The sequence below is a fragment of the Stutzerimonas sp. R40042 genome, assembly GCF_026642215.1.
In the GTDB taxonomy this organism is placed as follows: Bacteria; Pseudomonadota; Gammaproteobacteria; order Pseudomonadales; family Pseudomonadaceae; genus Stutzerimonas; species Stutzerimonas frequens.
The window spans coordinates 1,364,774-1,421,823 of sequence record NZ_CP113258.1 but is presented as its reverse complement, the minus strand read 5'-3'; the positions used below and the strand labels follow the sequence as shown (position 1 = coordinate 1,421,823).

General features: G+C 57.3%; 53 protein-coding genes, 1 tRNA gene and 6 pseudogenes (2 of these 60 running past the window's edge). 32 read left to right on the top strand and 28 right to left on the bottom strand.

Translation table 11 applies throughout. The features are described 5' to 3' along the window. The 4 genes from OUY36_RS06715 to OUY36_RS06700 all read right to left on the bottom strand — a co-directional run. Positions 1-64, bottom strand: the 5' end (the start) of a protein-coding gene (locus OUY36_RS06715) for a DUF6088 family protein (protein ID WP_041106958.1). 533 nt of this gene lie to the left of the window's left edge; 64 of the gene's 597 nt are visible here — the first part of the coding sequence; the start codon lies at positions 62-64; its stop codon lies beyond the left edge, outside the window. A 14-nt stretch (positions 65-78) separates the two neighbouring features. Then, complete coding sequence (locus OUY36_RS06710; protein WP_073865899.1) at positions 79-342, bottom strand: BPSL0761 family protein; 264 nt, start codon at positions 340-342, stop codon at positions 79-81. 66 nt (positions 343-408) lie between these two features. Further along, on the bottom strand, positions 409-1,809 hold the full coding sequence (locus OUY36_RS06705; RefSeq protein WP_023083090.1) for a DEAD/DEAH box helicase: 1,401 nt from the start codon (positions 1,807-1,809) through the stop codon (positions 409-411). Further along, positions 1,806-2,393 carry a hypothetical protein gene (locus OUY36_RS06700; protein ID WP_041106962.1) on the bottom strand — a complete coding sequence of 196 codons (588 nt, stop codon included), beginning with the start codon at positions 2,391-2,393 and terminating at the stop codon, positions 1,806-1,808. Before OUY36_RS06700 ends, OUY36_RS06705 begins: the two co-directional genes overlap by 4 nt. 104 nt (positions 2,394-2,497) lie before the next feature. Between OUY36_RS06700 and OUY36_RS06695 the strand changes: the two genes are divergently transcribed. From OUY36_RS06695 to OUY36_RS06680, 4 genes are all read left to right on the top strand, one after another. Beyond that, on the top strand, positions 2,498-2,719 hold the full coding sequence (locus tag OUY36_RS06695) for a helix-turn-helix domain-containing protein (protein WP_041106964.1): 222 nt from the start codon (positions 2,498-2,500) through the stop codon (positions 2,717-2,719). Between the two features lie 350 nt (positions 2,720-3,069). Beyond that, positions 3,070-5,871 (top strand): class I SAM-dependent DNA methyltransferase, encoded by a 2,802-nt coding sequence (locus OUY36_RS06690; RefSeq protein ID WP_126189396.1) that lies wholly within the window; start codon positions 3,070-3,072, stop codon positions 5,869-5,871. A gap of 200 nt (positions 5,872-6,071) precedes the next feature. Further along, positions 6,072-8,084 (top strand): DEAD/DEAH box helicase, encoded by a 2,013-nt coding sequence (locus OUY36_RS06685; protein WP_442807043.1) that lies wholly within the window; start codon positions 6,072-6,074, stop codon positions 8,082-8,084. Further along, positions 8,077-9,285 (top strand): GIY-YIG nuclease family protein, encoded by a 1,209-nt coding sequence (locus OUY36_RS06680; protein WP_023082699.1) that lies wholly within the window; start codon positions 8,077-8,079, stop codon positions 9,283-9,285. The genes OUY36_RS06685 and OUY36_RS06680 overlap by 8 nt, the downstream gene beginning before the upstream one ends. A 103-nt stretch (positions 9,286-9,388) precedes the next feature. Here the strand turns inward: OUY36_RS06680 and OUY36_RS06675 are convergent, their stop codons facing one another. From OUY36_RS06675 to OUY36_RS06655, 5 genes and pseudogenes are all read right to left on the bottom strand, one after another. Continuing rightward, a complete protein-coding gene (locus OUY36_RS06675) occupies positions 9,389-9,799 on the bottom strand; it encodes a hypothetical protein (RefSeq protein ID WP_052649197.1) in 411 nt (136 codons plus the stop codon). Between the two features lies 1 nt (position 9,800). Next, a complete protein-coding gene (locus OUY36_RS06670) occupies positions 9,801-12,128 on the bottom strand; it encodes a hypothetical protein (RefSeq protein ID WP_041106970.1) in 2,328 nt (775 codons plus the stop codon). Continuing rightward, a complete protein-coding gene (locus OUY36_RS06665; RefSeq protein ID WP_126189397.1) occupies positions 12,091-13,743 on the bottom strand; it encodes a hypothetical protein in 1,653 nt (550 codons plus the stop codon). Before OUY36_RS06665 ends, OUY36_RS06670 begins: the two co-directional genes overlap by 38 nt. Further along, positions 13,740-14,939, bottom strand: a complete 1,200-nt coding sequence (locus tag OUY36_RS06660) for a site-specific integrase (protein WP_227343405.1) — start codon at positions 14,937-14,939, stop codon at positions 13,740-13,742. The genes OUY36_RS06665 and OUY36_RS06660 overlap by 4 nt, the downstream gene beginning before the upstream one ends. Before the next feature lie 203 nt (positions 14,940-15,142). Continuing rightward, a pseudogene (locus tag OUY36_RS06655) lies at positions 15,143-15,271 on the bottom strand (tRNA 2-thiocytidine(32) synthetase TtcA); the annotation flags it as partial. Positions 15,272-15,404: 133 nt separating this feature from the next. Here OUY36_RS06655 and OUY36_RS06650 point away from each other — a divergent pair. From OUY36_RS06650 to OUY36_RS06635, 4 genes are all read left to right on the top strand, one after another. After that, a complete protein-coding gene (locus tag OUY36_RS06650; protein WP_102840723.1) occupies positions 15,405-15,998 on the top strand; it encodes a DNA-J related domain-containing protein in 594 nt (197 codons plus the stop codon). A gap of 139 nt (positions 15,999-16,137) precedes the next feature. Then, positions 16,138-16,737, top strand: coding sequence for a Yip1 family protein (locus OUY36_RS06645; protein ID WP_110777799.1), 600 nt, complete (start codon positions 16,138-16,140; stop codon positions 16,735-16,737). Positions 16,738-16,918: 181 nt separating this feature from the next. Further along, positions 16,919-17,620: a Yip1 family protein gene (locus tag OUY36_RS06640; protein ID WP_267932389.1), complete on the top strand. Its 702-nt coding sequence runs from the start codon at positions 16,919-16,921 to the stop codon at positions 17,618-17,620. A 62-nt stretch (positions 17,621-17,682) separates the two neighbouring features. Beyond that, positions 17,683-18,177, top strand: a complete 495-nt coding sequence (locus OUY36_RS06635) for a SprT family zinc-dependent metalloprotease (protein ID WP_063541194.1) — start codon at positions 17,683-17,685, stop codon at positions 18,175-18,177. Positions 18,178-18,192: 15 nt separating this feature from the next. Here OUY36_RS06635 and OUY36_RS06630 read toward each other — a convergent pair whose 3' ends face one another. Continuing rightward, positions 18,193-19,371 (bottom strand): MFS transporter, encoded by a 1,179-nt coding sequence (locus tag OUY36_RS06630; RefSeq protein ID WP_267938111.1) that lies wholly within the window; start codon positions 19,369-19,371, stop codon positions 18,193-18,195. 189 nt (positions 19,372-19,560) lie between these two features. Here OUY36_RS06630 and napE point away from each other — a divergent pair, with 189 nt between their 5' ends. The 5 genes from napE to OUY36_RS06605 all read left to right on the top strand — a co-directional run bounded on the left by napE (position 19,561) and on the right by OUY36_RS06605 (position 23,667). Continuing rightward, positions 19,561-19,740 carry a periplasmic nitrate reductase, NapE protein gene (gene napE / locus OUY36_RS06625; protein WP_063541192.1) on the top strand — a complete coding sequence of 60 codons (180 nt, stop codon included), beginning with the start codon at positions 19,561-19,563 and terminating at the stop codon, positions 19,738-19,740. Positions 19,741-19,801: 61 nt separating this feature from the next. After that, the gene (locus OUY36_RS06620) at positions 19,802-20,056 is read left to right on the top strand and encodes a chaperone NapD (protein WP_267937313.1); all 255 of its coding nucleotides are present in this window, start codon (positions 19,802-19,804) and stop codon (positions 20,054-20,056) included. Beyond that, on the top strand, positions 20,056-22,560 hold the full coding sequence (napA, locus tag OUY36_RS06615; protein WP_063541190.1) for a nitrate reductase catalytic subunit NapA: 2,505 nt from the start codon (positions 20,056-20,058) through the stop codon (positions 22,558-22,560). Before OUY36_RS06620 ends, napA begins: the two co-directional genes overlap by 1 nt. 11 nt (positions 22,561-22,571) lie before the next feature. Then, positions 22,572-23,060, top strand: coding sequence for a nitrate reductase cytochrome c-type subunit (locus OUY36_RS06610; protein WP_267937311.1), 489 nt, complete (start codon positions 22,572-22,574; stop codon positions 23,058-23,060). Positions 23,061-23,070: 10 nt separating this feature from the next. Then, positions 23,071-23,667: a cytochrome c3 family protein gene (locus OUY36_RS06605; RefSeq protein WP_063541188.1), complete on the top strand. Its 597-nt coding sequence runs from the start codon at positions 23,071-23,073 to the stop codon at positions 23,665-23,667. A gap of 73 nt (positions 23,668-23,740) precedes the next feature. Here OUY36_RS06605 and dcd read toward each other — a convergent pair whose 3' ends face one another. Continuing rightward, positions 23,741-24,307 (bottom strand): dCTP deaminase, encoded by a 567-nt coding sequence (gene dcd, locus OUY36_RS06600; RefSeq protein WP_063541187.1) that lies wholly within the window; start codon positions 24,305-24,307, stop codon positions 23,741-23,743. 329 nt (positions 24,308-24,636) lie between these two features. Here dcd and OUY36_RS06595 point away from each other — a divergent pair, with 329 nt between their 5' ends. Further along, positions 24,637-24,846, top strand: coding sequence for a cold-shock protein (locus OUY36_RS06595; RefSeq protein ID WP_003282211.1), 210 nt, complete (start codon positions 24,637-24,639; stop codon positions 24,844-24,846). Between the two features lie 107 nt (positions 24,847-24,953). Here OUY36_RS06595 and apbC read toward each other — a convergent pair whose 3' ends face one another. Then, entirely contained in the window at positions 24,954-26,048 is a 1,095-nt protein-coding gene (apbC, locus tag OUY36_RS06590; RefSeq protein ID WP_267937308.1) for an iron-sulfur cluster carrier protein ApbC, read from the bottom strand. 175 nt (positions 26,049-26,223) lie between these two features. Between apbC and metG the strand changes: the two genes are divergently transcribed. The 17 genes from metG (at position 26,224) to OUY36_RS06510 (ending at position 43,769) form a co-directional block, all read left to right on the top strand. After that, entirely contained in the window at positions 26,224-28,263 is a 2,040-nt protein-coding gene (metG, locus tag OUY36_RS06585) for a methionine--tRNA ligase (RefSeq protein WP_267937305.1), read from the top strand. 62 nt (positions 28,264-28,325) lie between these two features. Further along, positions 28,326-28,532, top strand: a complete 207-nt coding sequence (locus tag OUY36_RS06580) for a cysteine-rich CWC family protein (protein WP_267937303.1) — start codon at positions 28,326-28,328, stop codon at positions 28,530-28,532. Continuing rightward, entirely contained in the window at positions 28,532-29,224 is a 693-nt protein-coding gene (locus OUY36_RS06575; protein WP_267937302.1) for a pseudouridine synthase, read from the top strand. Before OUY36_RS06580 ends, OUY36_RS06575 begins: the two co-directional genes overlap by 1 nt. A gap of 79 nt (positions 29,225-29,303) precedes the next feature. Then, positions 29,304-29,377 (top strand) — tRNA-Gly (locus tag OUY36_RS06570). A gap of 237 nt (positions 29,378-29,614) precedes the next feature. After that, positions 29,615-31,468, top strand: a complete 1,854-nt coding sequence (locus OUY36_RS06565) for a tyrosine-type recombinase/integrase (RefSeq protein ID WP_043223221.1) — start codon at positions 29,615-29,617, stop codon at positions 31,466-31,468. 138 nt (positions 31,469-31,606) lie between these two features. Then, complete coding sequence (locus tag OUY36_RS06560) at positions 31,607-32,593, top strand: 2Fe-2S iron-sulfur cluster-binding protein (RefSeq protein ID WP_009399900.1); 987 nt, start codon at positions 31,607-31,609, stop codon at positions 32,591-32,593. A gap of 134 nt (positions 32,594-32,727) precedes the next feature. Continuing rightward, a complete protein-coding gene (locus tag OUY36_RS06555; protein WP_014819624.1) occupies positions 32,728-33,708 on the top strand; it encodes an IS5-like element ISAch1 family transposase in 981 nt (326 codons plus the stop codon). Between the two features lie 224 nt (positions 33,709-33,932). After that, a complete protein-coding gene (gene ndoA / locus OUY36_RS06550) occupies positions 33,933-34,247 on the top strand; it encodes a naphthalene 1,2-dioxygenase system ferredoxin NdoA (protein WP_009399901.1) in 315 nt (104 codons plus the stop codon). Positions 34,248-34,316: 69 nt separating this feature from the next. Beyond that, on the top strand, positions 34,317-35,666 hold the full coding sequence (locus tag OUY36_RS06545; protein ID WP_267937301.1) for an aromatic ring-hydroxylating oxygenase subunit alpha: 1,350 nt from the start codon (positions 34,317-34,319) through the stop codon (positions 35,664-35,666). A 15-nt stretch (positions 35,667-35,681) separates the two neighbouring features. Continuing rightward, positions 35,682-36,263: an aromatic-ring-hydroxylating dioxygenase subunit beta gene (locus tag OUY36_RS06540; protein WP_267937300.1), complete on the top strand. Its 582-nt coding sequence runs from the start codon at positions 35,682-35,684 to the stop codon at positions 36,261-36,263. Between the two features lie 69 nt (positions 36,264-36,332). Next, on the top strand, positions 36,333-37,112 hold the full coding sequence (gene hcaB, locus OUY36_RS06535; protein ID WP_267937299.1) for a 3-(cis-5,6-dihydroxycyclohexa-1,3-dien-1-yl)propanoate dehydrogenase: 780 nt from the start codon (positions 36,333-36,335) through the stop codon (positions 37,110-37,112). 47 nt (positions 37,113-37,159) lie between these two features. Beyond that, a complete protein-coding gene (locus tag OUY36_RS06530) occupies positions 37,160-38,611 on the top strand; it encodes an aldehyde dehydrogenase (protein WP_020307246.1) in 1,452 nt (483 codons plus the stop codon). A 27-nt stretch (positions 38,612-38,638) separates the two neighbouring features. Continuing rightward, complete coding sequence (gene nahC / locus OUY36_RS06525; protein WP_014819634.1) at positions 38,639-39,547, top strand: 1,2-dihydroxynaphthalene dioxygenase; 909 nt, start codon at positions 38,639-38,641, stop codon at positions 39,545-39,547. A gap of 406 nt (positions 39,548-39,953) precedes the next feature. Then, positions 39,954-40,958 carry a dihydrodipicolinate synthase family protein gene (locus OUY36_RS06520; protein ID WP_037060439.1) on the top strand — a complete coding sequence of 335 codons (1,005 nt, stop codon included), beginning with the start codon at positions 39,954-39,956 and terminating at the stop codon, positions 40,956-40,958. A 258-nt stretch (positions 40,959-41,216) separates the two neighbouring features. Continuing rightward, positions 41,217-41,855 carry a 2-hydroxychromene-2-carboxylate isomerase gene (locus tag OUY36_RS06515; RefSeq protein ID WP_009399909.1) on the top strand — a complete coding sequence of 213 codons (639 nt, stop codon included), beginning with the start codon at positions 41,217-41,219 and terminating at the stop codon, positions 41,853-41,855. 98 nt (positions 41,856-41,953) lie between these two features. Further along, a complete protein-coding gene (locus tag OUY36_RS22035) occupies positions 41,954-42,073 on the top strand; it encodes an alcohol dehydrogenase catalytic domain-containing protein (protein WP_157763227.1) in 120 nt (39 codons plus the stop codon). Positions 42,074-42,368: 295 nt separating this feature from the next. Next, positions 42,369-43,769 carry an OmpP1/FadL family transporter gene (locus OUY36_RS06510; protein WP_090443578.1) on the top strand — a complete coding sequence of 467 codons (1,401 nt, stop codon included), beginning with the start codon at positions 42,369-42,371 and terminating at the stop codon, positions 43,767-43,769. A gap of 244 nt (positions 43,770-44,013) precedes the next feature. Here OUY36_RS06510 and OUY36_RS06505 read toward each other — a convergent pair. From OUY36_RS06505 to OUY36_RS06485, 5 genes and pseudogenes are all read right to left on the bottom strand, one after another. Further along, positions 44,014-44,280: pseudogene (locus OUY36_RS06505) on the bottom strand (transposase); the annotation flags it as partial. A 44-nt stretch (positions 44,281-44,324) separates the two neighbouring features. Then, positions 44,325-45,885, bottom strand: a pseudogene (gene tnpC, locus OUY36_RS06500) (IS66 family transposase). A 19-nt stretch (positions 45,886-45,904) separates the two neighbouring features. Further along, the gene (gene tnpB / locus OUY36_RS06495; RefSeq protein WP_003292067.1) at positions 45,905-46,264 is read right to left on the bottom strand and encodes an IS66 family insertion sequence element accessory protein TnpB; all 360 of its coding nucleotides are present in this window, start codon (positions 46,262-46,264) and stop codon (positions 45,905-45,907) included. Between the two features lie 86 nt (positions 46,265-46,350). Then, a pseudogene (locus tag OUY36_RS06490) lies at positions 46,351-46,503 on the bottom strand (transposase); the annotation flags it as partial. Further along, positions 46,500-46,610, bottom strand: a complete 111-nt coding sequence (locus OUY36_RS06485; RefSeq protein WP_238537205.1) for a recombinase family protein — start codon at positions 46,608-46,610, stop codon at positions 46,500-46,502. The gene OUY36_RS06485 and the pseudogene OUY36_RS06490, both read right to left, overlap by 4 nt. A gap of 315 nt (positions 46,611-46,925) precedes the next feature. Between OUY36_RS06485 and OUY36_RS06480 the strand changes: the two are divergent. Then, a pseudogene (locus tag OUY36_RS06480) lies at positions 46,926-47,447 on the top strand (IS5 family transposase); the annotation flags it as partial. 566 nt (positions 47,448-48,013) lie between these two features. On the opposite strand, the gene OUY36_RS06475 reads toward OUY36_RS06480, so the two are convergent. The 11 genes and pseudogenes from OUY36_RS06475 to OUY36_RS06425 form a co-directional block, all read right to left on the bottom strand. Then, positions 48,014-49,264 carry an FAD-dependent monooxygenase gene (locus tag OUY36_RS06475; protein WP_061340924.1) on the bottom strand — a complete coding sequence of 417 codons (1,251 nt, stop codon included), beginning with the start codon at positions 49,262-49,264 and terminating at the stop codon, positions 48,014-48,016. Positions 49,265-49,296: 32 nt separating this feature from the next. Beyond that, positions 49,297-50,031 (bottom strand): annotated as a pseudogene (locus OUY36_RS06470) (IS5 family transposase). Positions 50,032-50,253: 222 nt separating this feature from the next. Further along, positions 50,254-50,676, bottom strand: coding sequence for a GlcG/HbpS family heme-binding protein (locus tag OUY36_RS06465; RefSeq protein ID WP_241833480.1), 423 nt, complete (start codon positions 50,674-50,676; stop codon positions 50,254-50,256). A gap of 7 nt (positions 50,677-50,683) precedes the next feature. Continuing rightward, on the bottom strand, positions 50,684-50,875 hold the full coding sequence (locus OUY36_RS06460; protein WP_267937297.1) for a 4-oxalocrotonate tautomerase: 192 nt from the start codon (positions 50,873-50,875) through the stop codon (positions 50,684-50,686). 49 nt (positions 50,876-50,924) lie between these two features. Continuing rightward, positions 50,925-51,719, bottom strand: a complete 795-nt coding sequence (dmpH, locus tag OUY36_RS06455; protein ID WP_267937296.1) for a 2-oxo-3-hexenedioate decarboxylase — start codon at positions 51,717-51,719, stop codon at positions 50,925-50,927. Then, a complete protein-coding gene (dmpG, locus tag OUY36_RS06450; RefSeq protein WP_267937295.1) occupies positions 51,716-52,756 on the bottom strand; it encodes a 4-hydroxy-2-oxovalerate aldolase in 1,041 nt (346 codons plus the stop codon). The genes dmpH and dmpG overlap by 4 nt, the downstream gene beginning before the upstream one ends. Before the next feature lie 12 nt (positions 52,757-52,768). Further along, positions 52,769-53,692 (bottom strand): acetaldehyde dehydrogenase (acetylating), encoded by a 924-nt coding sequence (locus tag OUY36_RS06445; RefSeq protein WP_061340926.1) that lies wholly within the window; start codon positions 53,690-53,692, stop codon positions 52,769-52,771. A 14-nt stretch (positions 53,693-53,706) separates the two neighbouring features. Next, positions 53,707-54,492 carry a 2-oxopent-4-enoate hydratase gene (gene dmpE / locus OUY36_RS06440; RefSeq protein WP_061340927.1) on the bottom strand — a complete coding sequence of 262 codons (786 nt, stop codon included), beginning with the start codon at positions 54,490-54,492 and terminating at the stop codon, positions 53,707-53,709. Further along, entirely contained in the window at positions 54,489-55,352 is an 864-nt protein-coding gene (locus tag OUY36_RS06435; RefSeq protein WP_061340928.1) for an alpha/beta fold hydrolase, read from the bottom strand. Before OUY36_RS06435 ends, dmpE begins: the two co-directional genes overlap by 4 nt. An 11-nt stretch (positions 55,353-55,363) precedes the next feature. Continuing rightward, entirely contained in the window at positions 55,364-56,824 is a 1,461-nt protein-coding gene (locus tag OUY36_RS06430; protein WP_061340929.1) for a 2-hydroxymuconic semialdehyde dehydrogenase, read from the bottom strand. A 135-nt stretch (positions 56,825-56,959) separates the two neighbouring features. Then, positions 56,960-57,050, bottom strand: partial view of a catechol 2,3-dioxygenase gene (locus OUY36_RS06425; protein ID WP_061340930.1) — the final stretch only. 833 nt of this gene lie beyond the right edge of the window; only the last 91 of its 924 coding nucleotides appear in the window; its start codon lies beyond the right edge, outside the window; its stop codon occupies positions 56,960-56,962.

Genomic DNA, 57,050 nt, shown 5'->3' with positions numbered 1-57,050 from the left:
GTAAGCGCTTAATCCGTTGCGCAATGCGGGTGGATACCGACAGAGCAAAATCAGTGCTGGACATTGCGGCTCTCATTTCTATCGCGTGAAGTCCAATGACGAGCTGAACAGCGGCTGATGAAAAGCGATCACCCGCCGTCGATATTCATCATCTGGTGCATCGCTCACCAGGCACTCTTCAAGGCGCCCCAACGAGAGGATCTGGTCGGCCGACGGGTAGTGCCTGAGCAGGCTTTTCGCATAGCTGCGGATATCCTGAGGCAGCTCAGTGTTACGGGCGAGCTCTCGCAGGAACTCTTCGGTCTTGATGACGCTGCGGGTTCTTTCGTGAGAAAGGGTCAATGCGGCTATCTCCTGATTCAGTCAACCACGTCTGCCGACGCTTGAATTCAGTCCTCCATACAAGCATCAAAAGCAAGCCAGCAACTGTTGCCGGTAGTGCTTGGAAAAGCTGACCAGATGGTTTGGCTCAGCGGCAGAGCCCCCCAGGGATAAGGCGCATGTAGCACCTGCCCCAATTACCTGCGCAATGCCACTTCCATTACTGTCATCCAGGACATCGATATTACCAGCAGCCCCAATCCAGCCAGATATTGAACCTGAAGTGGAGGCTGGCATCTCTACCTCGTTCAGCACTGCCAGGTCATCCGGTAGATCATCTGCAATTCTCTCTGCCAAGCACTGCAGTGTCGGCTCCGCTAACATGAATAGCCACGCCTGATTATCGGGCTCGCCTGTGCGCCGAAGCACTCGCCCAAGCACTTGTCGGTAATGCAGCTCAGTGCGGATGCGACTGAGGTAGCAGCACACCTGGAGTCGAGGAATGTCCGTGCCTTCGCTGATCATTCCAACTGCGATAATCCAACGGCAGGCGCTGTGTCTGAACGCATTGATAACCTGCTGCGCAGCCGGGGTTTTGTTGGTCACGATGCGGCAACCTTCACCCAGGGTTTCCAGGGCCAAGGCAATTTGCTGGGCGTGCTCGATGTCGGTGGCAACCACTAAGCCTGCCGCATCAGGCTTGATCAGGCGAAGCTCATCCAGCTTGCTGCACCCGAGACCGAGTAACTGGTCAATCACCTCGTCATGGCGCAACAGCTCTTCGTAGGTGACAGGGGACTCCCCCAATAGTTTGGCAATGCTGGGAAACATCCTGACAGTGCTCTCCGTGTCCAGCTCCTCGGTAAGTATCACCTTCTGGTTGTCGAGCAGGACAATGCGAGGGGAACGGCACACACCATCAGCAATGGCCTCTTTCAATCCGTAGCGGTAGTCGCAGATCAGGTACCCCTCGGGCGTCGAGTAGCGGGCCAGGGCAATGGCCCGGTCGTCCGAACGCCATGGGGTGCCGGAGAGGGCCAAGGTGAAGGCTGCCCTGTCCTGTATCCGCTGAAGAATCTGTTGGCCCCAGGCGTTACTCAGAAGTACATCGTGGCCGGCGCAGTGGTGGATTTCGTCGAAAACCACGAACACACGGTAGTCATCGAGGAGTCGCCAGAACGTCTCATCTCGGTATTCCATGGCTTGATAGGTGAACGCCGCCCCAACTGCGCCGAGTTGGCCGTCCAAGCGTCTGCCGAGCACCGCAGCAAAGGACGAGCGAAAGCCCTCGACAACTTGGCAGGATGGTGCGAAGCAGAGCACCAGATCGATCCGGTCCTGCTCAAGCAGCCTGCTGGCCAGCTCTGCCGCCATACGCGTCTTACCGGCACCCGGCGTTGCCTGGCAGAAGAAGTGCGGCGTGGCAGTAAAGTGCTCCAGTGCCGCGTCGATGCAGCGGCGTTGCCAGTTTCGCAGCAGTGTGGTCATCGTGCGGAGGCAAGCGTCTTGAGTGTCTTCTCGATGGCGCGAAGATGGCCCAGCAGGCGCGAGCTTCGGTCTCTAGCTTCCAGGTACTCGCCTTCGACCTTATCCCGGAGATGCGGCATATCATCGAGGAGCAGCTTGTATCGCTCCGCCTCGCCCATCGATGCGAGGAAGTCCAGCCTGATTTCCTTGAGGAGCGCCTCCAGGTGCTGATCCGCATCGACTGATGGTTGCGGCACCGCCGAATTATCGAACGCTGACGGCTCCTGCTCTGGCTCACAAGCAGTCTTATGGCTGTTCTCGAACCCGTTGTCGATCAGCTCCAATTGCAGATGTGCCGGAATCGGCAGCAGGTGGTAGACCTGTCCCCGCGAACGGCGCTCTTCATCGAGCACAACCCAACCCATGCGCAGCATTCGGCGGATCTGCTCATACACATAGCGGCGCACATCACCGATACGGAAAGTCATGCCATCCAGGCGCTTGGCATAGGCATCACGCAGTTCACGCGTCGTGAACCTTGAACGCCCTTCCTCCTGAAGCAGCTCATACAGACGCCTGTCGAAGGTAAACGAGGCCGATTTCATTGAGGCACCAGAAGAGTTAACGCAGAGGAAATGCGGATTATAATCCGTGGCTCCTACGTCCGCAAACACACGATAGTGCCGCCTCAAGTGGAATTGAGACGGTCATGGATAAGTTGGCGAAGGCGTTAGGGGAACGCATCCGGACGCAGAGAAAGGCCTGTCGGATTTCTCAGGATGCTCTAGCGCTGGCCTGCAGTATGGACCGTAGCTATATGGGGCGAATCGAGCGTGGCGAAGTAAACATCACCGTCGAGAAGCTCTATCGCATTGCAAGCGAGCTCGCTTGCGATCCATCCTGCCTTCTGCCTCAGTTGTCAGAGCTGTAGCTCCGCATCTGATCGAGAGCGGTGTTCAAGAAGGCCTGACCAGATCCAGGCCAAATTTCGCTCTCAGATCAAAACCTGGTCTGCGGCTTTTTCGCATTACAGAAGCGCCTTCCTTTATCATCCCCCGGCATCGTGTAGTGGTTGATTTCCCGGTCACTGGCTCAGGGCGCTCAGATGTCGCTGCCGATGGCATTAGGCATGCGTCAACGCTTCTGAGCAGAGCTGAGTTGCCGATGCTGACGCCAGGCTGACAGAGCAGCATGTGCCGGCCGGGAGGTAGCCATTACCCAAAAATTTAGCGGCTAAAATCGCCGCATTCGCGCATCAGCGATGCTGGATAGTGGTAAACCATGAATGCAGTAGAAATTGAGTCCGCCATTTCGGACCTGGCCTTTGAGCCCTTTGACGCGGTGGAGTTTCCGTTCACCTTCCTGGCCGCATTCGGCAATAAGGAAACCGCTCTCAAGCGGCTGCGCGCCGGCAACAACAACGCCTCGGACGTACCTCGCGGCGTACTACTGCGCAACAACATTCATATCGCCACCTGCGAGCCCGGCAGCGTGGGCGATACGCTCAAGGCATTGCGTGCCAGCCCGGCCACCGCAAAAGCCAAGGCCAAATTCATCCTCGCTACCGACGGACAAACGCTGGAGGCCGAGGAGCTGATCACGGGTGAAACCATCACCTGCGGCTATCCAGACCTTCCCAACCATTTCGGCTTCCTGCTGCCGCTGGCCGGCATCTCCACCATCAAGGAGATCAAGGACAACCCCATCGACGTGCGCGCCACGAGCCGCTTGAACAAGCTGTACGTCGAGCTGCTGAATGAAAACCCAGACTGGGCCAAAGCCGAACGCCGCCATGACATGAACCACTTTATGGCGCGGCTGATTTTCTGCTTCTTTGCCGAAGACACCGACATCTTCACTGGCGATGGTCTGTTTACCAAGACGGTTGAGCAGTTCAGCGAACGCGACGGCTCCAACACCCACCAAGTGCTGTCGGAAATCTTCCGCGCCATGAACATCAAGCTGGCCGAGCGCGCCACCGCTCAGCCGCGCCTACCCAGTTGGGCCAACACCTTCCCTTATGTGAATGGCGGTTTGTTCTCCGGCAGTACCGAAGTGCCACGCTTCACGCGCATGGCGCGCACCTACCTGCTGCACGCTGGCAACCTCAACTGGCAAAAAATCAACCCAGACATCTTCGGCAGCATGATCCAGGCCGTAGCCGATGATGAAGAGCGTGGCGCACTCGGCATGCACTACACCAGCGTGCCCAACATTCTGAAAGTGTTGAACCCGCTCTTCCTGGATGACCTGCGTGCTCAACTAGACGCTGCGGGCGACAACAAAGCCAAGCTGCTGAACCTGCGCAAGCGCATGGCGCGCATCCGTGTGTTTGACCCTGCCTGCGGGTCCGGCAACTTCCTGGTTATCGCCTACAAGCAGATGCGCGAGATTGAAGCCGAGATCAATCGCCGCCGAGGCGAGGCCAACAATAAATCGGAAATCCCTCTGACCAATTTTCGCGGCATCGAACTGCGCGACTTTCCGGCAGAGATTGCCCGTCTGGCGCTAATCATTGCCGAATTTCAGTGCGATGTGCTGTATCGCGGCCAGCAGGATGCGCTGGCGGAGTTTCTGCCTCTGGATGCGCAGAACTGGATCGTTTGCGGCAATGCGCTGCGGCTGGACTGGCTGAGCATCTGCCCGCCAACGGGAACAGGCGTGAGAGTGCTCGCCGATGACTTATTTGGCACGCCTCTCAATCAGACAGAAATTGATTTCGAGAACGAAGGTGGGGAAACGTATATCTGCGGGAATCCGCCGTATCTTGGCTCACGGGATCAGAAGGACGAACAAAAGGCTGACTTGCAGACTCTTTTCGATAGGCGAATCCAGAACTGGAAGTCGCTCGATTATGTTGCCGGCTGGTTCATTAAGGCCGCTGATTACGGCACCAAAACCCGCTCTGCTGCGGCTTTCGTGTCCACCAACTCCATTTGCCAGGGTCTGCAAGTTCCAATCCTGTGGCCGGAGATATTTGCCAGTGGCCGCCAAATCGAATTTGCCCACACATCCTTTCGTTGGGCCAATCTTGCCAGCCACAATGCAGGTGTGACTGTAGTCATCATTGGCATCACAACGCAGCCACGCAATCCGAGGCGCTTGTTCTCTCTGGACGACTCGGGACAGACCATCGAACGCCAATGTGCGCATATCAATGCATATTTGGCGGTAGGTGATAGTGTCATTGTGGATAAGACTAGCCAGCCCCTGGGTACGCAGAGTGAGATGACTTTTGGAAATACTCCAATAGATGGCGGTCATTTGCTGCTCTCGCGGGACGAACGCGACGCCCTGCAACTCACACCTGCTCAGCAAGGCCAATTTATTCGCCGGATTTATGGCTCCGCTGAGTTCATTCGCGGCCTGGAGCGTTACTGTCTGTGGATCGAAGATCAGCACTTGGCTGAAGCACAAACGATCCATCCTATTGCTCAACGTCTTCGTGATGTGCGCAATATGCGACTCAACGGTGGGAAGACAGCAAGGGACATCGCTGAAAGACCACACCAATTCCAAAGAATGTACTTCGGCAAGCATTCAACGCTCATTGTCCCTAGCGTCTCCTCCGAAACTCGCGCGTATCTGCCCTGCGGTTATGCGCCTGCCGGGACTATCGTTTCCAATCTCGCCTTCGCCCTCTACGATGCTCCGCTCTGGAACATGGCCCTGATTGCTTCCCGCTTGCACTTAGTCTGGATCGGCACTGTCTGCGGAAAAATGAAAACTGACTTTCGCTACTCGAACACTCTTGGCTGGAACACCTTCCCAGTGCCGCTACTCACCGAGCAGAACAAGGCGGACCTGACGCGCTGCGCCGAGGACATTCTCCTGGCCCGCGAAGCCCACTTCCCCGCCACCATCGCCGATCTGTACGCCCCGGACGCCATGCCGGCCAACCTGCGCCGCGCCCACGAGCGCAACGATGAAGTGCTGGAGCGTATCTACATCGGTCGGCGTTTTAGAAACGATACCGAACGACTGGAAAAGCTGTTTGACCTCTACACCAAGATGACAGCAGATACATCGAAGGCCGCGCCGAAAAAGCCACGAGGGAAAAGGCATGAGCGATACCCTTGCTAACCTGACCACGCCCCCCGAAGGCTACGGCGAGTGGTTAGCTGATCTCAAAGGCCGCATCCACAATGCCCAGGCGACGGTACTCTCATGGAGGAAGAATCACAGTGACTAACACTACCAACCCGACCAACAGATACACGGTGCCGTCGGTATCCATTGCTACCGCGCACACTGGGGCATCCAGCAAGGCAAATGAGCTGGGCATGCGTACCATGCAGGAACGCGCCTATACCAAGCGCGGCGAACAGTATTTGCTGATTAAATCGCCACCGGCATCAGGTAAGTCCCGCGCCCTGATGTTTATCGCCCTGGACAAGCTCCATAACCAGGGACTGCAACAGGCTATCGTCGTAGTGCCGGAGCGCTCCATTGGCGGCAGCTTTGCCGATGAATCGCTGAGCCAACATGGCTTCTACTGGGACTGGCAAGTAGCCCCCCAGTGGAACCTGTGCAATGCACCAGGCATCGATGAACCGCGTGTGGCCAAGTCCAAGGTAGATGCAGTGCGCGCCTTCCTGACCAGCAGCGACAAGGTGCTGGTCTGCACCCATGCCACCTTCCGCTTTGCCGTGGAAGAGTTAGGCATCGACGCTTTCGACAACCGCCTGATTGCCATCGACGAGTTCCACCACGTTTCCGCCAATCCGGACAACAAACTGGGCAGCCAACTGAGCGCGTTTATCAACCGCGACAAGGTGCATCTGGTTGCCATGACCGGCTCCTACTTCCGTGGTGACAGCGAGGCCGTGCTGGCCCCGTCGGAAGAGAACAAATTTGAGACAGTCACCTACACCTACTACGAGCAGCTCAACGGCTACCGCTGGCTCAAGTCGCTGGATATTGGCTACTTCTTCTACACCGGCCGGTACGTGGATGCGGTCGCCAAGGTGCTGGACCCGGCACTGAAAACCATCGTCCACATTCCAAACGTAAATGCCCGCGAGAGCCTCAAGGACAAAGAGCGCGAGGTCAACGAGATCATGAGCGCGCTCGGCGATTGGCAGGGTGTAGACCCGACCGCCGGCTTTCACCTGATCAAAGCCAAGGACGGCCGCACGCTGAAAGTGGCCGACCTGGTGGATGACAGCGACCCAGGCAAACGCTCCAAAGTGCTCGGCGCATTGAAAGACCCGGCGCAGAAAAACAACCGCGACAACGTCGATGTGATCATCGCTCTGGGCATGGCGAAGGAGGGCTTTGACTGGATCTGGTGCGAGCATGCGCTGACCATCGGCTACCGTTCGAGCCTGACCGAAATCGTGCAGATCATTGGCCGTGCCACCCGCGATGCAGAAGGTAAAGAGCGCTCACGCTTCACCAACCTGATCGCAGAGCCAATGGCTGATCAAGCAGCTGTAGCCGAAGCGGTAAACGATATGCTCAAGGCCATTTCTGCCAGCCTGCTGATGGAACAGGTGCTCGCCCCGCGCTATGAGTTCACCCCGAAAGATACCGGGCCGAAAGAAGGCTTCAATTATGGCCCGGAGGGGTATCAACCGGGCGGCACCAACCTGGGTGTGAATGAAACCACGGGCCAGTTCCATGTCGAGATTAACGGCCTGACCACGCCGCAAAGCACAGAAGCCACGCGCATCTGCAAAGAAGACTTGAACGAAGTAGTGACCAGCTTCCTGCAGGACAAAACCGTGCTGGAGCGCGGCCTGTTCGATAAGGAGAACACCCTGCCGGAAGAGCTGACTCAACTGCGCATGGGCAAGATCGTGCGCGAGCGGTACCCCGATTTGAGCGACGTCGACCAGGAAGCCATCCGCCAGCACGCCATCGCCGCCATGAACATTACCCAGCAGGCCAAGTTGGCTCTGGCGCAGGCAGATGCAAACGGTAGCGACAACGTGCAGGGCAGCACAGCACTGCTTGATGGCGTGCGCAAATTCGTTAACGTGCGCGAGCTGGACATTGACCTGATCGACCGCATCAACCCCTTCGATGCCGCCTATGCGGTACTGGCGAAGGCAATGGATGAAAAGTCTCTGCGCCAGGTTCAGGCCAGCATTGCCGCCAAGAAGGTGAGCATCCCCGAAGATGAGGCGCGAGAGCTGGCCAAGCGTGCCCTGCAGTTCAAGAACGAGCGCGGCCGCCTGCCCGACATCAACTCTGCCGATGCCTGGGAAAAACGCTTGGCTGAAGGCGTAGCAGCATTGGCACGCTACCGCGCCCAAGCCAAAGCGGCGCAGGGGGAATCCGCCAATGGCTGATATGAACGATGACGACCTGCTGGAGGCGCTGGGGGTAGAAGTCCCCACGCTCAAGACAGCCACTCGAACTCCTCGCGAAGAGCGCATCATCGCTGGTTTCGAGGACATTCAGCGCTTCTATCAGACCCACGGCCGCGCTCCGCTGCATGGCGAAGACCGCGACATTTTTGAGCGCTTGTATGCCGTGCGCCTGGATCAACTGCGCAAACTGCCAGAGGCACAAACCCTACTGGCCGGTCTGGATACTCACGGCCTACTGTCAGGTACTGCGGTCACCACGACTAATGTGGATGACCTGGATGAGGACGCCTTGCTCGCCGAGCTGGGCATCGGTAGTGAGTCCGTCGAGCAGGACGACATAACGGTACTGAGGCATGTGCGTTCCAGTGCGGCAATAAAAGCGGCTGAAGAGATGGCCGCTCGGAACCCCTGTAAAGACTTCGAGAATTTCAAGCCGCTGTTTGATGAAGTGGAAGTAGGCCTCAAGCAAAAGCGCTGGGTGACCAAGCCTTTTGGCAAGAACGCCAGCATTGAGGCTGGAGACTTCTTCATTCTGAGCGGGCTCATTGCCTACGTCGCCGAAGTCGGGGACACCTACAAAACGCCGAATGCGGAGACGAACGGGCGTTTGCGCGTCATCTACTCCAATGAGACGGAAAGTGATCTGTTGCTACGATCCCTACAGCGGGCGCTTTACAAGGACAGTGAGGGGCGTGCCGGATCTCGGCTGATCAAGGTCGACTCAGGCCCACTGTTCAGCGACATCGCCGAGCCGGACGACATAGAAAGCGGCACTATCTATGTGCTGCGCAGCCAGTCTAACCACCCCTTCGTGGCCGAGCACCGCGAGCTGATCCACAAGATCGGCGTAACCGGAGGCCGAGTGGAAACCCGCATCGCAGGCGCAGACAAAGACGCCACCTACCTGCTGGCTGATGTGGAGGTGGTCGCTACTTACAAGCTGCACAACCTGAACCGCACCCGGCTGGAAAACATCTTCCACCGCCTGTTCGGCGCGGCGCAGCTGGACTTGACCATCGAAGACCGCTTCGGCCATCCGGTCAAACCTAGGGAGTGGTTTCTGGTGCCGCTGCATGTGATTGATGAGGCGGTTGAGCGCATTCGAGATGGGTCGATTACCGGTTTTGCGTATGACCCGCAAACAGCTCGCCTAGTCAGCGAAGGGGCAATTAAAGCGTGATGGTCATATCCGGGAGAAAGCAAGTCTTCTCTCCTGGATGCCCCCTTGGATTGCACACCAAGCGTGTGCCCAATACGGCATAGTCGAGGAGGTGTACGAATGATTAGCCATTTTGTATCTCTTCAGGTCTTTTCTTGATCAAGGCATAGAGATCAAGGTTGGGAATGGCATTGGCGTTCAAAAGCATCCTCTCAATCATACGCAGTTGCTCTGCATTATTTCTTTTGAGAACCGCAACCTCAGCCTTCAAGTGCTCTATTTGCTCCACAAGCTTTACTTCAGAAGCAGTTATCTTTGTGAGCAGGGAAGGAGTTGCGCCACGAAGTTGAGCTTTTTTATTCTTATAATATGTATTGATACCGACATAAGTGCATAGGGTTTGTCTAGTTGTTTTTATGCCAAGCTCAAGCTCTACCTTAGCGACCAGCGCGTCCCAAGTCAGCTTACCTACCCACTTAGCTAACATAATCTCAATTTTACGCTGTTGCTGAGCTGATATTTTTGGTACTACCACATCACACCTCCCCTTCAGACAGACCGAAAGAGGATAAAAGAGAGCGCAACTCGGGATTAGCATCAGATGCTGTTCTGGCAGTCTTATCTTCAATAATACCCTTCAGGCGAGCCTCAAAATCCGGTAGGGCACACGCGACCTTTGTAATGATCTTGGTATTTAGATCGGTCAAACTGAACTCAGAATTTTTATTTGAGTAACGAATCATCGTTCCGACAGGCTTACTTTTCATCAAATCATTCAGCATGGATAGAATATGGGTATTTCGCGAGTGAATTAGATACCACTGCCTCATCGCCTGGGAGTTTGGTAAGCGTGGATCACACGCTACCGATTCTAATCTCAAAGTTTGAAACGATAAATCTTTCTCAAAAAACTCGATTGTCTTCACATCGCCTGCTATGTGACAAGTCTCCGGACACATGAAGCACTGCGAGACGAAATCGTTCAAATAATTGCAAGGCGTTACATTAAGATTTTGAGTACAAAGACCGGTGGAGGTGACAGATGCCGGCAGGTTGGTGGTTTGTGTAAGTTGATTTTGGGAAACGACTCGAATATCCCGCCTGTCGATATCTGGCGGATTCAATATCGCACTCACACGACTGGCTTTCTCGTCGTGAGTCGTATGAATATAAGTATGGGTTTGCTCGGGATTCTTTCTGCCAGACCAAGCAGTGATAATTTCAACTGGAATGCTACTTAAATCAGCAAGGGTGTTAGATAAGTGCCGCAGACTATGCGGTCGCAGAATTAATTCTGACGAAAATCCGTAATCCTGAAAAATCGATGTCGTGTAGCGCCCCTGGCCGACCAGTCGAGTAAGAACCGAGGCGCCTAGCGACGCTAATGGCACCACCGCATAGTTTGTCTTTTGAAAAACTTTCCCACCACTTCCGACACTCTCGGGCGCACCATAAAGCCAACTCCCCAAGAAGCAGAACATGGCATCCTTAAGCTTGATACTTGATTCTCCGCTTGAAAATGAGAGTGGAAATTCCGGCAAAATTGATGTCCTATAGAAAGCAATCCACCACTCCTGCACTTCTTCAACCGAAACGACAGACTTATCGGAAAAAACTTTTGGCATATTGGCGTACCCGAACAAGTGGGGTAATCCTGCTAAAGCTGCACTTCTTGTTTGCGACACGGACAACTGATCTTTAGGCCGCAATGAATAAATCGGTTTTTTTTCGAAAAAATGGCCTCTTTGACTTTTATAGGTGGAAGTCAGATCAACTCCTTCCTTAAGGATCGGAACGCAATCATTAGCCCCATAGAACCCTAATGCATAACCCAATGTGAAAAGATTGGGCCGCTGCGCTAAATTTAAATTCCTCTTTAGTTCTGGCGCTATCTCGAACCCACCAAGCAACGCTTTCAAGCTTTGGTCCGGGTTCTCGTAGAATCGACATAGAATTCTCGCTGGCTCGCATGCTTTGTAAAAGAAGTTCATGGCTTTCTTTATCGGATCAGCGAGCACCGCAAGTATGTGGTTCTTGTTGTTCCCGTAGCCTTTACTTCCAATCCAGTCGAGGTAATAAACTGGCTCTCCATTGCTTTCAGAGTAACAATGCAGTCTTTGTTTAGGAAGAACAGGTATTTCCGCAGAAGTTCGATTAGGCGACGCCAGCGACAGCGTTCCAAAAGTCACTACTAAGGCATCATGGATTTTTATCTCTTTACCAGGGCGCAGCGAGCCATGTTCATCCACATACTCAAATACAGTAGAGAAGATGTCGGCTAGCGCAAGCACTGCTTGGATATCTGGAAGTTTCTCCAGCGTATTGTCAAACGTGGCATGTCCCGTCCTGTCTCTGCTGTCGCTGCCCTTCAGGTTGACCTTTCGCATCACCCCCTTTTCAGCGCAGAACGCGAGAAACGGCCGCAAGCGGTCAGCTGAACGCGCCCCCAAATTAAGACTGGTGATTGTGCACTCTGATTGCTCATAGAGATCACCATCCATGAGTGACAACAATTTCCTAGCTACCGACGTCCGAATTTTTTTCTCGTTGACGGAAAGTGGTGTGTTCGTTGTTTCTATGATCCACACTTTTATCAGGTGGTCATAGGGGTAAGGAAGGGCGTATATGGGATGGTTGCCGGCGTTGCTTTTGCCCTTACGCCCATGTACACCACACAAGAATCTGGTTCGGCGGCCAGTATTGGGGTCCACGTGATACCAGACCAAATCATCAAACTCCGCCTTCTTGCCGCCATGTCCTTCAAATTGCGCTAGCTCGGCTTCGCGATATTCGTTGATGAGCCGCTCCAATCGGCCAAGGTATTTGTTAAGCATTGATTGTGCGCTGCCTTGCGAGTTCTTCATCGCAAACCATTATTGTCTGCTTCACCCAAACAATCTGTCTCTCCAGTTTTTCAATACTTCGGGCGTAAATAGGACTAACTAGGGAGTTGCGGTTTGCAGCAAGCTTGCCCTCTGCATCAGCCAATACCGACCTGTGATCAGCTTCTAGCATCGGACGAAAGTTTGGGCACCCATAACACCCCAATGGTCTCCCTAAAACAGTTGAACAGGTCGCGCAGGAATGCTTGTTGAGTGCCCCACCAACAGGGTTGAACTTATTGTCGACAATGACCTCATCGCCTTCCGGAACGACAGTTAAGGTATGGCTAAAAGCCTTCTTTAGAAACTCATTTCCGATATACTTTGTGTCAATCTCTCTCCTAGATACATAATCCAAATCTATGTAATGCCTTGCAGCCGGCACGGTGACACCTGTCATCTTGGCCAATTGAACGGCGGGCAGACCATTTTGAGCACCGCGAGTTAATACGGTGTGACGAATTCTATTGGAAGTAGCCATACATTCGACAGTTCGATCAGAGGCAACCGGAACCCATCTCATGGCGTGTGCAACTGCAGTCTCCGATATGTGGTAGGCAGTAGACTTTGGCGTAAACATGCTTTTGAACAAATCTAAAGAGTCAAATCGCACTTTAAAAAAATCAACCGCTGGAAACATAGGCATATCATTCATGAGGCTCAAGAGTTCAGATTGATCCACTTGAATCTCTGCTGAGTCCATCACTAGTCTGAGCCCTTCCAATACCACCCGTTTATAGTCTATAAGAACCCCTGAGATATATTCGGAAAGATGTATTGGATAGCGCTCGGGCCGCTCCCTTGAGAATTGTGCGCCCTTAGACTTAACTATGAACACTCTAAGCTGCAATGTTTGCCCCCCTACCGTGCCGATTTCGTCCACAGGAAGAATTCCCGCGTCGCGAAAACTCGCACCCGAGGGGATCAAATCAGACCATTTCAATAGCGCAATTTGAATTGGCCGCCTTACGATGGAGAGCAACAACTTGTTAGTGACTATATTTCTGAGCCGCGCATATAGCCTCGGCGACTGAAAAAACAAAAGATCCCGACTGGCGCCCCAGTCGAACTCTTGTATATTTTCATTGATCTGCCTGGCTAACGAGTCAAACTCAATATCGCTTAGTGCCCCAATGGAAGGATCAAGAGTATTGTCTTTACCCTTGTCCAAATGTGTCCGCGTATACTTGTGATATTCTTCATACCGTGTATTACCTTGCCTAGAGAGCGTCCCAAAGAACTGATTGAGCCCCTTCTTATTGTTTGTCTGCAGCCCACTCCATATAGATTTAACTCTGGCTAAGGACGGAATGCCATTCAACATAAATGGCTTTACATTGCAAACGATACCTGACGCCGTACTCGCAGCCTTGGTTCGTACGTAGTCCACAAATACACTCAGAATTAAGTTTTTATCATCATCTGGCATGTTAGACGAATGAACCCAGTCAACGCACAACCGTTTTCCTTTTCCATTATTCGGCAGTAATATCCATACATCCTCCGAGGTATTTACCATCAGGCCAGATTTGGCCGTAATCCATGAGCCTTCATTAGTCAGAGACTTAAAAACTTCCCGCCTCTTCTCGCGAGTCATTTTTGCGGATCCACTCTTTTTTGATGCGCCATTGATATCTCTCTCGTCTTCAGCGCAATTCGCTTTTCATTATATCGTCTGTTCTGAGTCGTATTTTGCGACCAGCCCATGGCATATTTTCTAGCATCCTCAAGCAAAGCCGGATTGACCCCAAGCGACTCCCCTTTCTTATCAAAAATTTCATTCCATTTGTGGCGCAACAAATGAGGATGGACATGAAAGCCCAGCGACCTAGAGAGCTTTTGAAATATTGCATTTATTGCCTTTAAAGAAAGAGGCTGACCCGCAGTGCCTTTAGAGTCATTTTCGCTGACAAACACGAAGTCATGGAATTGCGCACGAGGAAAGACAATACGAACGTTGTCAATATAGAACTTAACCTTCTCCAAAAAACCTGGATCAACCGAGGCGAAGTGTGCTTTTGTCTTTTGATTGGGTTTTTCAGAGCGCAGATCTGTTGGATCATTTGCAGATCGATAAATAGCTAGCTGATCGTTAGTGCCATGAAATAGACAGTCAGAAATCTTCAATTTTGCCAGCGCACCTCTTCTGATGCCGCTTAGGACTAGCAAATTGACGATCAAGTAATTCCTCACCCTAGATGCTTTAAAGGGATTATTAGGAGAGGACGGCATCACCATCTCTAAAAACTTTACGAAAACGTCATCCGGGATCACCGATTCCTCAGGATCGCCAACATGTTGCCCTCCATTCTTGCCAAGGGCATCTTCATCTAACCTAATTTCTGCAATAAGCCCATTAAATTTATTTTTTGTTTTTTCGTCAGCATCTTGCACTTCGTGAAACTCATCGAACAACCATAAAAGAAATTGTCGAAGTCGTCTGATGCGACCTTGCAAGGTTTCGCTAGCGACCTTTGCCATCCCTTTCTGATTGGCAACAATGATGTTCCTTAGATGTTTATCATTTATATCTAGAAATCTTATATTTATACCTTCATCACCAGAACCCTTACTTAAGCAGCATCTGTCATAGAACTGCATGTACTCCATCTGGGAGATAAAAATGCCCGACGCAACTCGTTCGGGTAGGTCAATATTTTTTTCCGAAAAGTACTGCAGCACGAACAGCAGTTCATTTGCGTACCTAAATCTCGTATTGGCCGATTTAGCAGATAAAGCACCATTGAGGTAGCAGGAAACATACGGATCAATAGGGCAATCCGCTTCGTCCACTATCGACACGAAGGGCAACGAATTGAATTGGTATCGTTTGACTTTCATAATTGACAAAAAAGCTAGTCCAATAACCGATTTAGTTACAAACTAGTCCATAAATGAGTTCTGTCAAACGAGAGGAAAGGAAAAGCGACGGAAGGCGGGGCTTACAGGCAATGTCTACAGGTTTATAGGCTTTACAAATATTTTTTTGGTTATAACTTGCCGCCGGACAGGCAGACCATGACCTTGTCGCCATCCTCGATCATGTTGAAGTCGGTGACGGCCTCGCCGGCAAGGCGGCGCAGGCGCTTCTGCAGTTTGTTCTGGTTGACCGAGAGGTTGCCCATGTCAGGTGTCCGGGTGAGATGCGAAAACTGCGCATTTTACGCGCAAAGAAGCCGCGGCCGCAGCCCGTTCGCCGTGTGGCCGATGTGAACCAGCCCCGGCCCTCCTCCGCTGGCCCTGTGCTAGTCTCGGCCGATGGACGACCTCTCCCCCGCACTGGATCTGCCAGACCACCTGCTCATTCTGTTGCAGGAAAAGCCCGAGGGCCGCAGCGAGTACGAGCTGATCCAACAGCTCAAGCGGCGGCACAGCACGCACGTGCCGAATTTGCCGCTGACCGACAAACTGGTGCTGTTTCGCACGCATTTCCTGGTGTTCAACGCACTGTACTTGCTGCGCGACCGACTCTGGGCCGAGGCCAGCGGCCATCTGCAGATCAATCCATTGCATGTGCAATTGCTGCCCTATTCGGCGGCCAGTGCCGGGCTCACCGAACAGGACGCGCTGCGCGAGTACTACCTTGACCTGAGCAACCTGCGGGATACCGACGAGGACGACGTGGAGCGCCTGCTGGCCAGTTTCTGGACGCGCATGCAGGGCAGCGACGAGAAGCGCGCGGCGCTTGAGCTGTTCGAGCTGGACCGCTCGTCCCAGCCATTGACGCTGGAACTGATCAAGCATCGCTACCGCCAGCTGGTCAGCCTGCATCACCCGGATCGCGGCGGGAGCACTCAGCGCTTGCAGTCGATCAACTTGGCCATGGAAATACTCGCGCGCTATTACCACTGACCACATAGCTTCGAAACGCTCTAACGCCGCGGATGCATCCGCGAGCCGCATTCCTATACTGCGACATAAGGTCGCACGCGCCGTCCTCCGATGACGACCGCCAGGCGAAGCGACCCTCCAAAACAGAGGAGACGCTGGCATGATCAATCACGTTTGGGGTTTGTTCGCCCATCCCGGGCAGGAGTGGAACGAGATACGTGGCGAGGAAGAAACCGTCAGCCACATGTATCTCACCCATGTACTGGTGCTGGCAGCGATACCCGCTGTCTCGGCCTATATCGGCGCGACCCAGGTGGGTTGGAGCATCGGCGGTGGAGAGCCGGTCAAGCTGACGCAGGCCAGTTGCATGCAGCTGGCGATACTTTCCTACTTCGCGATGCTCGCCGGCGTCGCCGTCATGGGCGGCTTCATTCACTGGATGGCGCGGACCTATGATGCCAACCCGACCCTCACCCAGTGCATCGTCTTCGCTGCGTATACCGCGACTCCGTTGTTCATCGGCGGCCTGGCCGGGCTTTATCCGCATCTGTGGCTGGGCATGCTCGTGGGTACGGCAGCGGTCTGTTACACGGCCTACCTGCTTTACGTGGGACTGCCGAAATTCATGAACATCCACGAAGACGAGGGTTTCATGTTTTCCAGTTCGGTACTGGCCGTGGGGCTGGTCGTGCTGGTGGCAATCATCGCCATTTCGGTGATCACCTGGGGGATGGGCATCGGCCCGGTTTACGTTCGCTGAGCCATCCAGTCGTCACGAGGCCGCCTGCGGGCGGCCTTTTTGCGTCCTGAAACTCTCACAGCTCGCGTGCGGCAAAAGGTCTGCGCACATCAAGGGAAACCCTCGGCGCCTCGACCGTTCTAAAGCCATATCGCCGCCGGAGCTATAAGTCGGGCGGCTCTCAAGGCAGACGGAGACCCGTATGATCCCGCACTTCATGACATTGCTCACCCGCCCCGATCAGGCGTGGGCAGATATCCGCCGCGACGAGGAAAAGAACAGCTCCAACTACCTTGTCCATCTGTTGCTCTGGGCCTTGCTGCCAGCGATCTGCATGTTCATCGGCACCCGTTACGTGGGCTGGAGCCTGGTGGAGAACGAGCGGATCTGGCTCGATACACGCAGCGCGTTTCAGCTGAGTGCGCTGATCTACATAACCATTGTGGTCGGCACCTTCATCATGGGGTTCTTCCTGCGCTGGATGTCTCGCTCCTTCGATGCACGGCCGACCTTCAACCAGTGCGTGGGCTTCATTGCCTATGTCATCACGCCATTCTTCCTCGCCGGCCTCGGTGCGCTCTACCCGACACGCTGGATCGCCATCCTGGTGCTGGTAGCGGCAGGCGCGTATTCAACCTATCTGCTGTTCGTCGGCCTGCCGACCTTCATGCGCATCAACAACCGCAACACCTTCCTCTACGGTGCCAGTACCTGGGGCGTCGGCCTGCTGGTGCTGGTCAATCTGAAGGTGCCGATGATCCTGTTCTGGATGCTCGCGCTCGACCCGACCTATGAACGCAATACCCCGCAGAACCAGAGCTACGGCTTCGAGGAGAATCGTCCGCAGGACGAACCGGGTGGCGTGGACAACGAACGCCGTTTCAACGAACGACCAAACGAGTGACGAACGAGCTGCTCGGCGGGTAGACGCTTTGGCATAATGCGGCGCTCCCAGGGAGTTGCCCAATGCCCGAGCGTCTCAATGCCCGTGTCGAAGCCTGCTACACGCTGGCCGAGCAGTTTTTCAAGCGCCGCTTCCCCCGCCCTGAAGTAAGCCTGAAGCTGCGTGGGCAGAAGGCCGGCGTGGCCCACCTTCAGCAGAATCTGCTGCGCTTCAACGAACAGCTGTACCGGGAGAATGCCGACCACTTTCTGCGCCAGACAGTGGCCCATGAAGTGGCCCATCTCGTCGCTCACCAGATGTTCGGCGCGCGCATTCAGCCGCATGGCGAGGAATGGCAGCTGATCATGCGTGGCGTATACGAGCTGCCAGCGGATCGCTGCCATAACTACGCCGTGCATCGACGGCCCGCCACCCGTTATGTTTACCGCTGCAGCTGCCCGGACCAGGATTTCACCTTCACCGCTCAGCGCCACGCGCTGGTTGGCAAAGGCCGGCGCTATTATTGCCGGCGCTGCAAGACGACGCTGTCGTTCACCGGTGAACAGCGCCGCGAATGAAGACTTCGCACCCGATCAGAGCGCTCGAGCTCGCCAACCGGCAATGACGAACAGCGCCGCCAGCAATGCCATCAATGGCAGCCAGCCGGCATGATCCCAGACATAACCGGCGCCATAGCCCACCACGCTCGAGCCCAGGTAATAGGCACACAGATAGAGCGCCGAGGCCTGCGCACGGGCACCTCGCGCATGGGCGCCCACCTGTCCGCTGGCAACAGCATGCGCTGCGAAGAAACCGAGCGTGAAAACCCCGAGACCGACGACGATGCTGACCAGCCAGGGCGTTGCGCATAGCCCTACGCCAAGCAGCATGAGCGCGACGCCGCCACGCAGCACCCGGCGCGCACCGAAACGCGGGACCAGGCGCCCCGCCCAACCGGCACTGAAAATTCCGGCCAGGTAGACCACGAACAGCAGACCGATGAAGGTCGAGGAAAGGCCGAACGGCGCGCCGGCCAGCCGAAACCCGATGTAGTTGAATAGCGCGACGAAGCCTCCCATGAGCAGGAAGCCCTGCAGGAACAGAGCCCGCAGGATCGGATTACCCAGATGCATGCGGAAGTTCGCCAGCAGACCGAGCGGCGAGAGCGCCTGCGCCTTGAAATGGCGAGACGCCGGCAGCAGCCAGACAAACAGGACCAGGGCGAGCAGCCCCAGCGAGGCAATCCCGCCGAGTGCCAGCTGCCAGCCACCCAGATCGCTCAGCAGGCCGGAAAGCAATCGCCCAAGCATCCCGCCCAGCGCCGTGCCGCCGATATACAGCCCCATCGCCGCGGGCAACGAATCCGGATCGAACTCCTCGCTGACATAAGCCATGGCCAGCGCCGGCAGCCCGCTCAATGCCAGGCCCAACAACGCCCGCAGGAACAGCAACAGCTGCCAGGACTCGACCAGCACGCAGGCCAACCCGAGCAGACTCGCCAGCCCAAGCGCCGCAGCCATCACCGGCTTGCGACCCCAGCTTTCGGCCAGCGCAGCGGAAACCAGCAGACACAGCGCCAGCGATAGCGTCGTCAGCGACAGTGCCAGGCTGCTGCTTGCAGCCGACACGGCATAGTGCTTCGCCAGCAGCGGAAGCAGGGGCTGGATGCAATAGAGCAGCGCGAAGGTCGCGAAGCCGGCGCAAAAGAGGGCCAATGTCGCACGGCGATAGCCGGCGCTGCCGCGTCTGAGATGTGAATCCTGAGTGACCATCGCAAGCATGTACTCCAGCGCAGCCCGCAAAAAAAGCGGCGAAGGCTAGCACAAGCCACCGGCATCGTCGGCGCCTGGCGCGATGCCACCCCCCATCACGCTCACAAAGCGAACCGCCGTACGTCGAAACGAACATTGCCCTCTGCCGGTCAGTAACTAGACTCCTCACATGCCAGTCGGAGTAGAACAATGACATTAACGCCGAATGACACCTCCCCCTCGAATACCTCGAGCAAGCGCGATGAGACGCGCCTTTTTGTTTTCCTGATCGTCTTCCTGTTTCCCATCCTCAGCGTTGCACTGGTCAGCGGCTATGGCTTCATCGTCTGGATCGTGCAGATGATCTTCGGCCCGCCCGGCCCGGCCTGAGCCAGCCTCTACCGACCTAATCGGGCCCCTGCCCTGTCGCCAATCTGGACGGAACACGCTGATGGGACATCCCCTGCATATTGCCAGCCTGCTGGTCCATTGCCGGCCCGAGTGGCTGGCCGCTCTCAAGACCAACCTGCGTCTGCTGCCGGGTCTCGAACTGCACCAGGAGGCCGCCAACGGCAAGCTGGTGGTGGTGCTCGAGGCAGAGCACGAATCACGCATCCTTGCCTCGATCGACCATATCCAGCAATTGCCCGGCGTGCTCAACGCCGCATTGATCTATCACGAAGAACTCCTTGAAGGAGACGCCTGATGAGCCTGACTCGACGTCAATTCGCCAAAGCCAACGCTGCGGCCATCGCCGCGACGGTCGCCGGCATGCCGATCGCTTCGACCGCGAGCAACCTGGTCACCGAAGCGGACGCCACCAATCTGAAATGGGACAAGGCCCCTTGCCGCTTCTGCGGCACCGGCTGCGGCGTCATGGTGGCGACCCGAGAGGGCCGCGTCGTCGCGACCCACGGTGACGTCAAGGCGGACGTCAACCGCGGCATCAACTGCGTCAAGGGTTACTTCCTGTCGAAGATCATGTACGGCTCGGATCGCCTGACCCAGCCGCTGCTGCGCATGACTGACGGCAAGTTCGACAAGCAGGGCGAGTTCCAGCCGGTCAGCTGGGAACAGGCGTTCGACATCATGGAAGAGAAGTACAAGGCGGCGCTCAAGCAGGGTGGCCCTGAAGCCATCGGCATGTTCGGCTCGGGGCAGTGGACGATCTGGGAAGGCTATGCCGCCAACAAGCTGATGAAGGCCGGTTTTCGCTCCAACAACATCGACCCCAACGCCCGTCACTGCATGGCCTCGGCCGCATTCGGCTTCATGCGCACCTTCGGCATGGACGAGCCGATGGGCTGCTACGAGGACATCGAGGCGGCCGACGCCTTCGTGCTCTGGGGCTCGAACATGGCGGAGATGCACCCGGTGCTGTGGACGCGGGTCACCGATCGGCGATTGAGCGCGCCCCATGTGAAGGTCGCGGTGATGTCGACCTTCGAGCATCGCAGCTTCGAGCTGGCCGACATCCCGATGATCTTCAACCCGCAGACCGATCTGGTGATCCTCAATTACATCGCCAACCACATCATCCAGAGCGGCGCGGTGAACAAGGAGTTCGTCAACAAACACACCCGCTTCGCCAAGGGTGCGACCAACATCGGCTACGGCCTGCGTCCGACCGATCCGCTGGAACTCAAGGCCGAGAACGCCGCGGTCGCGAACACCTGGACCGACATCGGTTACGAGGACTACGTCGAGTTCCTCAAACCCTACACCCTGGAACACGCCGCCAAGGAATCGGGGGTACCGGCCGAGCGCCTGAAGGCCCTGGCCGAGCTGTACGCCGACCCCAAGGTCAAGGTGATGTCCTTCTGGACCATGGGTTTCAACCAGCACACCCGCGGCGTCTGGGCTAACAACATGATCTACAACATCCATCTGCTCACAGGAAAGATCAGCGAGCCGGGCAATAGCCCCTTCTCGCTCACCGGCCAGCCGTCGGCCTGCGGCACCGCACGCGAGGTTGGCACCTTCTCCCACCGCCTGCCGGCGGACATGGCCGTGACCAACCCCAAACACCGCGCCACAGCCGAAAAGATTTGGAAGCTGCCTCCGGGGACCATTCAGGAGAAACCCGGCTTCCACGCCGTCGACCAGAGCCGCAAGCTCAAGGACGGCGTGCTGAAGGTGTACTGGACACAGGTGACCAACAACATGCAGGCCGGCCCCAATGTGATGCAGGAGATCCTGCCGGGATGGCGCAACCCGGAAACCTTCGTGATCGTTTCGGACGTCTACCCCACCGTCTCTGCCCAGGCCGCCGACCTCATCCTGCCCAGCGCCATGTGGGTGGAAAAGGAAGGCGCCTACGGCAATGCCGAGCGCCGTACGCAGTTCTGGCACCAGCTGGTCAGCGCACCCGGCGAGGCGCGCTCGGACCTCTGGCAGCTGGTGGAGTTTTCCAAGCGCTTCCGCGTCGACGAGGTGTGGCCAGCAGAGCTGGTCGCCAAGGCGCCAGCGCTCAAGGACAAGACGCTGTTCGATGTGCTGTTTCGCAACGGCCAGGTGGACGGCTTCCCAGCCAGCGAGATTGCCGAGGGATACCGGAACCAGGAAGCAGAAGCCTTCGGTTTCTATCTGCAGAAGGGCTTGTTCGAGGAATACGCTGAGTTCGGCCGGGACCATGGACACGATCTGGCGGCATTCGACGTCTATCACCGCGAACGCGGCCTGCGCTGGCCCGTGGTGGACGGCAAGGAAACCCAGTGGCGCTACCGCGAGGGCTATGACCCCTATGTCGAAGCCGGCAGCGGCGTGCAGTTCTACGGCAACGCCGATAAGAAAGCGATCATCTTCGCGCTCCCCTACGAGGTGCCTGCGGAGGTACCGGATGAGGACTATCCGTTCTGGCTCAGCACCGGGCGGGTGCTTGAGCATTGGCACACCGGCAGCATGACGCAGCGGGTCGACGAGCTGCACAAGGCGGTGCCGGACGCGCTCGTCTACATGCACCCCGAGGACGCGCGCAAGCTCAACGTGCGCCGCGGCAGTGTGGTCAAGGTAGTCAGCCGGCGCGGCGAAATGCAGGGCCGGGTCGAGACACGCGGCCGCAACAAGCCGCCGATGGGGCTGGTGTTCGTGCCGTTCTTCGATGCCAACAAGCTGATCAACAAGGTCACGCTGGATGCCACCGACCCCATCTCCAAACAGACCGACTACAAGAAATGCGCCGTGAAGATCGAAGTGGTCAGCATCGCCTGAGGAGAGCCGCCATGAAATTCCGCCTACTGCCGCTGACTCTGCTCGCGGTGTTCGGCCTTGCCATCGCTGCCGAAACCAACTACCCCCTGGATGCCCCCGCGCCCGATGGCCGCCGCCCGGGTGGCACCATCACTCGGGAGTTCACGCCTCCCCCTCTACATGACGAGGAAAACAAGGACATACGCCGCGAGCGCAACTATCCGGAGCAGCCTCCGACCATTCCACACAGCATCCGCGGCTATCACGTCGACAAGAACGCCAACAAATGCCTGACCTGCCACAGCCGAGCGAACAGCGCCCGCGCCCAGGCGCCGATGATCAGCATCACCCACTACACCGACCGCGACCAGCAGACCCTCGCCGCGGTGGCGCCACGGCGTTACTTCTGCACGCAATGCCACGTGCCGCAGCAGGATGTGAGGCCGCTGGTGGAGAACCGCTTCAAGAACATCGACGAGTTGCTGTACCGGGAAACCTCACCATCGACCAACGGAAACTGAGGGGGCCTGGATGAAGTCGATCAAGTCGTTCTTCAAACGCTACTGGGCCGTCCTACGCCGTCCCAGTGTTCACTACAGCCTAGGCGCGCTAACGCTAGGCGGCTTTATCGCCGGGATCATCTTCTGGGGTGGTTTCAATACGGCGCTGGAGGCCACCAACACCGAAGCGTTCTGCATCTCCTGTCACGAGATGGAGAGCAACGTCTACGTCGAGATCAAGGACACTATCCACTACAGCAACCGTTCCGGCGTACGCGCCACCTGTCCGGACTGCCACGTACCGCACGAGTGGACCGACAAGATCGCGCGCAAGATGCAGGCGTCCAAGGAGGTCTGGGGCAAGATTTTCGGCACCATCAATACCCGCGAGAAATTCCTCGAAAAGCGTCGCGAACTGGCTGAGCATGAGTGGGCACGCTTGAAGGCCAACGATTCGCTGGAGTGCCGAAACTGCCACGATTTCGACTTCATGGATTTCACCCGGCAGGGCAAGCGTGCTGCCGAATTCCACTCCACCGCACTGGCCAGTGGCGAAGCGACGTGCATCGATTGCCACAAGGGGATCGCACACAAGTTGCCAGACATGCAGGGCGTACCAGGCTGGTAACCCGAACTCGCGCCATAACGAAAAAGCCCTGAACGGACGTCAGGGCTTTTGTCGATCAGCTATCGCTACGGCGTCACGCCTTGGGTAGGGTCACTCCGCGCTGGCCCTGGTATTTGCCGCCACGGTCCCGATACGAGACTTCACACTCTTCGTCCGATTCGAGGAACAGCATCTGCGCCACGCCTTCATTGGCGTAGATCTTGGCAGGCAGCGTGGTGGTGTTGGAAAACTCCAGGGTCACATGCCCTTCCCACTCCGGCTCGAGCGGCGTGACGTTGACGATGATGCCGCAGCGCGCATAGGTGCTCTTGCCCAAGCAGATGGTCAGCACGTTGCGCGGAATGCGGAAGTACTCGACGGTGCGGGCCAGGGCGAAGGAGTTCGGAGGGATGATGCAGACATCGCTCTTGATGTCGACAAAGCTCTTTTCGTCGAAGTTCTTCGGGTCCACCGTCGCCGAATTGATGTTGGTGAAGACCTTGAATTCATCGGCGCAGCGCACGTCGTAACCGTAGCTGGAGACGCCGTAGGAAATCAGCCGGTCATTGCCCTCAGTGCGCACCTGGCGCTCGACGTAGGGCTCGATCATGCCGTGCTCCTGGGCCATGCGGCGAATCCACTTGTCCGATTTGATGCTCATGGCTGGCGTCCTGAATAGGTTAATGGGCCTGCGAAATGGCGCATCTTACCGAGCCTCGTGCGCGTGTAAAAGCATGGTCGCGGTGCGCGCCGCAGAGCAGGTCCCAGCTCGAGCGCGCCGCTCGGTGAAGAAATCCAAAATAAAGCTCGCTTTGCTGCAGAAAACCGGTATTGTTACTGGGCTGCTGCTGCATGTGTCACCGTGAATCGCTACATGTTTAGATTTCGATCCAAATATCGATACGATCTCCTATCTCCTTGCACACAGTGATGTTCGGGCCCCTTTAGCCCGCACTTTATTCTTCAAAACTTGGTTCAAGGAGACATCAAATGTCCAATCGCCAAACCGGTACCGTTAAGTGGTTCAACGATGAGAAAGGCTTCGGCTTCATCACTCCGCAATCCGGTGACGACCTCTTCGTACACTTCCGTGCCATCCAAGGTGACGGCTTCAAGAGCCTGAAAGAAGGCCAGCAAGTCTCCTTCGTCGCTACCCGCGGCCAGAAAGGCATGCAAGCTGAGGAAGTTCAGGTTATCTAACCTGAGGCTTCTCTGAAAAAGCCCCGCTTCGGCGGGGCTTTTTTATGCCTGCGATTTCGCCCAGGCTGCAGGCGGGCGACAGCTGGCGCCGCCTGCAAACTACCGGATCAGTCCTCCGATACCACAATCTTCGGCATCGACTGCGCGATGATCTGGCCACTCTGGGCGATACGGGCACCGACGGTGCGGGCAACCTCCTGATAGATCATCGCGATCTGGCTGTCCGGATCGGCAATCACGGTCGGTTTGCCCGCATCCGCCTGACTGCGGATCGCCATCGACAGCGGCAGCGAGGCCAGCAGATCTACGTTGTACTGCGCGGCCAGCTTCTCGCCGCCACCTTCGCCGAACAGATGCTCGGCATGGCCGCAATTGGAGCAGATGTGAATGGCCATGTTCTCCACCACGCCGAGCACCGGGATATTGACCTTGCGGAACATCTCCACGCCCTTCTTCGCATCCAGCAGCGCCAGATCCTGCGGCGTGGTCACGATCACCGCACCGGTCACCGGGACCTTCTGTGCCAGCGTCAGCTGGATATCGCCGGTGCCTGGTGGCATATCCACCACCAGATAATCGAGGTCGTTCCACTCGGTCTGGGTGATCAGCTGCAGCAGCGCGCCCGAGACCATCGGCCCGCGCCAGACCATCGGCGTCTTGTCGTCGGCGAGGAAAGCCATCGACATGATCTGCACGCCATGGGCCTGCAGCGGAATGAATGCCTTGCCATCGCGTATCTGCGGCCGGCTGCCCTCGGCAATGCCGAACATGATGCCCTGGCTCGGCCCGTAGATATCGGCGTCCAGCACCCCAACCCTCGCACCCTCACGAGCCAGCGCCAGCGCCAGATTGGCCGCCGTGGTGGACTTGCCGACGCCACCCTTGCCGGACGCCACCGCGATGATGTTTTTCACATTGGCCAGTGCCGGCACCTGATCCTGCGCCTTGTGCGCACGGATCATGCAGTCCACCTGCACATCGGCCCGGCTGACGCCGTCCAGCCCTTCGATGGCCATCGCCAGCATCTGCGCCCAGCCGCTGCGAAACAGTCCGGCGGCGTAGCCCAGCTCCAGCTGCACGCTGACCCGGTCGCCCTGGATGTCGATCGAACGCACACAGCCGGCACTCACCGGGTCCTGATTCAGATGGGGGTCGGTGTACTGGCGCAGTACGGTTTCCACAGCTTCGCGGGTGACGGACATGGGTACTCCTGGAAAGACCGAGCAAATCAGACAGGCATCTTACCCTGCCCTTTAGTTCCGAGCCCACCGACGACCGGGAGCGATGGCGACCCCGTTCCGGCGGTGCGGATGAAAAAAGCGCGCCGGACCTTTATAGTTGCAAACTTTCCTTCGTAATTCCGACTGCCGAGTCCCCATGTCCGAAGCCCGCCAGATCCTCGTTACCAGCGCCCTGCCCTACGCCAACGGTTCGATCCACCTCGGCCACATGCTCGAGTACATCCAGACCGACATGTGGGTGCGTTTCCAGAAGCTGCGCGGCACCCAGTGCATCTATGTCTGCGCCGACGACGCTCATGGTTCGGCGATCATGCTACGCGCCGAGAAGGAAGGCATCACCCCCGAACAGCTGATCGCCAACGTGCAGGCTGAACACAGTGGTGACTTTGCCGACTTCCTCGTCGACTTCGACAATTTCTACAGCACCCACTCGGAAGAGAACCGCGAGCTGGCCGAGCTGATCTACACGCGTCTGCGCGACGCCGGGCACATCGCCACCCGCTCGGTGACTCAGTACTTCGATCCCGAGAAGGGCATGTTCCTCGCCGACCGCTTCATCAAGGGCAGCTGCCCCAAATGCGGTGCCGAGGACCAGTACGGCGACAACTGCGAGAAATGCGGCGCCACCTACGAGCCCACCGAGCTGAAAGACCCGCGCTCGGCGATCTCCGGCGCCACCCCGGTGCTCAAGGACTCCAAGCACTTCTTCTTCAAGCTGCCCGACTTCGAGGCGATGCTCAAGGAATGGACCCGCGGCGGCGCGCTGCAAGAGTCGGTGGCCAACAAGATCGCCGAGTGGCTCGATGGTGGCCTGCAGGAATGGGACATCTCCCGCGACGCCCCCTACTTCGGCTTCGAGATCCCCGGCGAGCCGGGCAAGTACTTCTACGTCTGGCTGGATGCACCGATCGGCTACATGGCGAGCTTCCGGAATCTTTGCAAGCGTCGTCCCGAGCTTTCTTTTGACGCCTTCTGGAGCAAGGACTCGAGCGCCGAGCTGTATCACTTCATCGGCAAGGACATCATCAACTTCCACACTCTGTTCTGGCCAGCCATGCTGGACGGCGCGGGCTTCCGCAAGCCGACCGCGGTGAACGTGCATGGCTACTTGACGGTGAACGGGCAGAAGATGTCCAAGTCGCGCGGCACTTTCATCAAGGCGCGCACCTATCTCGAACACCTGAGCCCTGAGTATCTGCGCTACTACTATGCGTCCAAGCTCGGCCGTGGCGTCGACGACCTCGATCTGAACCTCGAGGACTTCGTGCAGAAGGTCAACTCCGATCTGGTCGGCAAGGTCGTCAACATCGCCAGTCGTTGCGCCGGCTTCATCCACAAGGGCAACGGCGGCGTGATGGTCGACGCCAACCCCGAGCCGGAACTCTGGGCAGCCTTCCAGGCCGCCGCGCCGAGCATCGCTGATGCCTACGAAGCGCGCGACTTCGCCCGTGCCATGCGCGAGATCATGCATCTGGCCGACCGCGCCAATGCCTGGATCGCCGACAAGGCGCCCTGGGCACTGAACAAGGTCGAGGGCAAGCAGGCCGAGGTACAGGAAATCTGCGCATTGGGCGTCAACCTGTTCCGCCAGCTGGTGATCTTCCTCAAGCCGGTGCTGCCGAACCTGGCCGCCGCTGCCGAGCAGTTCCTCAACGTAGCGCCGCTGAGCTGGGACGACCACACCACACTGCTAACCAACCACCAGCTCAACGCCTTCACCCCGCTTATGACGCGTATCGAGCCAGCGAAGATCGAAGCCATGATCGAAGCCTCCAAGGAGGACCTGGCCGCCAGCGAAACTGCCGCGCCCGCGGGCAATGGCGAGCTGGTCAAGGCACCGCTGGCCGCCGAGATCAACTTCGACGCCTTCGCTGCGGTAGACCTGCGCATCGCCCTGATCGAAAAGTGCGAGTTCGTCGAAGGTGCCGACAAGCTGCTGCGCCTGACCCTGGACATCGGCGATGCCAAGCGCAACGTGTTCTCCGGCATCAAGAGCGCATACCCCGACCCGAGCAAGCTGGAAGGCCGGCTGACCCTGTATGTCGCCAACCTGGCGCCGCGCAAGATGAAGTTCGGCATGTCCGAGGGCATGGTGTTGGCGGCAGGCCCTGGCGGCAGCGAGATCTATCTGCTCAGCCCGGATAACGGCGCCAAGCCCGGCCAGCGCGTCATGTGATCCGCGCTTCGCGTGCCGGCCCTTGACCGGCACGCGAAGCTCGTCGTTTAAACGGAAACGCCATGAGCGAGCCTGTAGATCCTTCCCGCTGCCCGCTCTGCGGCCAGCCCAACCAGTGCGCCGAATGCGACACTCGCGCCGGCCAGCCATGCTGGTGCATGACCGCAACCATTCCCCAGGACACGCTCGACGGCATTCCCGCCGCCGTCAGAAACCAGGCCTGCATCTGCCCCCGCTGCGCCCGCAGTGAATCCGCAGACAAACCCTGATGCGCCTCGATCGTTACCTCGGCAGCCGTGCGCAGCTCAGCCGACAGGACGTCCGCCGCCTGATGAGCGACGGCCGTGCACGGATAAACGGCGAAATCACCCGGGCCATGGACCGGGAGGTGCGCATATTCGACTGCGTGGAGCTTGATGGGCAGGTCCTGCAGCCAGGCAAGGCCGCCCGCTACCTGATGCTGCACAAACCGGCCGGCTGCGTCAGCGCCACTCGTGATGCCGCGCACCGTACCGTGCTCGACCTGATCGATGAGCCAAACAAGGATGACCTGCACATCGCAGGCCGCCTCGACTTCAACACCACCGGCCTGATGCTGCTGACCAACGACGGCCAATGGTCACGCCGTCTGACCCAGCCGACTAGCCTGCAGGGCAAGGTCTACTTGGTTGAAACCGAAGACGAAATCGATCCTGGCTGCATCGAGGCCTTCGCCCAGGGTCTGTACTTTCGCTTTGAAGATCTCATCACCCTACCGGCCGAACTGGTACTGCTCGGCCCACGCCGCGCCCGCCTGACCCTGCATGAAGGCCGTTACCATCAGGTCAAGCGAATGTTCGGGCGCTTCAACAACCGGGTCACCGCCCTGCACCGCGAAAGCATGGGGCCGCTGCGGCTGGACGCCAGCCTGACACCCGGCTGCTACCGAGCATTGACGGGCGATGAGATCGCACAAGTCTGACCGCCCGTAGCCGCCCACCAGAAAAACCTGCTGCCGCGCTTCATTTCACCCCAGCCTTCTGGTAAAAAGGCACCCCTGAGCGGGCGTCGTATAATGGCATTACCTGAGCTTCCCAAGCTCATGACGAGGGTTCGATTCCCTTCGCCCGCTCCACTGCATCATTCTGCGGACTTCCGCAGAAGTCCAAGAGAGTCTGCAAGTCGTTGCCACACAAAGACTTTTTCTCTCTTTGACGTTCTGCTGTGGTCCACTGCGATCCGCCTACAGCCGGGACTTTTAAGTCCACAAACAAGTCCATTTTTGCGGGCGCGGCTGATTCCGGATTGTTGATGGAGAGGCGAGGTCGACGTGACCAGCATCTGGTTCCTGACTCATGTTCGGAGCAAGAGCATGGCACTCTCAGACCTGGCCGTTCGACAGGCCAAGGCGACTGGCAAGGCATACACCCTCCCTGACCTGGATGGCCTCTCCCTGGCCGTCACCGCTGCCGGTGGCAGGACTTGGCACTTCCGCTACTACTGGGCGGGCAAGCAGAAGCGGATGTCGCTCGGCACCTACCCGGAGGTGACGCTTCGCGAGGCCCGCAGCCTGCGCGATGAAGCGCGCGCCCTGCTGGCCAAAGGCACCAATCCTCGCGATCACCGCAAGCAGAAGCGCACCGCTGTCCGGCTCGCCGACGAAAACACCTTCGAGGCGGTGTATCGCAAGTGGCTCAAGCATCGCGGGCTCAGCCTCAAGGAAGGCCGGCAGACGACTCTCTCGATCCTTCCGCGCATCTTCGACAAGGATGTGCTGCCGACCTTGGGCAAGCAGTCGATCTATGAGATCAAGCGGCCCGACCTCCTGGAGGTGATCGCCAGGATCGAGAAGCGCAGGGCGCTCTCCGTCGCCGAGAAAGTCAGGACGTGGTTCAACCAACTGTTCCGCTACGCGCTGGTGATCGTGCCGGGCCTGGAGCAGAACCCCGCCTTCGATCTCGATGTGGTGGCGCTGCCGCTGCCACCCGTCAACCACAACCCGTTCCTGCGCATGGCCGAGCTGCCAAGGCTGTTGCAGCGGCTGCGCAGCTATCGCGGCCGGCGGCAGACCCAGCTCGGGCTGCGGCTATTGCTGCTGACCGGCGTGCGAACCGGAGAGCTGCGGCAGGCGATGCCGGATCAATTCGATCTGGACCGAGGGCTGTGGATCATCCCGCCCGACGTCGTGAAGCAACTCCAGGTGGATATGCGCAAGAAGCGGCAGCAGCCGAAGGACATCCCGCCCTACATCGTGCCGCTGTCGATTCAGGCCATGGAGATCGTCCGGCACCTGCTCGATGAGTTCAAGCCGGCCCAGCGCTACCTGTTCCGGCACGACAGCGACCTGAAGAAGCGCATCAGCGAGAACACGCTCAATGGTGCGCTCAAACGCATGGGCTATCAGGAACGCCTGACCGGACACGGTATCCGTGGCACGATGTCCACTGCGCTCAACGAGATCGGCTACCCGAAGGTCTGGGTGGATGCACAGCTTTCGCATGTCGATCCCAACAAGGTCAGCGCGACCTACAACCATGCCGCGTACGTGGAGCAGCGTCGACGCATGATGCAGGACTGGGCCGATCGCCTCGACCTCTTCGAGCAGAACCAGGTCGAGGCGGCCAGCATGCCGCTCACCGTGCATCTGGAAGGCGTGCCCGCATTCCCCACTGAGCAAACCGCAAGCGCGCCCTCTACGCCGGTTGCCGCTTCGCCAAGCCTGCTCGTGACGAAGCCGGGTGACGCCATGCCGTTGGTTTCTGCCGCCGCACATCGGCTGCCGGCAGTGCCGCCCCAGCGATCGGCCGCGCCGCTGGTACCTTCGGACATTCAGCGCGAGAGAATGGATTTGTTCGATGTCTTCGAAGCGCCGCACAACCTTCCCGTCGCTGCGTTTGCCAAGATAGCGGGCAAATCCCGCAGGTGGATCAGCTATGAGATCCAGGCGGGCAACTTGCTGGCTTTGAACGTGGGCAACCGCGGCCAGCGCGTGCCGGACTGGCACCTCGACCCGCTCAAGCACGAGCTGATCCAGTCTGTCCTGAAGCTGACCAGGGGTGCGGACCCTTGGCAGATCTACCATGCACTGCTGCAGCCGCGCTCGATGCTGCGGGGGCGCTCGGCACTGGAGGGCGTGACTGCCAGCAATCTCGACAAGCTCGTCATGGCCGTGAGCACAGCGGTGAAGGAAAGCGAATGGACCCCGCTGCGGGTCGGGGTCGTGTAGTCAAACAACGGGCCGGTAAGGGATGGCCTGGACATTATTCATATTGGTGATACTAATATTCATTTATGGTTTATTGACTATTAGAATACAGTCAATGATCATGGAACCATAAAACATATAAATAAAGAAGCCAGATCTATGGAACTTCTCGTACTACCGAACAATCGCCGCTTGCCTTTTGATTCCGGTGCCAACCTTTTGGAAGTGCTCCGTGAGCACCGTGTGGGTATTTCCTACAGCTGTATGTCTGGACGATGCGGTACTTGCCGCTGCCGAGTTATAGATGGCAGCGTCATTAGTTCGGCGGCGAAAAGCGGTGACTCAAATCGCATCGAAGAGCATTATGTACTCGCCTGTCAGTCAGTGCTCACCAGCAATTGCGCAATTGAGATCATAGACTCAGACGACATAGTCACTCACCCGGCGCGAATCATCAAAGGCATGGTTGTCGCCGTCGAGTCGCCCACTCACGATATTCGCCGCATCCGCATTCGCCTCGCCAAGCCCTTCGAGTTCTCACCCGGACAGTACGCGATGCTACAGTTCAGTCCCGAACATGTGCGTCCATATTCAATGGCTGGTCTGCCAGATGACCAAGAAATGGAGTTCCATATCCGCAAAGTGCCGGGCGGGCGTGTCACGGAGTATATTTTCGAGCACGTCCGCGAAGGTACAAGCATTAAGTTGAGTGGGCCTCTTGGTACGGCCTATCTGCGTCAGGCTCACACCGGGCCGATGCTGTGTGTGGGCGGCGGGACCGGACTCGCACCGGTGCTGTCGATTGTTCGCGGCGCGCTGAAGTCGGGAATGACGAACCCCATCCACCTTTATTTCGGGGTGCGCAGTCAGCAAGACCTTTACGACGCAGACCGATTGAACCAACTCGCGGCTATCCACCCTCAACTGACTGTCCATACAGTGATCGCGACGGGCCCGATTAATGAGGGCCAGCGGGCCGGCCTAATTACCGATTTGATTGAAAAAGACATTCCCTCGCTGGCTGGGTGGAGAGCCTACCTGTGCGGCGCACCAGCGATGGTTGACGCTCTATGCACCGTCGCCAAAGATCTTGGAATATCGCCCGAGCATATTTATGCCGACGCCTTCTATCCCAGCGGGGTCTGAATTGCCCCGACCCTGCACCTCTGTACATCGAGAATTCATCAGGAAGACACTTAAATGAGCATCACTAAGGAAACTCTGAAGAAGACTTCCTGATTTGGCAAAATACCCAGACTCTCCACCCGCCCGAGTTTCCGATGAAGCAGATGACCTTCGCCGACGCCGAGTACGCCGGTAAGCGCAAGCAGACCCGCAAGGAATTGTTCCTGATCGAGATGGATCGGGTTGTGCCATGGAAGGGTTTGATTGCCTTGATCGAGCCGTATTACCCCAAGGGCGAAGGCGGCCGACCCGCCTATCCGCTGATGGCGATGCTGCGCGTACATCTGATGCAAAACTGGTTCGGCTACAGCGATCCGGCGATGGAGGAAGCGCTGTACGAGACCACCATCCTGCGTCAGTTCGCCGGGTTGAGACTGGAGCGCATTCCGGACGAGACCACCATCCTCAATTTCCGCCGGCTGCTGGAGAAGCGTGAGTTGGCGGCCGGTATCCTTGGCGTGATCAATGGCTACCTGGGAGATCGCGGCCTGTCGCTGCGCCAAGGCACCATCGTCGATGCCACGCTGATCAATGCGCCGAGTTCGACCAAGAACAAGGACGGCAAACGCGACCCGGAGATGCACCAGACCAAGAAGGGTAACCAATATTACTTCGGCATGAAGGCCCACATCGGAGTGGATGATGAGTCGGGTCTGGTACACAGCGTAGTCGGTACGCCAGCCAACGTGGCGGATGTCACTCAGGTCGACAAGTTACTGCACGGCGACGAAAACGTCGTTTGCGCCGATGCCGGCTACACGGGCGTCGAAAAGCGCTCCGAACATGAAGGCCGGGCGGTGATCTGGCAGGTCGCGGCACGCCGCAGCACTTACAAGAAGCTTGGCAAGAGCAGCCCGCTCTACAAAGCCAAGCGCAAGGTCGAGAAGGCCAAGGCGCAGGTGCGGGCGAAGGTCGAGCACCCGTTTCGGGTGATCAAGCGCCAGTTTGGTTACACCAAAGTTCGCTTTCGAGGGCTGGTGAAGAACACGGCGCAGTTAGTGACGCTGTTCGCCCTGTCGAACCTGTGGATGGCGCGCCGACATTTACTGGCGAATACAGGAGAGGTGCGCCTGTAATGTGGGAAATGGCCGGCGCGAGGTGCTCGCGGCGGCTAAAAACCCAGAAAGAATGGATGATTCGATCGTTTTTTAGACGAATCGCCGCTTTTAAAATTGGCAGGGCTGAAGTCAGCCAGAAATACGTGACTACTTCAGACCATCCCTAACAACAGCCGCGTCTGAATATTTAGGACAGCTGGATGATCTCTAACTCCATCATTACCCCATTTGAAGATAGCTTTATGACAGAAAAATGGATTGACGCAGTCGCTCTTTATGAAATCCCTGAAGGTGACGTCCTCGGCGTGACAGTCGAAGGCAAGGAACTAGCGCTGTATGAAGTGGAAGGCGAAATCTACGCTACCGACAACCTGTGCACACATGGTGCTGCCCGCATGAGTGATGGCTTTCTAGAAGGCAGAGAAATTGAATGTCCTTTGCATCAAGGTAGATTTGATGTTTGCACAGGCAGGGCCTTGTGCGCCCCTGTGACACAGAACATCAAAACATACCCGGTGAAGATTGAGGGCCAGCGTGTGATGATTGATTTGAGCTGAGAATTTTAATAGGAGGCACCCCGGACCCTAGAGCGTAATCCCCCCCATTCGATCTCTTGAGGTGAAAATATGAATTACAAAAATAAAAACTTGGTGAGTGAATCTGGGCTGACCCAAAAACACCTGATTCATGGCGACGAAGAACTTTTCCAGCGCGAACTGGAAACCATTTTTGCTCGGAACTGGCTTTTCCTGACTCATGACAGCCTGATTCCGTCCCCTGGCGACTATGTTACGGCAAAAATGGGGGTTGATGAGGTTATCGTCTCCAGGCAGAACGACGGTTCGATTCGTGCTTTCCTGAACGTTTGTCGTCACCGTGGCAAGACGCTGGTACACGCAGAAGCAGGTAATGCTAAAGGTTTCGTTTGCAGCTATCACGGCTGGGGCTTCGGCGCTAACGGTGAACTGCAGAGCGTCCCGTTTGAAAAAGAACTGTATGGCGAGGCGCTCGACAAGAAATGTATGGGATTGAAAGAAGTCGCTCGTGTAGAGAGCTTCCATGGCTTCATCTATGGTTGCTTCGATGAGGAAGCCCCTTCTCTCAAAGACTACATGGGGGACGCTGGCTGGTACTGGGAGCCTATGTTTAAGCATTCCGGAGGGCTAGAACTGATCGGTCCTCCAGGAAAGGTCATAATCAAGGCTAACTGGAAAGCGCCCGCGGAAAACTTTGTGGGGGATGCGTACCACGTGGGTTGGACGCATGCGTCTTCGCTTCGCACAGGGCAGTCGGTCTTCTCGTCGTTAGCTGGCAACGCAGCTTTGCCCCCAGAAGGTGCAGGTCTGCAAATGACCTCCAAATACGGCAGCGGCATGGGTGTGTTGTGGGACGGATATTCAGGCGTGCACAGCGCAGACCTGGTTCCGGAATTGATGGCCTTCGGCGGTGCTAAGCAGGAACGGCTGAACAAAGAAATTGGCGAGGTTCGCGCACGAATCTATCGTAGCCACCTCAACGGCACCGTTTTCCCGAACAACAGTTTTCTGACCTGCTCGGGTGTCTTCAAGGTATGGCACCCGATCGACGCAAATACCACTGAGGTATGGACCTACGCCATGGTCGAAAAAGACATGCCCGAGGATCTCAAGCGCCGCTTGGTCGACGCGGTTCAGAGAACGTTTGGGCCTGCTGGCTTCTGGGAAAGCGACGACAACGACAATATGGAAACGGAATCGCAAAACGCCAAGAAATATCAGTCCAGGGATGGCGATCTGATTTCCAACCTGGGTTTCGGCGGGGACGTATACGGCGACGAGGTTTATCCTGGCGTCGTCGGCAGATCGGCGATTGGCGAGACCAGTTATCGTGGCTTCTATCGGGCTTACGGCGCGCACATCAGCAGCTCTAGCTGGGCTGAATTCGAGGATGCCTCTAAAAATTGGCATACCGAACTGACAAAGACTACTGATCGCTAACAGACGAGAGGGACCATGATGATTAATATTCAAGAAGACAAGCTTGTCTCCGCCCACGATGCCGAAGAGTTTCTTCGTTTCTTAAATTCCGGCGACGAGGCTTTGCAACAAGAAGCTACCACGTTGCTAACCCGGGAAGCGCATCTTTTAGACATTCAGGCTTACCGCGCCTGGTTAGAGCACTGCGTGGACTCAGAGGTGAAATATCAGATTATCTCACGCGAACTGCGCTCAGCTTCCGAGCGCCGTTACCAGCTCAATGAAACCATGAACATTTTCAACGAGAATTATGAACAACTGGAAGTTCGCGTAGCGCATCAACTGGATCCGCAAAACTGGGGCAATAGTCCAAAGGTGCGCTTTACTCGTTTCATCACAAATATCCAGGCTGCAATGGACGAAAATGAAGATTTGCTTCACATTCGCTCCAACCTAATTGTTCACCGAGCACGACGCGGCAATCAAGTCGATGTCTTCTATGCCACTCGGGAGGATAAATGGAAGCGCGGCGAAGATGGAGCGCGTAAGTTGGTCCAACGATTGATTGATTATCCAGAGCGCACATTCCAGACGCACAATGTGATGGTCTTTATGTGACCCAATAATCGCCTTTACAAATGGTGACTGCTACAAGCGGTCCCATTGTTAAAAAGGAAATTTGTGTGTATGAGCAATCAACAAGTCGTTTCGATAACCGGTGCTGGCTCAGGAATTGGTCTCGAACTGGTTCGATCCTTTAAGTCCGCCGGTTATTGCGTATCCGCTCTCGTACAAAACGAGGAGCAAAAGGCGAGCCTTTGCAATGAGTTCAAGGACGCACTCGAGATCGTCGTGGGCGATGTCCGGGACCACGCAACAAATGAGAAGCTGATAAAGCAAACAACCGATAGATTCGGCCATCTCGATTGTTTCATTGCAAATGCCGGTATTTGGGATTACATGCTTGGCATCGAAGAGCCTTGGGAGAAAATATCGAGCAGTTTTGATGAGATATTCAACATCAATGTCAAGAGCTATTTCAGCGGTATCAGGGCCGCCCTGCAGGAACTGAAAAAGACTAGCGGATCAGTGGTGATGACCGCTTCAGTGTCGTCCCATACGGTCGGTGCTGGTGGTTCTTGCTACATCGCCAGCAAACATGCGGTCCTGGGCATGATGAAAGCTTTGGCTTACGAATTGGCTCCCCACATTCGCGTCAACGCCGTTGCACCGGGCGGCACCGTGACGTCTCTGAGCGGTCCCGCAAGCGCCGGCTTCGACAAAACTCACATGAAAAACATGCCCGGTATCGAGGACATGATCAAGGGTCTAACGCCTCTTGGATTTGCAGCCAAGGCCGAAGACGTAGTGGCACCCTATTTGTTGTTGGCGTCGCGAGATCAAGGGAAATTCATTACCGGGACTGTCATTAATATAGATGGAGGGATGGCGCTCGGTCGCAAGTAGGTTTGTCGCCTATCTTGAAATAATAACTAAATTTCTGGTCAAACCGCATGAATACAAAATTGTTTATCAACAATGTCTGGATCAATTCCAGTGACCAACAGACCTTCGAGCGAAAGCACCCCGTCAGTGGTGAGGTGATGACGGAGTGTGCAAACTCCACGGTGATGGATGCGTTAAAGGCCGCGCAAGCTGCCCAAGAGGCGTTCCAGACCTGGAAGACTGTTGGCCCTTCGGAGCGTCGCCGCCTTCTGCTGAGGGTTGCTGAGGTCATGGAAAGTAAAACACCCGAGTTTATCGAAGTGATGGCCAAGGAGGTGGGAGCCTCCGCTCTTTGGGCCGGCTTCAATGTCCAGATGTCAGCTAATGTGTTCCGTGAAGCGGCATCGCTGGCTACACAAATTCAGGGGGAAACTATTCCGACAGACAAGTCTGACACGCTCTCAATGACGCTACGTCAGCCGGTCGGTCCGATCCTGAGCATCGTGCCGTGGAACGGCACCGCAGTGCTGGCGGCACGAGCCATCGCTTATCCGCTGGTCTGCGGCAACACGGTGGTATTCAAAGGTTCTGAGTTTAGTCCCGCGACGCATGCCCTGATCACCCAGTGCGTGCAGGAAGCCGGGCTGCCTGCTGGCGTGCTCAACTATCTCAACTCTTCGCCTGACCGTTCGCCCGAGATCGCCGACGCACTGATCTCAGCCAAGGAGATCCGCCGCATCAACTTCACGGGCTCCACCCGCGTGGGCAGTATTATCGCGCAGAAGGCCGCGCAACACCTCAAGCGCTGCCTGCTGGAGCTCGGTGGCAAGTCCCCACTTATTGTTCTGGATGACGCGGACATCGACGCAGCTGTCAAGGCAGCGGTGTTCGGTAGCTTCCTGTTCCAAGGTCAGATCTGCATGTCCACTGAGCGCTTGGTGGTTGATGAGAAGATCGCCGACGAATTTGTCGCCAAGTTTGCCGAAAAGGCCAAGCGTTTGAGCGCGGGCGACCCATGCGTAACTGGCGACTGCATCATCGGCCCAATGGTCTCGCCAAATTCAGGCGAGCGGATCAATGGTTTGTTCAAGGACGCGATCGACAAAGGAGCCACAGTTGCCTGCGGCGGCATGGCCCAAGGTGCGGTCATGCCGGCCACGATCCTGGATCACGTCAAATCCAACATGCGGATCTACGATGAGGAGACCTTCGGTCCCATCACTGTGGTGATCCGTTGCAACGGCGAAGCAGAGGCCATTCGCATTGCCAACGACAGCGCCTATGGCCTGTCGTCGGGCGTATTTGGCCGCGACATCAACCGTGCTTTGCGCGTGGGCATGTCCATCGAATATGGTTCAGTGCACATTAACGGATCGACTGTCCAAAGCGAGGCGCAGGCTCCATACGGAGGCACTAAGAACACTGGCTACGGGCGCTTCGACGGCCGTGCTGTGATCGATGAGTTCACAGAGCTCAAGTGGCTGACCATCGAGCCTTTCGAGCAGCAGTATCCCTTCTAATAAGCACTAACTCCATGGAATCAAACTATGAGTAAGCAACCTGCAGTTATTGAACTCGGATACATGGGCATCTCGGTCAAGGATCCTGATGCGTGGAAATCATTCGCCACGAATATGCTGGGCCTGCAAGTTCTTGATGAAGGTGAGAAGGACCGCTTCTATCTACGTATGGATTACTGGCATCATCGAATCGTGGTCCATCATAACGGCCAGGACGACCTGGAATACCTGGGCTGGCGTGTGTCCGGAAAACCGGAGTTCGAGGCTCTCGGTCAAAAACTCATTGACGCCGGTTACGATGTTCGCGTCTGCGATAAAGCCGAGGCTCAGGAACGAATGGTGTTGGGCCTGATGAAGACAGTAGATCCAGGCGGCAACCCGACCGAGATATTCTGGGGCCCCCGGATCGACATGAACAACCCGTTCCATCCCGGCCGCCCCCTGCACGGCAAGTTTGTGACTGGTGACCAAGGCCTGGGTCATTGCATCGTTCGCCAGACCGATGTCGAAGCTGCCCACAAGTTCTATAGTCTTCTGGGCTTGCGTGGGGACGTCGAATACCGGATCCCGCTGCCCAACGGCATGACTGGCGAACTAACGTTCATGCATTGCAATGGTCGGGACCACTCCATTGGGTTTGGTGCCATGCCCGCTGAAAAGAGGCTCAATCATGTGATGCTTGAGTACACCGACATAGAGGATCTGGGATACACCCATCAACAGTTTGTAAAGAACGACATTGACATTGCCTTGCAACTTGGCATTCATGCTAACGACAAGGCGCTGACGTTCTATGGCGCAACGCCTTCGGGTTGGCTCATTGAGCCCGGCTGGCGAGGTGCCAAGGCCATAGACGAAGCGGAGTACTACGTTGGAGACATCTTTGGCCATGGTATCGAGACCACTGGCTACGGCCTGGATGTAAAATTGAGTTAAAACTACAACCAAAGTTACAGGCGCAGGCTCTCTTCCAGATATGCGTTGGGGAAAATTACTTATGCTCCTGCAGTATTAATTTTCCCGATTTTGCTCCGGTTCACCCTCACATCGGGGCTGTAATAGATTATACAAGGATCGTGGCGAATGAGGATGCTAGCCTCAGTCGTTCGATGCAGATCATGCATGGGGCCCAGCACTGCAAGTTCATGTTGACTTAACGAGCGACTGGCTCGTTAGTATTGATATCCGGAAGCTGTTCCTTAAACCGAACGTATAAAGGTGATTGGGCTCCAAGAGGCTACAGCTACGGTAACTCTAGATCCGTAATTTGGAGTCGGTCGCGATTGGACAACGGTTCTGACTAACCTAGTTCCAGCTTTTTTACCTAACCAAGAGTGTCTCCATGTCGAATAAAACTATGAAACCAGCGCGTCTTACTGCCGAGGATATCCATGGTGTCTGGGCTATTATGCCAACGCCGGCTACTCCGGATGCTTCTAACTGGCGCAGCACTAACACAGTTGACTTAAACGAGACTGCTCGCATAGTTGAAGAACTGATTGCGGCTGGTGTCAACGGAATTTTAAGTATGGGCACTTTTGGCGAGTGCGCTACGTTGACCTGGGAGGAAAAACGTGACTATGTTTCGACGGTTGTCGAAACCATTCGTGGTCGCGTGCCTTATTTCTGCGGCACCACGGCCTTGAATACCCGCGAAGTCATCCGCCAAACTCGTGAGTTTATGGATATGGGCGCCAGCGGTACCATGCTCGGTGTCCCAATGTGGGTGAAGATGGACCTGCCCACAGCGGTCCAGTTCTATCGTGATGTTGCAGAGGCGGTACCGGAGGCTGCCATTGCGATTTACGCTAACCCTGAAGCCTTCAAGTTCGACTTCCCTCGCCCCTTCTGGGCAGAAATGTCCAAAATTCCGCAGGTAGTAACTGCCAAGTATCTAGGCATCGGAATGCTTGACTTGGACCTGAAATTGGCACCCAACATCCGCTTCCTTCCACACGAGGACGACTATTACGCGGCCGCACGCATCAATCCTGAGCGCATGACCGCGTTCTGGTCAAGCGGCTCCATGTGCGGCCCGGCTACCGCCATCATGTTGCGTGATGCAGTGGATCAGGCCAAGAGCAGCGGTGACTGGATCAAGGCCAAAGCCATCTCCGATGACATGCGCGCAGCCGATTCGACATTGTTTCCGCGTGGCGACTTTTCGGAGTTCTCGAAATACAACATCGGACTTGAAAAAGCACGCATGGATGCAGCTGGCTGGCTCACAGCTGGACCATGCCGTCCGCCCTATAACATCGTCCCAGAAGACTATATTGCTGGCGCCCTTAAGTCAGGCAAAGCTTGGGCCGCACTGCATGCTAAATACAGCAAGGAATTGAAGTAGTCCAACTCGATTGGTCTGGCGAAATGCTGGAAAAGACGCTGAACGATTTGAAATATATTAGATTAATCATATTTCTTGCGCTACTAGTAGGCGTCGCCAGTTCGGCAAATTTAGCTAAGACTGCTAGTCTCGCAGACTCGGGTGTGAAGTCAGGCTTTAGGAATACCGAATGAAGCCAGCATATCAAGCCGACGATGGGTGCCATCCTTGATGAGGCAACCCACTGTTGGTTGGCTTAGTTTTTTGGAGTGTTTGATTGTGATTGTTGATTTCTATTTCGACTTTTTGAGCCCTTTTTCTTACTTGGCTAACCATCGCTTGTCGAAGCTAGCCCACGATTATAGCTTTTCCATTCGCTATCACTCGATTGATTTGGCGCGAGCCAAAATCGCCATCGGAAACGTAGGCCCCTCCAATCGCGATCTGAAAGTCAAACTTGCCTATTTGATGGTGGATTTAAAACGCTGGGCCGAGCTGTACGGATTACCGTTTTTATTTCCTGCCAATTACAATAGCCAACGGATGAATGCTGGGCTCTATTACTCGGGTGCCGAAACGCAGACTGCTGCTTACGTGAATACAGTATTCAATGCAGTTTGGGGGGAAGGTATAGCTCTGGACTCGGAAAGCCTGCTTGCCCTAGTGTGCGGGACTCTAGGGTGGGATCGCGCTGCTTTCGAGGAGTTTCTCAGCAGCGACGCTGCAACAAATGCGTATGATGAGCATACCCAGGCCGCCATCGAACGTAAAGTATTCGGTGTACCAACGATGTTTTTGGGCGATCAAATGTGGTGGGGCAACGACCGTCTATTTATGCTCGAGAACACACTGAGGTGCGGCTGTAGTGCTGGAATAGCCGCCGCGGGGGAAACCGGAGTAAAACCGGTAACAGAATGAGATGGAAATCAAAGCGGCAATAGTCCGTAAAAAAACGGCCCATTCTTATTCGGGCATGTAGCTCTTAATGAGCTGCAGAAGATCAAGTTCTCGTTATATTGGTTGCGACCGGGTTGTGTCATACGGATCTGATTTGTCGCGATCAGCATTATCCGGTTCCGCTCCCGATGGTTTTAGGGCATGAAGGGCCTGGTGTAGTTCCTGCTATTCAATCGTAAGCTTCGTGGAATCGTCGAAGATCAGTCGATTTCAGATATTTTTATTCCGAGGTTGGTGGAACTTTATCGCCAGGGGAAGTTTCTATTTGACAAGCTAATTAAGTTTTATCCTTTTGAGGAAATCAATCGAGCCGCCGAAGACTCGGAAGAAGGGGTCACGCTCAAGCCGGTGCTCCATATTGGTTGAAACGTGCTGGTAGAATTACGCGGCTCGTGTGGGCTTTTCTAAGGTTGCGGGCAGTTTGCTTTTAGTGATGTTGTATCCCAAAAACAAAATTAATAAACGGTGGAACATATGATTAAAAAAACAAATTTACTCAATAAAACAATTAGTGCTGCGATCTTGGGTATTGCGTCAAGCCATGCGGTAGCGACGGATGGTGTGTTTTTGGAGGGCTTTGGCGCGGTTTCCAGAAGCATGGGCGGTACGGCTGTTGCTCATTATGTCGGGCCCGCGTCAATGATGGTCAACCCAGCGACAATGGACTTGTCTGATGCGACAGGTGAAATACTGCTAGGGCTAGATCTGATTACCACAGATATCAGCGCCACTAATCTTGGTACAGGCGAGAAAGCGTCATCAAGTCGGCATTCTAATAATAGAGGCCCCTATGTTGCCCCTCAGCTTGCTTTTATCCGTAAAGTTTCTAACTGGACCTTTGGCGCGGGCATATTCGCACAAGCGGGGATAGGGGTCGAGTATGGGAAGGACAGTTTTTTGTCCCGCGGCGATATTGGCGGAATGGGCTATGCCGCCGATGCTGATACCGGCCTTGAGAACGCCAGTCGCTTGTTTATACTTGACATACCTTTTGCCGTGAGTTTTAAGATTAACGATCGTCTTGTTATCGGTGGATCGCTAGATGCAAAATGGAGTGGTTTGAATCTCGATTATTTGCTGGGAACGAACCAGTTGGGTAGTCTCGCCGGTGATGGGCGTGTGTCCGGTTCGCTGTTGGGCTTGATCGGCACTTTACCCGACCCGCGGGGTGTGCATTTGAGCGTTAGCCAAAACAAGGAACTTGCGAGTGGTGTCGATGGTTGGGGATACTCGGGTAGGTTAGGTTTGCTATATAAGATTACGCCAACGACCAAGTTGGGTATCTCCTACATGCTCAAAAGCCATATGAACGATTTGAAAGGGAAGGGGACTGTTACCGCGGTAGATGGCCTCATCGGTAATGTGCCTATCGAGGGCGAGGTTCGTGTTTTAGACTTTAATACCCCTGCCAAACTTGACGTGGGTCTGAGCCACCAAGTTACGGACAAATTACTCGTTGCTGTTGATGTGTCTCGCGTTTTTTGGAAGGATGCCTGGAAGGATATAAAGGTAGGGTTTTCTAGTGATGTTGGTGATGTCGACTTAAGACTTCCTCAAAATGCCAAGGATCAAACAATAGTGGCGATTGGGGCTTCGTATGCAGCTACCCCGAATTTAACAGTGCGAGCAGGTTACCGTCAGGCGACGCAGCCCTTTAATGATGAGGGATTGTTGGCGCTAGTTCCGGGTATTTTGCGGAAACACGCTTCCTTGGGATTCAGCTACCAAGTATCAAAATCGGGTAGGTTCGATGCTGCGTATTCGCATGCCTTCGAGCAAAGTATGACCAATCGATCGGCTTACAACACCTCGTCGCCCGTGAGATCGTCCATGTCGCAAGATAATTTCGTCTTAGCCTATAATTATTCATTCTGATTAAATCGCTATCGTGAGCATCTGAAGTTCGTACTAATTAATTTTAGCCGCTGTCTTTGTTGGCTCGATCTTCGGGGGCAATAGCGATCTGGTTGACTAGGATGGTCTGAAGTAGTCACGTATTTCTGGCTGACTTCAGCCCTGCCAATTTTAAAAGCGGCGATTCGTCTAAAAAACGATCGAATCATCCATTCTTTCTGGATTTTTAGCCGCCGCGAGCACCTCGCGGCGGCCATTTCCCGCATTACAGGCGCACCTCTCCTGTATTCGCCAGTAAATGTCGGCGCGCCATCCACAGGTTCGACAGGGCGAACAGCGTCACCAACTGCGCCGTGTTCTTCACCAGCCCTCGAAAGCGAACTTTGGTGTAACCAAACTGGCGCTTGATCACCCGAAACGGGTGCTCGACCTTCGCCCGCACCTGCGCCTTGGCCTTCTCGACCTTGCGCTTGGCTTTGTAGAGCGGGCTGCTCTTGCCAAGCTTCTTGTAAGTGCTGCGGCGTGCCGCGACGTAAGCGCTCCATAAACCCACCTACCGCTAACAAGGTTCGCAAGTCAGGATGCAGTTGCTGGCGAGCAGTTCCATGGCAGCAGTGCTTCGCAGTCGTCTACGCTGCTGGCGGTCGGCAGGCGTTCGAGGATGTGGCGCAGCCAGGCGTAAGGTTCCTGGCCGTTGGCCTTGGCGGTTTCGATCAGGCTGTAGATCTGCGCGCTGGCCCTGGCGCCTTTCGGGGTGTCGCTGAACAGCCAGTTCTTGCGGCCGATGACGAACGGGCGGATGGCGTTCTCGGCGCGGTTGTTGTCGATTGGCAGGTGGCCGCCTTCGAGGTAGCGCACCAAGCGGCTCCAGTTGCTGGCCAGGTAGTTCACCGCCTTGCCCAGGGCGGTCTGTCCGGCGACCTGTGGTTGGGTCTTGTCCAGCCAGGTCTTAAGTTGGTCGATGATCGGTCGGCTGCGCTGCTGGCGGGCGGCGAGGCGCCCGCTGTCGTCGGCTTCTTTCAGCTCACGCTCGATGCCGTAAAGCTTATTGATCAGGTTCAGCACGATGTCGGCGCGCCCGGTCTTGCCCTTGGGCTGCACCTTCTGTGCTTCGACGAACTTGCGTCGCGCATGCGCCCAGCAGGCCAGGCGTTCGATGCCCTCTTGTGCGGCCACGGCGTTGTAGCCGGCATAGTCGTCAGTCATCAGGTAGCCGCGGTAGCCTGCGAGCAGGCGCAGCGGTACTTCCTGCGCACGGCTGGATGAGTAGTCGAACAGGATCACCGGTTTGTCGGGTGGCCCACCGCTTTGCACCCACATCCAGGATTGCGTGGTGGGGTCACGACCCGGCTCATGCAGTACCTGCAGCCGGGTTTCGTCGCAGTGCAGCACCGGGTAGTCGAGCAGCCGGTCGCGCATCAGGTTGATCACGGGTTGCAGCTGTTCGCCGCACTGGATTACCCAGCGCGCCAGGGTCTGGCGAGAGATGTCGATGCCGTGCCGGCTGAGCATCCTCTCGAAGCGGTACAGCGGGATGCCGTCGGCGTACTTGGTGGCCAGCAGCATCGCCAGCACGCTGGGGCTGGCCAGGCTTTTCTCGATCAGCTGGGCTGGCTTGTCGGCGGTGACCGGTGCCGCTTCGCAGGCCTTGCAGGCATAGGTCTTGCGGATATGGCGGATCACCCGCACCTGCATCGGGATGATCTCCAGCTGCTCGCTGGTTTCTTCGCCGATGGCCTGCTTGCGGCAGCCGCACTCGCAGGTCAGCGCGTGCTCGGGCAGTTCGTGAATGACGTCAATACGCGGTAGCTTGGCCGGCAGCGGCTTGCGCTTGCCACGGCGCTTGAGCGGCACCATAACCTCTTCTGCCTCAGCTCCATCACCGCCTGGCTCGTCAGTGCAAGCACCCTCTTCGACCAGCTCTTCGGCCTCGTTGAACATGGCCAACTGCGGCGAGTCGCGCATCCTCGGGGCTGCGCTCTGACTTCGGCGAGAACAGTTTGTGGCGCAGCAGAGCGACCTGTTCCTGAAGTTGACTGATTTTGTTCAGATCAGATTGACGTGCCAGCAACACTTGCGACAGCAACTGTTTGAGCGCGTCGGGATCGTCAGGAAGGGTATCGGGCACGGCAATCATGGCCGTGGATTATACCGGCTCAGGCCACGTAACGCGGCGTCAGGACTTGATGAGGGCGGTTTCGCCAGAGGTCGATGCCGTCGAGCAGCCAGTTCAATTCGTCGACCGTCAGCTCGATGGGCTCATCGCCGGCATCGGGCTTGGTCTTGAAGCGCTCGGCCTCTAGGCGTTTGAGCCACAGGCAGAAACCATTACGCTCCCAATAGAGGATCTTCACCTGGTTGCGGCTGCGATTGAGGAACACGAACAGTACCGGGTTGAACACTTCCACCTTTATATCCAACTCGACGAGTGCCGCCAGGCCGTTGATGGATTTACGAAAGTCGACAGGCTTGGGATAGAGATAGACCTTCTGCACCTTGGCGTCGGGACGCATCATGGCAGCTGCTCCTGAAAAGAAATCAGGAGCGCAGCATCGTCTGGCTATCGGTTCGTTTGAAGATGGGGTTTATGGAGCGCTTACTAACCAAACTGGCGCTTGATCACCCGAAACGGGTGCTCGACCTTGGCCCGCACCTGCGCCTTGGCCTTCTCGACCTTGCGCTTGGCTTTGTAGAGCGGGCTGCTCTTGCCAAGCTTTTTGTAAGTATTGCGGCGTGCCGCGACCTGCCAGATCACCCATAGGGCGCCGTCGAGAGCACATTGACACTGCCGCGCTTCGCGCCATGAAGCTTGCCGCGACGATTGCGCTCCATGATCTTGGCGCGCTCGTATTCAGCGATCATGCCCTGCATCTGCAGCAACAGCGCCTCTTCCGGGGTCGCGCCGATGGCGTGATTGAGGAATCACGACCTCGACGCCGAACGCCGACAGTTCCTCGATGAGAAGAACCTGGTGCGCGTACTTTCGCGATAGGCGGTCCGGTGACAGCACGTAGAGACGCTCGATCAAGCCGAGTGCCGCAATCGATACGACCGGCAGTGATCTTGCGCAGCCCGCTTGCACATTGGTTGGCAACGGGGGAAGCTCATTAAGGAAACTCTGAAGAAGACTTCCTGATTTGGCAAAATGCCCAGACTCTCCACCCGCCCGAGTTTCCGATGAAACAGATCACTTTCGCCGACGCCGAGTACGCCGGTAAGCGCAAGCAGACCCGCAAGGAATTGTTCCTGATCGAGATGGATCGGGTTGTGCCATGGAAGGGTTTGATTGCCTTGATCGAGCCGCATTACCCCAAGGGCGAAGGCGGCCGACCCGCCTATCCGCTGATGGCGATGCTGCGCGTACATCTGATGCAAAACTGGTTCGGCTACAGCGATCCGGCGATGGAAGAAGCGCTGTACGAGACCACCATCCTGCGTCAGTTCGCCGGGTTGAGCTTGGAGCGCATTCCTGACGAGACCACCATCCTCAATTTCCGCCGGCTGCTGGAGAAGCATGAGTTGGCGGCCGGTATCCTTGGCATGATCAATGGCTACCTGGGAGATCGCGGCCTGTCGCTGCGCCAAGGCACCATCGTCGATGCCACGCTGATCAATGTGCCGAGTTCGACCAAGAACAAGGACGGCAAACGCGACCCGGAGATGCACCAGACCAAGAAGGGTAACCAATATTACTTCGGCAGTGCGACCCGAAAGTCGCATGGGTTTCTGTTCCGCAGGTTAACGCCCGACGGAACCGACTGTTCCACCACTCGTTCCCTACCCAGACAGGCGTGGCCGGTAACAGCCGGGTCTGAAGCTCTGGGACAATGTTACCGCCGATATTTCGGTAGGTCGAACCGCGAGGCCAGACTGAATCTGCCAGCATCAAGGCGGAGATTAGCTAGGGATGAGCGGGTACGGCTAACACAAGTGAACCTCATATAAACGTCGTCATAGTGTCGAGCCTGCTGGAAATGACCTGAACCGGGCACCGGTTGCGTGATGCAACCGGCCATTCACGATGCTCTGCGAGCGCCCAAGTCGGCGTTCGGATGCCAAGGAGCTGCACTTTCGAATCCTGGCTCAGTCCGGATGAGTGTTTTTAGAGGTGCCCCAAGAGGCTTAGGCCATCAAGACCCAGGATGGTAAAGATTTCCACAACTCGCTTCCCGGTTAATCGCAATGCTGCTCCGCTTAGGTGAGTAGCATTGCACCACAGGTCTTCTACGGTAAATTACATTCCGAGGTGACGTAGAAAGCCCGCATCACAACCAGGTGCCGCCCTGGCGTTCATCCGGCTCGTTGAGATCGCTAGCATCGAAGCCGTGGATCCAATCGAGGTGATGCACCATGGCATCATGAGATGCAAGACGTGCATCGCGCCGATCCCTCTCTTCACCCGGTGGCAAGTGCAACATATCGCCAGTGGTCACGGACGCATACACAACTTTGCGCGCCCGGCCACGACGCAGTCGCTCGTAACGTTCAAAGGTTTCTGCAATCGACGCGGAACCCGCAGCGGCAATGCAGTCAGCAAGGACCACGGCATCCTCGATCGACTGGTTGGCACCCTGTCCATGGTGCGGTACTAGGGAATGTGCGGCATCACCGAGCAGCGTTACCCGACCTTTACTCCAGCGGCCAAGGATCATGCGATAGACCATGCCCCATCGTTCATTGACTGTTTTCAGGGTGTTCGAAGCGATCATCTCAAGGAGAGCGGGATGCCAGTCCTTGAAGAGGCGCAAATGCTCACCGTCGCCTGTAGGTGCGGTCGATCGTTTTAGTGACCAAGTCGTCGGGGTACGTTCAACAAGGAAGAAATTGATGTCACCTTTCTTATCTCCGCCGATCGGGTAGTGAAGACAGTGGCCGGACTCACCCATCCAGAATTGAATAGCGGTCGGATCAGGCATGCTCGGTAGTTTATCGATTGGAACAATCCCACGAAACGCCGTGTACCCCGCGTATATGTAATCTTCATAGCCGAGCATCAAATTCCGTACGCTGGAACGCACCCCGTCAGCACCAATGACGATATCGGCTTCCGCTTTGCTGCCATCCTTAAAATGTAGCACTACCTGTTCGCCAGTATCATCGATATTTACTAGGCGTTTATTTAGGTGGATGCGTTCCATACCCACCTTCGTGGAGAGGATCCGCTGCAACTCGGCCCGGTGGATGCCGAGATAGGGGCCACCGAAAAGGTCTCGATACGCCTGCCCCCCGGCGTGCCTGCCGATTTCACGGCCAGTCTTTCCGTCGCGGTAGATCAAAGCAGAAATTTCAAACGCAGCCTCATCAAACGCCTCGCCCAAACCCCAGTGGTTATAATAAAAACGCGTGGCATTGGCGGATAATGCGACCGCAGCACCCACCTCACGCAACTCCTCCGCTTGCTCGTATATATCAACGTCGATACCGTGGTGGCGCATCGCAATCGCAAAGGTCAAGCCACCGATACCCCCACCGACCACAGCAATGCGGCGTATTTTATTGGTTTCTTTTTCATTCATGATTATTATCTCTTTAACTATCTGTTGACGTTTCACATTGGTAGCCATAGGACAGCACACCCCATGGCATCCACACTTTCGTACTTCCTTTTCAGCTTGTCGAATTGCGAGGCCATTTCTCGATAATGTTCAGTCGAGCAAAAACGTTCTCCACCAAACACCGATACCTATACAGCCCGCTACCGAGATCACCGCTCCCTTTGACTGGGTTGCGCTTTTCGCGGGATGACCATCCGACTTACGTTCGACTCAATCTGCTCCCGTATTCGCTCGCTGTTGTAGTGTAGCCCTTGTCCGCGACGATCACTTCTGCATGAGGTAGCATCGCCATCAGCTCCGGTGCGGCTGTGCATTCATTGACCTCAGCACCGGTTATTTAAAACTCACTGGGTAAACCATAGGCATCCACCGCCAAATGGATTTTCGTGGTGTTACCTGCTCGGCTTTACCGATGGCTTCAGAGCCATTGCTTAGCGCGCTTTTGCATTAGCTGCCATCAATGAAGGCCAATTCCAGATGCGGCTCGACCACAAGCGCTTTGAAGACTCTGAGTCACCTGCCGACGGCTGACCAGGCGTTGAATCTTTTTATAGACGGTGCTCTAGCATCCGAACGCCCTGAGCAGGTCTCGCCAGGGACAACCGACCCGCATGTGGTACAGCATTCCCTCTACCGTCATACGTAAATACGCTTGTTATGGATAAACTCCTGAAGAAGAGTTTCTCTAGGTTCGACCAGATCTCTTCGCTGAGAAGTAATCGAGGCATTGCAAACTCGTTTTGGTTTTGTTTCGGTGTGATAACTTCTAAATGCGAGATTGACGTTTTTATCAATGTGTTAGCGTTAAACGTCAACGGACCCCTAACATTAAGTATCGAGGGCGAATAGTGAATTGCTGCATGAGTGTGATCCTATTCCGTACGACTGCTAGGCCGGATGTGTGATCCGGCAAGCACTTTTATTGGTCCTGATTGCGGGCTCGGGCCGGCTCAGCCGAGCATCGCCCGCAGACCCGCTTCGGCGCAGGCCTCGTCTTGCTCCTCCGATCCGCCGGAAACGCCGATCCCGCCGATGCGCTGGCCGTCCAGCAGCACGGGCAGCCCGCCGCCGAATACCACCAGCCGCTCGCGGGCCGGAATACCGATGCGCAGACGCTCGTTATCGCCCAGCACTTGCAGCCACTGGCCGGTAGGGAAGCCGAAGCTCGCCGCGGTGTAGGCCTTGTCACGAGCGATGTCCGCCGAATGCAGGAAGGCGCCGTTCATGCTCAGGAGCGCGAGATTGAGGCCGGCGCGATCCACCACTGCGACGTGAATACGAATGCCGAGCACGCTGGCGTGATCGGTCGCCGCCTGGATTGCGCGCAGCGCCGCCTGCCAGTCGAGGTTGGTTTCGAGGGTCGAGACGATCATGCCGGCCTCAGCGCTTGAGCTTGCTGGCTGACTCGCCGCCGATGCCGAAATGACCTTTCGGCATTTCAGTGATGATTACCCGTACGCTGGCCAGCGGTGCGTCCAGCGAGCGCGAGATGGCCTCGCTGACCTCACGGATGAGGGTTTCCTTCTGCTCGTCGTTGCGACCTTCGAGGATATGGATCTGGGCAATGGGCATGTTGTGCCTCCTGAATAAGAAGGCCGCCCAGGCAGGGCGGCCGGTTGGCTCAGACGAAACGCGCGGAGACGCTGCCCAGCCCCTGGTAGCGCACGGTGATGTTGTCGCCCGGCGCCACCGACACCGCGGCGGTGATCCCGCCGGTCATGATGAAGGTGCCGGCCGGGATGTGCTCGCCGCGCTCGGCCAGCAGATTGGCCAGCATCGCCACGCTGGACAGCGGATGGCCGAGCACCGCGGCACCGGCGCCGAGTTCCACCACCTCGCCGTTCTTCTCCATCACCACACCGAGGGTGCGCAGGTCGACGTCCTCCAGATTGGCCATCTGGCCGCCGGTGATGAAACGAGTCGAGGAGGCGTTGTCGGCCACCACGCTGATCAGGTCGAACTTGAAGTTCTCGTAGCGCGAGTCGATCACCTCGACAGTGGGGATCACGTAGTCGATCGCCGCGATCACGTCGCCGATATGGCAGCCCGGGCCTTGCAGCGGCGCCTTGGTGACCACGGAGATTTCCGCCTCGATCTTCGGGTGGATCAGCTTGGAGCAGTCCACCGTGCCGCCGTCCGGCACGCTGAAGTAGTCGGCGAGGAAACCGTAGATCGGCGTCTCGACGCCCATCTGCGCCATCTTCGCCCAGGACGTCAGGCCCATCTTCAGACCGACGATCTTGTTGCCGCGAGCCTCCTTGCGGCGGCGGATTTCCCACTGGATGTCGTAGGCGTCGGCGAAGGTCATTTCCGGGTAGTCGTTGGTGACCTTGTGGATGTCATGCGCCTGCAGTTCGGCGTTTTCCACGTGCTCGGCCAGGGCCAGCACCTGCTCGCGGGTCAGGGTACGGTTCATGCGCTCACCTTCTGGTTCTGGCGGGCCCGGGACATATCCAGGGCGAGGTCTTCGATCATGTCTTCCTGGCCACCGACGGTGCCGCGACGGCCCAGCTCGACCAGGATGTCGCGGGCCGGAACGCCGTATTTCTTCTCTGCGCGCTGAGCGAACAGCAGGAATGAGCTGTATACGCCGGCATAGCCCAGGGTCAGCGCATCGCGGTCGACGCGGATCGGCTGGTCCATCATCGGCACGACGAGGTCTTCGGCCACATCCATGATCTTGTAGAGGTCGATGCCGGTTTCCACGCCCATGCGCTTGCACACGGCGACGAACACTTCCAGCGGGGTGTTGCCGGCACCCGCGCCTAGCCCTGCGACCGAGCCGTCGATGCGCGAGGCGCCGGCCTCGATGGCCGCCAGCGAGTTGGCGATGGCCATGCCCATGTTGTGGTGGCCGTGGAAGCCGATCTCGGTGGCCGGGTTCAGCTCGGCGCGCAGCAGGCCGATCTTCTCGCTGACTTCATCGGGCAGCATGTAGCCGGCCGAGTCGGTGCAGTAGATGCAGTTCGCGCCGTAGCTTTCCATCAGCCGCGCCTGCTCCAGCACTTTTTCCGCGCTGATCATGTGCGCCATCATCAGGAAGCCGACAGTGTCGGCGCCCAGCTTGCGCGACATGCCGATATGCTGTTCCGACACGTCGGCCTCGGTGCAGTGGGTGGCCACGCGGATGGTCGAGACGCCGCAGTCGAGCGCCATCTTCAGGTGATCTACCGTACCGATGCCCGGCAGCAGCAGGGCGGAAACCTTGGCCTGCTTCAGGCGCGGGATCACCGCGCGCAGGTATTGCTCGTCGCTGTGGGCGGGGAAGCCGTAGTTGATCGACCGGCCACCGAGGCCGTCGCCGTGGGTGATCTCGATCAGCGGCATGCCGGCGGCGTCGAGGCCGGTGGCGACCGCAATCATCTGCTCGAGGCTGATCTGATGGCGCTTGGCATGCATGCCGTCGCGCAGGCTCATGTCGTGCAGGGTGACGTTCTTGCCTTGCAGATTCATGGTGCGACTCCTTTAGGCCAGTGCCGCTTCACGACGTGGCAGTTCAATGGTGCCGCTGGCGATTTCCTCGGCGAACATCTCGCCGGTACGCAGCGCTGCGGCTGTCATGATGTCGAGGTTGCCGGCGTACTTGGGCAGGTAGTCGCCCAGGCCCTCGACCTCCATGAAGATCGAGACGCGGTTGCCGTCGAATACCGGGCCGTTCTTCAGCCGGTAGCCGGGCACGTACTTCTGCACCTCCGCGATCATGGCGTGGACCGACGCAGTGATCGCGTCCTGGTCCGGCTCGGTTTCGGTGAGGCAGTGGATGGTGTCGCGCATCATCAGCGGCGGCTCGGCCGGATTGACGACGATGATCGCCTTTCCTTCCTTCGCCCCGCCGACCTGCTCGATGGCACCGGCCGTGGTGCGGGTGAACTCGTCGATGTTCTTGCGCGTGCCCGGACCGATGGAGCGCGAGGACACCGTGGCGACGATTTCGCCGTAGGCCACCGGCTGTACGCGCGACACCGCGGCAACCATCGGAATGGTCGCCTGACCACCGCAGGTGACCATGTTGACGTTCATTTCCAGCGTGCCGACGTGCTGCTTGAGGTTCACCGGCGGCACGCAGTACGGGCCGATGGCGGCCGGGGTCAGATCGACCATCAGCACGCCCAGCTCGTTGAGCTTGCGGCTGTTCTCGGCATGCACATAGGCGCTGGTGGCATCGAAGGCGATGCGGATGTCGTCGTCGAGTACGTGCGGCAGCAGGCCGTCGACGCCCTCGGCGGTGGTCTTCAGGCCGAACTCGCGGGCACGCTTGAGGCCGTCGGATTCGGGGTCGATGCCGACCATCCAGACCGGCTCGATCCATTCGGAGCGCAGCATCTTCATCACCAGATCCGTGCCGATGTTGCCCGGGCCGATAATCGCCGCTTTCAGTTTCTTGCTCATCAGGCTGTCCTCGATCAGATGAAGCGCACGCTGGCGCTGCCGATGCCGCCGATATCGACGCGCATGAAATCACCGGCCTTGACCGGTTCCAGCGGAACCAGCGAGCCGGACAGGATCACTTCGCCGGCCTTGAGGCCAATGCCGAAGTGGCCGAGGGTGTTGGCCAGCCAGGCCACGCAGTTGACCGGCGAGCCCAGCGCAGCCGCGCCGGCTCCGGTGGAGAGCAGCTGGCCGTTCTTTTCCACCACCATGCCGCAGGTAACCAGGTCGACCTGGCGCGGCGACACGGCCTGGTCGCCGAGCACGAACAGCCCGCAGGAGGCGTTGTCCGCGACGGTGTCCTGGATCTTGATCTTCCAGTCCTGAATGCGCGAATCGACCACTTCGAAGCAGGGGATCACGCATTCGGTGGCGGCCAGCACGTCGGCATTGGTCACGCCTGGACCCATCAGGTCCTTTTTCAGGATGAAGGCGATCTCACCTTCGGCGCGCGGCTGGATCAGCTTCTCGCTGATCGGCATCGCCTCGCCGCTGTTGTAGACCATCGCGTCGGTGAGGTAGCCGAAGTCCGGCTGGTGCACGCCGAGCATGTTCTGCACGGCCTTGCTGGTAACGCCGATCTTCTTGCCGATCACCCGCTCGCCGGCGGCGAGGCGCCGCTCCAGCATGCGCAGGGAGATGTGGTAGGCGTCCTCGACGGTGATGTCGAAGCCGCGGCTGGTCAGCGGCGTGACGGTTTCACGCTGGACCATCGCCTGGTAGAGCTCGTCGCCCAGTTGTTGGATCAGTTCTTGGTTCATGGCTGGTTCTCATGTGGAGTCGCGTGATCCGCCTCGGCGAGGAAATCCTCGACCAGGCGGGCGAAACGGTCGGCGTGTTCGATCTGCGTCCAGTGTCCGCAATGGCCGAACACGTGCAGTTGGGCGTTGGGAATCCACTGCGCCAGGGTCAGCGATGCCTCGAGGGGGATGATCCGGTCCTCGCGGCCGTGGATGACCAGGGTTTCATGGCGCAGGACGCGGATGTCGGCCTCGGCGCTTGCCAGGTCGTCGACGCCGTTCTGCCGCGGCGGCGGAAACATCGCGGCGAACGATTCCTGAAAGCCCGGACGAATGCTGGCCTGGTAGCGCAGTTCGGCCAGCTCGTCGTTGACCAGGTTGCGGTCGTGGGCGAACAGGTCGAGCAGCTTGCGCATGTTGGCCAGCGACGGCGTGTAGCCCCAGGCCGTCTCCAGGCCCGCGGTGATCGGGAAGCTGACGCCGACACTGCCCATCAGCACCAGCCGGCGCACGCGCTCGGGGTGGCGGATGGCCAGTGCCAGCGCCAGGCCGCCGCCGAACGAGTTGCCGATGATGTCGGCCTGGGCGATGCCGAGGGCGTCGAGCACACCGATGGCATGCTCGACCCAGCGCTGCTGGCTGTACTGGCCGTCGGCCGGACGCTCGCTGTAGCCGAAGCCGAGCATGTCCGGTGCGATCACCCGGCGCGTCTGCGCCAGCTGCGGAATGATCCCGCGCCAGTTGGCCCAGGCGGTGACACCGGGGCCGGAGCCGTGGATCAGCAGGACCGGAAAGCCTTCGCCCTGGTCATGCAGGTTGGTGCGGTAGCCAGCGGCGAGGATTTCGCGGCCGATTTCCGGACTCTGCTGGGGTGCGTTCATGGGCCGATTCCTCAGAGCTTTACGCAGATGTTCTTCAGCTCGGTGTAAAACTCCAGCGAGTGCACCCCGCCTTCGCGGCCGATGCCCGACTGCTTGGCGCCGCCGAAGGCGGTGCGCAGGTCGCGCAGGAACCAGCTGTTGACCCAGACGATGCCGGCCTCGATCTGCCCGGCGACGCGGTGGGCGCGCGAGGTGTTCTCGGTCCAGATCGCCGAGGCCAGGCCGTAGGGCAGGCTGTTGGCCAGCTCGATGGCTTCTTCTTCGCTGTCGAACGGACGGATATGGCAGCAGGGTCCGAAGATTTCCTCGGTAACCACCGCTGAATCGTCCGGCAGACCGGTCCAGATCGTCGGCTGCACCCAGGCGCCGCCGGCCAGGTGTGCCGGCATTTCCGGTACGCCGCCGCCGGTGACGATGGTCGCGCCTTCGTCCTTGGCCTGCTGGTAGTAGCTGAGCACCTTCTCGCGGTGCTTGTGGCTGACCAGTGAGCCGAAGTTGGCCTCGGGGTCGTTCGGCTCGCCGATCTTCAGCGCCTCGGCGCCGGCCTTCAGGCGGGCAACGAACTCGTCGAAGATCGGCCGCTCGACATATACGCGCTCGGTCCCCAGGCAGACCTGGCCGCAGTTGGCGAAGGCCGAGCGCAGGGTGCCCTCGATGGCCTTGTCCATGTCGCAGTCGGCGAAGACGATGCCGGCATTCTTGCCGCCCAGCTCCAGCGACACCTGGCGCACACCCTTGGCAGCGGCACGCATGATGGTTTCGCCGGTGCCGGTTTCACCGGTGAAGGTGATCGCATCGACGTCGGGGTGGGAGGTCAGGAAGGCGCCGGCGGAATTACCGCCAAAGCCCTGCACCACGTTGTAGACGCCGGCCGGCACGCCGGCGGCGTTCATCACCTCGCCGAGCAGGGCGGTGGTGGTGGGGGTCTCCTCGGAGGGCTTGACCACCACGGTGTTGCCGCAGGCCAGGGCCGGGCCGACCTTCCAGGTCATCAGCAAGAGCGGCAGGTTCCACGGGCTGATCACACCGATCACGCCCTTGGGCCGGCGCACGGAGTAGTTCAGCGCGCCGGTGCCGTCCGGCGTGGCCATCTCAAAGGCCTCGGTGGGCACGTTCTTGATCAGGTCGGCGAAGACCTTGAAGTTGGCCGCGCCACGCGGAATGTCGATATGGCTGGCCAGCGACTTCGGCTTGCCGGTGTCCAGGCATTCGGCGTCGAGGAATTCGTCGAAGCGCGCGTTGATGCCGTCGGCGACGCGATGCAGGATCTCCGTGCGCTCGGCGACGGTCATCTTGCCCCAGGGACCTTTCAGTGCGGCGCGCGCCGCTTTGACCGCAGCGTTCACCTCGGCCTCGCCAGCCTCGTGGACCTTGGCGATCACCTGGCCGGTGGCCGGGTTGACGTTGTCGAACAGCTTGCCGCTGGCCGAACCCACGTGTTCGCCGTTGATGAAGTGTTTGATTTCTTTCATCTGCGTAATCTCTGCAATAAGTCGAGCCAGGCATTTGGGGAAGTTCTGAAAAAGCCCCTGTTTCGCGAAATCGCCGCCAGCAACCCGCATGGTTGCTGGCTGTATTTTTTGAAGGAGGACTTTTTCAGACCATCCTTAGGTCATAACGGTCATGAATCGTTCATTGAGCACTCGGTCATGGTAGAAGATCGCCTTACCCACATCCTTGGCCAACCAAGTCACCGGC

Coding starts and splice junctions, on each gene's coding strand:
- OUY36_RS06705 (WP_023083090.1), bottom strand. CDS start 1,809: ATGACCACACTGCTGCGAAACTGGCAACGCCGCTGCATCGACGCGGCA.
- OUY36_RS06700 (WP_041106962.1), bottom strand. CDS start 2,393: ATGAAATCGGCCTCGTTTACCTTCGACAGGCGTCTGTATGAGCTGCTT.
- OUY36_RS06695 (WP_041106964.1), top strand. CDS start 2,498: ATGGATAAGTTGGCGAAGGCGTTAGGGGAACGCATCCGGACGCAGAGA.
- OUY36_RS06690 (WP_126189396.1), top strand. CDS start 3,070: ATGAATGCAGTAGAAATTGAGTCCGCCATTTCGGACCTGGCCTTTGAG.
- OUY36_RS06685 (WP_442807043.1), top strand. CDS start 6,072: ATGCGTACCATGCAGGAACGCGCCTATACCAAGCGCGGCGAACAGTAT.
- OUY36_RS06680 (WP_023082699.1), top strand. CDS start 8,077: ATGGCTGATATGAACGATGACGACCTGCTGGAGGCGCTGGGGGTAGAA.
- OUY36_RS06670 (WP_041106970.1), bottom strand. CDS start 12,128: ATGAAGAACTCGCAAGGCAGCGCACAATCAATGCTTAACAAATACCTT.
- OUY36_RS06665 (WP_126189397.1), bottom strand. CDS start 13,743: ATGACTCGCGAGAAGAGGCGGGAAGTTTTTAAGTCTCTGACTAATGAA.
- OUY36_RS06650 (WP_102840723.1), top strand. CDS start 15,405: ATGGACGACCTCTCCCCCGCACTGGATCTGCCAGACCACCTGCTCATT.
- OUY36_RS06645 (WP_110777799.1), top strand. CDS start 16,138: ATGATCAATCACGTTTGGGGTTTGTTCGCCCATCCCGGGCAGGAGTGG.
- OUY36_RS06640 (WP_267932389.1), top strand. CDS start 16,919: ATGATCCCGCACTTCATGACATTGCTCACCCGCCCCGATCAGGCGTGG.
- OUY36_RS06635 (WP_063541194.1), top strand. CDS start 17,683: ATGCCCGAGCGTCTCAATGCCCGTGTCGAAGCCTGCTACACGCTGGCC.
- OUY36_RS06630 (WP_267938111.1), bottom strand. CDS start 19,371: ATGGTCACTCAGGATTCACATCTCAGACGCGGCAGCGCCGGCTATCGC.
- napE (WP_063541192.1), top strand. CDS start 19,561: ATGACATTAACGCCGAATGACACCTCCCCCTCGAATACCTCGAGCAAG.
- OUY36_RS06620 (WP_267937313.1), top strand. CDS start 19,802: ATGGGACATCCCCTGCATATTGCCAGCCTGCTGGTCCATTGCCGGCCC.
- napA (WP_063541190.1), top strand. CDS start 20,056: ATGAGCCTGACTCGACGTCAATTCGCCAAAGCCAACGCTGCGGCCATC.
- OUY36_RS06610 (WP_267937311.1), top strand. CDS start 22,572: ATGAAATTCCGCCTACTGCCGCTGACTCTGCTCGCGGTGTTCGGCCTT.
- OUY36_RS06605 (WP_063541188.1), top strand. CDS start 23,071: ATGAAGTCGATCAAGTCGTTCTTCAAACGCTACTGGGCCGTCCTACGC.
- dcd (WP_063541187.1), bottom strand. CDS start 24,307: ATGAGCATCAAATCGGACAAGTGGATTCGCCGCATGGCCCAGGAGCAC.
- OUY36_RS06595 (WP_003282211.1), top strand. CDS start 24,637: ATGTCCAATCGCCAAACCGGTACCGTTAAGTGGTTCAACGATGAGAAA.
- apbC (WP_267937308.1), bottom strand. CDS start 26,048: ATGTCCGTCACCCGCGAAGCTGTGGAAACCGTACTGCGCCAGTACACC.
- metG (WP_267937305.1), top strand. CDS start 26,224: ATGTCCGAAGCCCGCCAGATCCTCGTTACCAGCGCCCTGCCCTACGCC.
- OUY36_RS06580 (WP_267937303.1), top strand. CDS start 28,326: ATGAGCGAGCCTGTAGATCCTTCCCGCTGCCCGCTCTGCGGCCAGCCC.
- OUY36_RS06575 (WP_267937302.1), top strand. CDS start 28,532: ATGCGCCTCGATCGTTACCTCGGCAGCCGTGCGCAGCTCAGCCGACAG.
- OUY36_RS06565 (WP_043223221.1), top strand. CDS start 29,615: ATGGCACTCTCAGACCTGGCCGTTCGACAGGCCAAGGCGACTGGCAAG.
- OUY36_RS06560 (WP_009399900.1), top strand. CDS start 31,607: ATGGAACTTCTCGTACTACCGAACAATCGCCGCTTGCCTTTTGATTCC.
- OUY36_RS06555 (WP_014819624.1), top strand. CDS start 32,728: ATGAAGCAGATGACCTTCGCCGACGCCGAGTACGCCGGTAAGCGCAAG.
- ndoA (WP_009399901.1), top strand. CDS start 33,933: ATGACAGAAAAATGGATTGACGCAGTCGCTCTTTATGAAATCCCTGAA.
- OUY36_RS06545 (WP_267937301.1), top strand. CDS start 34,317: ATGAATTACAAAAATAAAAACTTGGTGAGTGAATCTGGGCTGACCCAA.
- OUY36_RS06540 (WP_267937300.1), top strand. CDS start 35,682: ATGATGATTAATATTCAAGAAGACAAGCTTGTCTCCGCCCACGATGCC.
- hcaB (WP_267937299.1), top strand. CDS start 36,333: ATGAGCAATCAACAAGTCGTTTCGATAACCGGTGCTGGCTCAGGAATT.
- OUY36_RS06530 (WP_020307246.1), top strand. CDS start 37,160: ATGAATACAAAATTGTTTATCAACAATGTCTGGATCAATTCCAGTGAC.
- nahC (WP_014819634.1), top strand. CDS start 38,639: ATGAGTAAGCAACCTGCAGTTATTGAACTCGGATACATGGGCATCTCG.
- OUY36_RS06520 (WP_037060439.1), top strand. CDS start 39,954: ATGTCGAATAAAACTATGAAACCAGCGCGTCTTACTGCCGAGGATATC.
- OUY36_RS06510 (WP_090443578.1), top strand. CDS start 42,369: ATGATTAAAAAAACAAATTTACTCAATAAAACAATTAGTGCTGCGATC.
- tnpB (WP_003292067.1), bottom strand. CDS start 46,264: ATGATGCGTCCCGACGCCAAGGTGCAGAAGGTCTATCTCTATCCCAAG.
- OUY36_RS06485 (WP_238537205.1), bottom strand. CDS start 46,610: ATGATCGCTGAATACGAGCGCGCCAAGATCATGGAGCGCAATCGTCGC.
- OUY36_RS06475 (WP_061340924.1), bottom strand. CDS start 49,264: ATGAATGAAAAAGAAACCAATAAAATACGCCGCATTGCTGTGGTCGGT.
- OUY36_RS06465 (WP_241833480.1), bottom strand. CDS start 50,676: ATGATCGTCTCGACCCTCGAAACCAACCTCGACTGGCAGGCGGCGCTG.
- OUY36_RS06460 (WP_267937297.1), bottom strand. CDS start 50,875: ATGCCCATTGCCCAGATCCATATCCTCGAAGGTCGCAACGACGAGCAG.
- dmpH (WP_267937296.1), bottom strand. CDS start 51,719: ATGAACCGTACCCTGACCCGCGAGCAGGTGCTGGCCCTGGCCGAGCAC.
- dmpG (WP_267937295.1), bottom strand. CDS start 52,756: ATGAATCTGCAAGGCAAGAACGTCACCCTGCACGACATGAGCCTGCGC.
- OUY36_RS06445 (WP_061340926.1), bottom strand. CDS start 53,692: ATGAGCAAGAAACTGAAAGCGGCGATTATCGGCCCGGGCAACATCGGC.
- dmpE (WP_061340927.1), bottom strand. CDS start 54,492: ATGAACCAAGAACTGATCCAACAACTGGGCGACGAGCTCTACCAGGCG.
- OUY36_RS06435 (WP_061340928.1), bottom strand. CDS start 55,352: ATGAACGCACCCCAGCAGAGTCCGGAAATCGGCCGCGAAATCCTCGCC.
- OUY36_RS06430 (WP_061340929.1), bottom strand. CDS start 56,824: ATGAAAGAAATCAAACACTTCATCAACGGCGAACACGTGGGTTCGGCC.